Raw genomic sequence first — 46,677 nt, 5'->3', positions numbered from 1 at the left:
CCAACTCACCACCCCCACCGGCCACACCTACCACTCCACCGCACCCCCACCACCAGGCACATCAATCAGCAGCAGCAGAAAACCACAGCACCCGCCCCAGCCCGCAAGCCGGGCCGCCAGACCCGGACCGGTACCCGAGGCACCGGAACCCAACACCCGCATGCTCCGCCAGCTCGCCCGGCGAAGATTCCAGCGGCGTCAAAGCGCCGGTCAGGTGGCCTGAACAGGCTTCGTAAGGCAGAGCAAGGCCAGACTTGGTCAGCGGGCGCGGAGTACCTCCCGCGCGGAGGTCCACTGCCGGGAACCGTAACGGTCGTTGTCCAGGGTGTGGAAGGCCCCGTCACCGCTGAACATGTTGCCGAAGTACTGCATGCCCTGCCAGGCAGGGTAAAGGTCAGTCGAAGGTTTGGCCAGCATCCGGCCAACCCGCGCCATCAGGCGCAGGGATCCGATGCTGCCGGCATACAGCGTCCTGTACTGCGTGCCGCTGATGTCCGTCATGATCGCTGCCAGCTCCCGCGATGAGACCGTGTCCCCGGCGATGCGCAGGAACCGCGGCGCCTCCGGGTCGAGTGCCGCTTTGGCGGTGTAGCCGGCAACATCGTCCATGGTGGTGAACGCCATCGGCTGGTCCGCGTCGCGCCAGAAGAGGACGCGCTTTTGCCGGAACAGGATCAGCGGCGCCACCCCCGTCAGCATGTCGGCGAAAGCGCCGCTGAGCACAGACGTGGCCCGGATGGGTGCCGCATCCACAATCTTCCGGAATTCGCGCCGCCACTGCAGGTTGCGGTTGGACCCTTCCTTGATGGTGGTGAAGTCCACCGCATAGTCGGAGGGAATGAACCGCGGGACGCCCGCGGCCACGGCCGCCATCAGCAGCCGGGTCTGGGTCTCCAGCATCACCGGGGCCAGCCCGCTGAGCGCCGAGACCACTGCGTCAGCGCCCGCGAGCGCATCCTTCAACGTTGATGCATCAAGATAATCCACCTGCACCACGCTGACGCCTGCCTCCTGCAGCACCCCCGAAATTGCCTTACCTGGCCGGACCAGCGCGCGGACGCCCGCGCCCTCGGCCAGCAGGGAGCGGATGATGCGTCCGCCGAGGTCTCCGGTGGCGCCTGCAACAACAATGGTTTGTGACATGGAGGCAACACTAACCCCGCGGCCGCATGACCTTTGTTACACCCCAGACGGGAATAACTTCACAATCCCCGGCACTGACGCCGGTTCCAGGCCCCTGGCGACGCAAATCGACTTTCCACCCACGTAACATTTCTCAACATGCTTTCGCCGTGATAGTGGACCCGGGCCTAGCGTATTCGAGTGAGCACTCAAACCCGCCCCTCAGATTCCGCAGGAAAGACCGGCTTCCAGCTCCCCAAGTGGGCTGGATCGTTCGGCTTCCAGATCATCGCCGCCCTGATTGTTGGCCTGGGCCTCGGCCTGCTGGCCAAGTACACCGGCAGCACCAAGGAGGCCCCCAACGGCCTCGGCGCCACACTGCAGACCATTGGGTCCAGCTATGTGGCCCTGCTGCAGACCGCCGTTGTCCCCCTGATTTTCACTGCTGTTGTCAGTTCCATCTCCAACCTCCGCCAGGTCTCCAACGCTGCGCGGCTGGCATGGAACACGCTGCTGTGGTTCGCCATTACGTCCCTGATCGCCGTGCTGATCGGCATCGGCCTTGGCGTCCTGCTGCAGCCGGGCGCCAACACCGGGATCACCGGCGAGGGCAAGGCTCCTTCATCAGTTGGTAACTGGTGGGCATTCCTCACCGGTCTCTTCCCCAAAAATTTCCTGGGCCTCGGCGCCAGCTCCAGCGTGGCCGAGTCCGGCGCGGTGACAACATCCGTGAGCTTCAACGTCCTGCAGATCCTGGTGATCGCCATCGCCATCGGTGTGGCTGCCCTGAAGGTCGGCAAGGCCGCCGAGCCGTTCCTGGCCCTCAACGCCTCCGCCCTGGCCGTAATCCAGAAAGTCCTCTGGTGGATCATCCGCATTGCGCCGCTGGGCACCGTGGGCCTGATCGGCAACGCCGTCGCCGTATATGGCTGGGACACCATCGGTTCCCTGGGCAAGTTTGCCGTGGCCATCTACCTGGGCCTGGCCCTGGTGCTCTTTGTGGTCTACCCCATCCTGGTCCGCAGCCACGGGCTGTCCATCAAGCAGTACTTCTCCGGCGTCTGGCCGGCCGTGCAGCTGGCCTTCGTTTCCCGGTCCTCCGTGGGTACCTTGCCGCTCACGCAGCGTGTCACCGAGCGCAGCCTGGGTGTCCCCCGCGCCTACGCATCCTTTGCCGTCCCGCTGGGCGCCACCACCAAGATGGACGGCTGCGCAGCCATCTACCCGGCCATCTCCGCCATCTTTGTGGCCCAGTTCTTCGGGGTCCAGCTGGACTTCAGCCAGTACCTGCTGATCGCACTGGTCTCCGTGCTCGGGTCCGCCGCCACTGCCGGCACCACCGGCGCCGTGGTGATGCTCACGCTGACCCTCTCCACCCTGGGCCTGCCGCTGGCAGGCGTTGGCCTGCTCCTGGCCATCGACCCCATCCTGGACATGGGCCGCACGGCCGTCAACGTGGCGGGCCAGGCCCTGGTCCCCACCATTGTGGCCAAGCGGCAGGGAATCCTGGACGAGTCCCTTTACAACGCCCCGCGTAACGGCACCCCGTTCGTCGATGACAACAACGACGACGACACTGCCGCCACGGACGGCACCAGCACCGACACCACTCCCCGCGAGTTGCAGGACGCCCGCGCCTGATACCGGCGTGCCACTGCGGTGCTGATCGAGGACGTCCCCGGGAATCATCCCGGGGACGTCCCTCGTTAAGGAACCTTCAGCCCATCAGCGTCCGCCGCCGCCAATCACGCCGCTCTCCACAGCCTTGGTGACGGCATCCGCTTCGGCCTGGGTGAGCTTGCCGTCGGTGACGGCCTGGTCCAGCCGTGTCTTCAACGCCGCTGCCCGGTCCGCCTGCGCGGCGGTCCGGAGCTCCGACAGCGCCGCAGTGACCTTGGCTTCGTCGATGCCCAGGGCCTCGGCGAGCGATTTCGCCAGGGCAGTATCCCGGGCTGACTCATCGGGACGGGTCCCTTCCGCAGGCTTGGTGCCGTCAGCCGGCTTCTGTGGCTTGTTGGCCTCACGGAACGCCTGCAGGGCGTCGCTGACCTTGGCTTCCTCCACGCCGAGTTTTTCGGCCAAGGCAGAGGCTGATGCTCCTGCACCGCCGGGCCCGCCGTGACCGCCATGCCTGCCCATTCCACCAGGAGCGCCCGAATCGGTGCCCGTGCCGCCATCAGCAGGAGCGGTGGAGCTGGCGCTTGGGGACGGTGTGGGTGTTGTGGTGGCGGAGGCCATGCCGGCAACTCCGATGCCGGCCGCAAGGGCCAACGCCGTGGCTGACAGGCCGAGGGTCAATTTCTTTGTGCGTGACATTTAAGAGTCTCCTGGATCCGCCGTCCGTTGACGGCTGCTGGAACTTCCATCCCTGCCGGGACAGTTCAAGCCTGCGCCGCGGGGTTCAGGGGAGCCTGTTGGGAACCTTTCATTCTGCTGTGAATGCAAGTTGCGCAGAGTGCAAAGTTGCACGTAGTGTAATTCCGTGATCCCTTCCGTTCCGCCTGAACCAGCGGCCGGCCCAACCCGGCGCGAGCTGAACAAGGCCGCCACGCGCCAGGCCATCATCGACGCCTCGCTGGGGCTCCTGCGTTCCGCCGGCCCCGGCAACTTCACCGTGGAGGACATCGCCGCGGCGGCGGGCATTTCACGGCGTACCTTCTTCAACTACTTCAGCAGCACGGACGCGGCCCTCGCCGCCATCTCGCATGGCTTCCTGGAGTCCGCCATCTCGCAGCTGAAGCTCCGCCCCACTGACGAGCCGATCCTCAAATCCGCACAGGCAGCACTGATGGCCCTCGCGGATCCGCAGACGGTGGCACCGCTGGCCGAACTGTTTTCGCTCACCCAGTCCAGCCCGCTGATGGCTCACACCGAGCTCGAAGCCTGGGAATACTGCCGCGAACAGGTGTTCGCCGTGGCCCGGGACCGCTTGTCAGCCACCCCGGCAGCCTCGGACGAGCTGTACATCAGGGCGCTGGCCGGCTCGGTGATCTCCTGCGGCAAGGCCGCCATGGAGGCGTGGTTCAGCCGGCGCGGCCAGGACCTGTCCCCGGCCTCCCTGGCCGAACTTCGGCAACTGCTCATTGATTCCATGGCCCTGCTGGACTCCGGGTTCACCGCCGGCGCACCGACGGCTGCTACTCTCCCCTCCTTTTCCCGTTCCTCCTGATCAGATCGGTCCCCACCATGGCACTGCTTCTCTACCGCCTCGGCAAATTCTCGTACCGCCGCCGCTGGCTGGTCCTCTCGCTCTGGATCGCCGTGCTCCTGGCCGTGGGCGGTTCCGCAGCCGCTTTCCACGGCACGCTGTCCAACAACTTCCAGATCCCCGGCACTGAAACCCAGCGCATCGCGGACAAACTCCAGAAGGAACTGCCGTCGGCCTCCGGCGGCACGGCAACGATCGTTTTTGAAGCCCCGGAAGGCGGCTTTACGGATGACAGCCGGGCCGCTGTCACCGATGCGCTGAAGAAGCTCCAAGAGCTGCCTGACGTGCGCGGCACCGTGGACCCGTTCGCCACCCAGTCCCAGGTGGACCAGGCAGGGCAGGCCATTGCCGACGGCGAGCAGCAGCTTGCAGCAGGCCAGGCCCAGCTGGACGCCTCCCGCACGGAGCTCCAGGCCGGCCAGGCACAGCTGGCGGCAGCAGAACAGCAGCTCACCGCTGCCGGCGCTGACGCTGCCACCATCGAGGCCCGGCTGGGCCAGCAGAAGGCAGCACTGGCAGACGGCCAGGCCAAGCTCGACGCCGGCACCCAGGAACTTGAGGCCAGCAAGGCCAAGCTTGCACTCGGCGAGCGCCAGGCCGAAGCGTCCGAAGCCATCCGCTTTGTCTCCGAAGACGGCCGCGCCGCCGTGGCCCAGGTGCAGTTCAACACCTCCATCAACGGCCTGAGCCCCGCCGTCCGCGAAGAGGTCCAGGAGATCGCCCACGAAACCTCGGAGGCCGGCGTCACCGCCTACGCCAGCAAGGAAATCACCGAGGACATCTCCGAGCTCTTCGGCGCTGCGGAAATCATCGGCATCGCCGTGGCCGCCCTGGTGCTGATCATCATGCTGGGCACCCTGATCGCCGCCGGCCTGCCCCTGCTGATGGCCATCATGGGCGTCGGCGTTGGCGTCGGCATCACGTTCGCCCTCTCGGGCCTGTTCGACATGAGCTCCATCTCCCCCATGCTCGCCCTCATGCTGGGCCTGGCGGTGGGCATCGACTATTCACTGTTCATCGTCAACCGGCACCGTACCCAGCTCCTGGCCGGCATGGAGCCCGGTGAGTCGGTGGCCCGCGCCACCGGCACGTCCGGCAACGCCGTGGTCTTTGCAGGCCTGACGGTCATCATTGCCCTGGCCGCCCTGGTGGTTCCCGGCCTTCCGTTCCTCACCGTGATGGGCCTGGCAGCAGCCGGCACCGTCGCGGTGGCCGTGCTGGTGGCCATCACCCTGACCCCCGCCATGCTGTCCCTGATCGGGCGCCGCATCATCTCCCGGCGCGCCTGGGCCAAAGCGGAAGCCCACAACGCCGAGCCCGGCCACGAGGCCGCCGACGAAGCCACCGACCGCGAACGCAGCACCCGCGGCTGGGGCGGGCTGGTCACCAAGCATCCCGTCCTGGCCCTCGTCGCCGGCGTGCTCCTCCTGGGCACCCTCGCCCTGCCTGCCACCCAGCTTCAGCTGGCCCTGCCCGACGGCGGTTCCGAACCCGTGGACTCCGAGGCTTACCAGGCGTACGACCTGACCGCCCGCAGCTTCGGCGAAGGCGTCACGGGCCCCATCGTGGCCGTCGGCGAATTCCCGGCCAACCTCGACGAGGCACAGGCCCAGACCCTGCAGTACGACGTGGCGGACAAGCTCCGCGCCGTGGACAACGTTGTGGCCGCTGTTCCCGTCGCGCTGAGCGAGGACCGCCGCACCGCCGTCTTCCAAGTCATCCCCCGGGAAGGCCCGGCCAGCGCCAGCACCGTCCAGGTGGTGGCTGAACTCCGCGGCCTGAATGACGAGATCCAGTCCGACTACGGGGTGGCCATGGGCCTGACCGGCCAGACCGCAGGCAACGTGGACGTCTCCACCAAGCTGGGCGACGCGCTGCCCCCTTACCTGGCGATCGTCGTCGGCCTCTCCCTGGTCCTGCTCCTGCTGGTGTTCCGCTCCATCGTGGTGCCGCTCCTGGCCACCGGTGGGTTCCTGCTGTCGCTGGCCGCAGCGTTCGGCGCCGTGGTGGCCGTTTACCAGTGGGGCTGGCTGGGTGGCGTGTTCGACGTTGCGAACCCGGGCGCCGTGCTGAGCTTCCTGCCGATCATCCTGATCGGCGTCCTGTTCGGCCTGGCCATGGACTACCAGGTGTTCATCGCCTCCGGCATGCGGGAGGCCTCCATGCACGGCGCCCCGGCCAAGGCCGCCGTCCGGATCGGTTTCCGGCACGCGGCAGCCGTGGTGACCGCTGCAGCCATCATCATGGTCAGCGTCTTTGCCGGCTTCATCTTCAGCCACCTGACAATGGTCCGGCCGCTGGGCTTCGCCATGGCCTTCGGTGTGCTGCTGGATGCCTTTGTGGTCCGGATGACCATCGTCCCGGCCATCATGTACCTCCTCGGTGAAAAGACCTGGTGGCTGCCCCGGTGGCTGGACCGCATCCTGCCGGACGTGGACGTGGAAGGCGCCAAGCTGGAAAAGCTGGAGCACACTGCGGCCAGGACGGCCGAACCGGTCCACTAGGCTGAATCCGTGACCCGTCTGATCCTGGCTTCCCAGTCCCCCGCCCGCACCAAACTCCTCACCGAGGCCGGCATCCGGCACACCGTCCTGGTCTCGGATGTGGACGAGGACGCCGTCCAGGCACGCTACGGGATCACGGATCCGCACGATACAGCGCTGCTGCTGGCCCGCGCCAAAGCCGAGGCAGTGGCAGCGCTCCCGGAGGCCGACGGGGCCCTGGTGCTGGGCTGCGACTCGGTCTTCGAGTTCGACGGCGAGGCGCACGGCAAGCCCTACACGGCCGAGGTGGCGCGGGAACGGATGCTGCGGATGAGCGGAAACACCGGCGTCCTCCACACGGGCCACTGGCTGGTGGACTGCCGGGACACCGATCCCGACGACGGCACAGAGACCGGGACGGGGGCCACCCTGGGGACGGTGGCCTCCGCAGGGGTGTCCTTCCTGGACATGGAACCTGAAGAGATTGACGCGTACATCGCCACCGGGGAGCCGCTCCTGTGCGCCGGTTCCTTCACCATCGACGGCCTGGGCGGGGCCTTCATCCGCAAGGTTGACGGCGACCCGCACGCCGTCGTTGGCCTGTCCGTGTCCACGCTGCGGGGCCTGCTGGCCCAGGCGCAGGTGCGGATCACCGACCTGTGGCCCGCCCCCTGAACCGGAAGTTTTCCGGCAGTCTTGTAGCTTCCCTACAAAGGCTGGGTACTTTACACGCGGAATCCGCAAGTAATATCGGCGGAACCTCCAAAACCGCGCTAGGCTCCCTGAAGGAAAGAAGGAGACGCCTTGTCAGCAAATTTCGAGCAGTCCGCAGGTCCCACGCCGTCAGCCATCACCAAGGTGCTGATCGCCAACCGCGGTGAAATCGCCGTCCGCATCATCCGGGCAGCCCGCGATGAGGGCATCGCGTCCGTGGCCGTCTACGCCGATCCGGACCGTGATGCACTGCATGTCCGCCTTGCTGACGAGGCCTTCGCACTGGGCGGGAACACCGCCGCCGAGTCCTACCTGGTGATGGACAAGATCATCGACGCTGCCAAGGCCTCCGGTGCCGACGCCATCCACCCCGGCTACGGCTTCCTCGCCGAAAACGCCGCCTTCGCCGCACAGGTGATTGCGGCCGGCATCACCTGGATCGGCCCTTCCCCCGAGGCGATTTCGGCCCTCGGCGACAAGGTCCAGGCCCGCCACATCGCCGAAAAGGTCGGCGCCCCGCAGGTCCCCGGCACCGCCGATCCGGTGGAATCGGCCGAGGAAATCCTCGCGTTCGTAGACAAGTTCGGTTTGCCCGTTGCCATCAAGGCGGCCTTCGGCGGCGGCGGCCGCGGCATCAAGGTGGCCCGCACCCGCGAGGAAATCCCCGAGCTCTTCGAATCCGCAGTCCGTGAGGCCGTCGCCGCCTTCGGCCGCGGCGAATGCTTCATCGAGCGTTTCCTGGACGCACCCCGGCACGTGGAAACCCAGTGCCTGGCAGATGCCCACGGCAACGTTGTGGTGGTCTCCACCCGTGACTGCTCCCTCCAGCGCCGGAACCAGAAACTCGTGGAAGAGGCCCCCGCGCCGTTCCTCACGGACGAGCAGAACCAGCGCCTCTATGAGTCGTCCAAGGCCATCCTCAAAGAGGCCGGCTACCTGGGGGCAGGCACCTGCGAATTCCTGGTGGGCCAGGATGGCACCATCTCCTTCCTGGAGGTCAACACCCGCCTCCAGGTGGAGCACTGCGTTTCCGAGGAAGTCACCGGCATCGACCTGGTCCGAGAGCAGTTCCGGCTGGCCCGTGGCGAGGAACTCGGCTACGGCGACCCCGAGGTCCGGGGCCACTCCATCGAGTTCCGGATCACCGGCGAGGACCCGGGCCGCAACTTCATGCCCGCCCCCGGCACCATCACCCGCCTGGTGAACCCCACCGGTCCCGGTGTCAGGGTTGATTCCGGCGTGGAACAGGGCGACGCGATCAGCGGCAACTTCGACTCCATGCTCTCAAAGCTCGTAGTCACGGGCGCCACCCGCGCCCAGGCCCTGCAGCGCTCGCGCCGGGCCCTGTCCGAGATGGTGGTGGAAGGCATTCCCACCGTGATCCCCTTCGACCTTGCCGTTGTGACCAACCCGGACTTCGCACCCGCGGAGGGTCCGTTCAAGGTCCACACCCGCTGGATCGAAACGGCGTTTGTCAACGACATTCCCGCCTGGACCCCCACCGGCACGGAGACGGAAACGCCCGACGCCGGCGAACGGCAGCGCGTGGTGGTTGAGGTGGGTGGCAAGCGCCTTGAGGTGGTCCTGCCCGCGTCCCTGGGTTCCATCGGTTCCGGCGGCGGCACCGCCAAACCCGCCAAGGCCAAAAAACGGTCCCGTTCCGGCGGCGGCGCCGTGGCAGCAGGCGGCAACGCCCTGACCTCGCCCATGCAGGGGACCATCGTGAAGGTGGCAGTGGCTGAAGGCGACGTTGTTGCCGAAGGTGACCTGGTGGTTGTCCTGGAAGCGATGAAAATGGAGCAGCCCCTCACTGCCCACCGCGCGGGCACCATCACCGGCCTCACCGCTGCTGCCGGCGAAACGGTTGCCGCCGGCGCCGTCATCGCCACCATCGAAGACTGACGGGCCCCGGAAGGCACCATGCTTGCACCCAGTTTTGAAGAAGAAGTTGCCCGCTACCACCTGGCGGTGCCGGGAATCACGCAGGGCGATCCTGCCCCGCTGAAGGAGCTGTACTCACGCCTGGACGACGTCACCCTGGCCAACCCGTTCGGCGGCATCGCCAGGGGCTGGGCCCAGGTGGAGGCCCGGCTGGACCAGGCCGCCCGGCAGTTCCAGGACGGCGAGATGCTTGGTTTTGACACCATCACCTCCTACACGGCGCGGGATACCGCTTACCTGTTGGAGACCGAGCACTTCCGCGCCCGCCTGGACGGCGCCGCAGCCCCCGAGGAATTCGCGCTCCGCGTCACCAGCATCTTCCGCCGCGAAGAGGGCTACTGGAAGCTGCTGCACCGCCACGCCGACCCCGCAGCCCGTCCGCAGGCCCGCCGCTCCCTGGCGCAGCCCGCCCACAGCTGAGCCAATGCTGCCCTTCCTGCTGCTCGCGTCCCGGGCCGAGGACGCCGCCGCCGATGACGAGTACGCCGCCTACCTGAAGTACGGCGGGCTCGAACCCCACCAGCTGCACCGCGTCAGGATGGAAGCCGCTCCCCTGCCGGAGCTGGACCTGGCCGGCTATTCCGGGGTGATTGTGGGCGGCAGCCCGTTCACCTCCAGCGATCCGGACACGCAGAAGTCAGCGGTCCAGCACCGGGTGGAAAGCGAACTGGCGCAACTCCTGGATGAGCTGGTGGCCCGGGACTTTCCGTTCCTGGGCGCCTGCTACGGGGTGGGGACGCTGGGCCGGCACCAGGGTGCCGTCATCGACAGGACGTACGGCGAGCCGCTGGGCGGGGTGGAGATCAAACTCACCGAAGCCGGCCTGGCAGATCCGCTCCTGGCCGGCATGCCCGGGACCTTCACGGCCTTCACCGGGCACAAGGAGGCCTGCACCACCCTGCCGCCGCACGCAGTGCTGCTGGCCAGCTCCGCAACGTGCCCTGTGCACATGTTCCGGATCCGCACCAACCTTTACGCCACGCAGTTCCATCCCGAGCTCGACGTGGACGGGCTGGTCACCAGGATCGACATCTACCGGAACGCCGGTTACTTCCCGCCGGACTCGGCCGGCGAGCTGATGGCCAACGCCCGCCGGTTTACGGTCACCGAGCCGATGGGGGTGCTGCGGAACTTCGTGGCCCGTTACGCCACCGGGGCATAAAAATGCCCGGCCGGTCCCAAAGGACCGCGCCGGGCATTTCCGCAGGCTGCCGCGCAGGTCAGGCCACGTTGTTTTCGTAGTCCAGGTCGCGGGTTTCCTTGCTCACAAACAGGGCGATGAGCGTCAGGACGGCCATCACGCTGAGGTAGACACCCACCAGGACCGGGCTGCCGTCAGCCAGCTCCCACAGTGCCACGGCGATGAACGGTGCCACCGCTGCGCCGAGGATGCTGGAGACGTTGTAGCTGACAGCTGAACCGGTGTACCGCACGTTGGTGGGGAACAGTTCGGGCAGCAGCGCGCCCATGGGGCCAAAGGTGAGGCCCATCAGGGAGAAGCCGATGACCAGCAACGCCATGGTGCCCACGAACCCGCCGCTGAACAGCGGGACGAAAAGCAGGCCGAAGACCAGGATGCCGCCGGTAACGGCCAGCAGCATTTTGCGGCGGCCGTACTTCTCTGCCAGGGGGCCGGAGACCAGGGTGAAGATACCGAAGAACACCACGCCGGCAATGAGCATCCAGAGGAAGTCGTTGCGGGTGAACCCCAGGCCGGGAACAAAGGCTGCGGCCGCGGCCTCGGTCATCGGCTTGCCGGCCTTCTCCGCTGCGGCCTTGGCCGCATCCAGGCTGCTGGCGCGGGTGCCGTAGGTCAGGGTGAATGTGGTCATCAGATAGAAGAGCACGTAAGTGGCGAGCATGATGAACGTGCCCAGGATCAGCGGACGCCAGCTGGTGTTGAAGACGCGGGCCAGCGGCAGCTTGGCCACTTCATTGGATTCGAGCACCTTGGTGAACGCCGGGGTTTCGATCAGTTTGAGCCGGACGTACAGGCCGATGATGACCATCACGGCGCTGAGCAGGAACGGCACACGCCAGCCCCAGTCCATAAAGGCCTGCGGGGTCAGAGTGTAGCTGGCCACCAGGAAGATGACGTTGGCGATAATGAACCCGATGGGGGCACCCAGCTGCGGGAACGTCCCGTAGATGGCTCGTTTGTTGGCCGGGGCGTTCTCGGTGGCCAGGAGGGCAGCTCCGCTCCATTCGCCGCCGAGTGCAAGGCCCTGCGCAAAGCGCATCACCACCAGCAGGGCGGGGGCCCAGAACTCCCAGCCCTCCACTTTCGCTGTGGGCAGGCAGCCGATCAGGAACGTGGCAATGCCCATGGTCAGCAGAGAGGCCACCAGGGTGCCCTTGCGGCCGAACTTGTCACCGAAGTGCCCAAAGACGATTGAACCGAGCGGGCGGGCCACAAAAGCCACGCCGAAAACTGCGAAGGAGCTGAGCAGCTGGGTGGTTTCGTTCTGGTTGGGGAAGAACAGCTGCGGGAAAACGAGCACCGCGGCGGTGGCGTACACGTAGAAGTCGTAGAACTCGACTGTGGTGCCAATCAGGCTGGCCACGATTACGCGGCCACGGGAATTCACCGGCTGCGGCTGGCCCGGCACCGTGGAGGTATCGGTGGAAGACATAGTAAACGCTTTCATCAGGAGCGGCCGGAAACATCGGACTGGCCCGGCTCGAAATAATCAGAGTTCAATATTAGTTCCCCCAGTCCAGTCAATGGACGAAAGGTCCACAATGCGGACGTGTGGGATGTGTCTCATTTCCCGCGCTTCGGCCTTCGCCTAACGCTGCCCCAGGGGGCCCGATAGGCAAATGTCACAGCGCGTTAACAAAGCGGGTCGGTCCGCGAAACGCGCCTTACCTACCTTGGAGGAACAACATCCCCCGAAGGAGGTAACCCGTGACTGTCGATCGCACCGCTGATGCCGGCACCGGAAATTCCCTTGATCTCACCGAGGTCAATGGGTCCGCAGCCGCCAGCGCACAGCCCGGCACTGCCGGCACCACCGCCGCTCCCGCCCTTGAATTCCGCCCCGGCCGCTGGATCGCCAACTGGGATGCCGAGAACAAGGAACAATGGGAGTCCGGCGGCCGCGCCATCGCCCGCCGCAACCTGAACTGGTCCATCTTCGCCGAATTCCTCGGCTTTGTGGTGTGGCAGCTGTGGTCCATCGTGGTGGTCCAGCTGCCGGCCGCAGGCTTCACGTTCAGCACCTCGGAAATCTTCTGGCTCATCTCCATGCCCAGCCTGGTGGGCGCAACGCTCCGCATCCCTTACACGTTTATGGTTCCGCGCTTCGGCGGCCGCAACTGGACCATCGTCTCGGCCCTGCTGCTCCTGATCCCAGCGACGGGACTGGCGCTCTGCGTCTCCAACCCGGAAACCCCGTTTGGCGTGATGCTCCTGGTGGCGGCGCTGGCAGGCTTCGGCGGCGGCAACTTCGCCAGCTCCATGGCCAACATCACCTTCTTCTACCCGGCCCGGGAAAAGGGCTGGGCACTGGGCCTGAATGCGGCCGGCGGAAACATGGGCGCCGCCGTCGCGCAGCTGGCCGTCCCGATCGTCATCACCCTCCTTGCAGTGGGCACCGTCAACCTTCCACTGGCCGGCTGGATGTGGGTTCCCTTCATCCTGATCGCCGCGTTTGGTGCCTGGAAGTACATGGACAACCTCACCAGCGCCAAGGGCGACATCGCCGGTTCCGTGGCAGCCCTGAAGGAACCGCACCTGTGGATCATGGCGTTGCTGTACATCGGCACCTTCGGTTCGTTCATCGGCTTCGCCGGTGTCTTCCCGAAACTGATCAAGGACTACTTCCCGGCCTTCTCCTCCATCGGGATCGGCACCGTGGCCCTGTCGCTGGCCTTCCTCGGCCCGCTGGTGGGCTCCCTGGCCCGCCCCTACGGCGGCCGCATGGCCGACCGCATGGGCGGCGCCCGGATGACCGTCGCGGCCTTCGCCGCCATGGCCGTCATCACCCTGACCATGATCTGGACGCTGCCCCTGAAGAACTTCTGGCTCTTCCTGGTCCTGTTCCTAATGCTCTTCACCGCCAGCGGCTTCGGAAACGGCGCAACGTACCGAATGATCCCGGTCATCTTCGCCATCTCCAGCCGCGCCGCCCGGAAGGGCGCCAACTCCGTGGCAACCCAGCGGCTGGCGTCCTCGGCCCTGGGCCTGATCTCGGCGATCGGCGCCTACGGCGGGTTCGTGATTCCGCAGGTGCTCAACGCCTCCAACACGGCCACCGGCTCGTACACCCCGGCCTTCTACGGTTTCGTGGGGGCCTACGTCCTGATGCTGGTGGTCTGCTGGTTCTTCTACATCCGCAACGCCAACCGAAATGCGATGGGACACGTCTAACATGACCACAAGCGCCGACACGCACTGCCCTTACTGCGCCCTGCAGTGCGCCATGACGCTGACCTCCCCCGCGGATCCGGCCCCGGCGTCAACGCCGGGGCCGGTCCCCGTGACCCTGCTTCCTCCCGCACCGTCGGCAGCCCCCGTCCTAGACGTGGCCGGCCGCGACTTCCCCACCAACAAGGGCGGCCTGTGCCGCAAGGGCTGGACCTCCGCCTCGCTGCTGAACCACCCGGGCCGGGTCACCGAGCCGCTCCTCAAAGGGCCCGACGGCGTCCACCGCCCCATCACGTGGGACCACGCCCTGGAGCTGGCCGCCAATGCCGTGCAGGCCACGCAGGCCCGCTACGGCGCGGATGCCGTGGGTGTCTTCGGCGGCGGCGGGCTCACCAACGAGAAGGCCTACATGCTGGGCAAGTTCGCCCGGTTGGCTCTGCGCACCTCCCGGATCGACTACAACGGCCGGTTCTGCATGTCCTCCGCAGCAGCCGCCGGGATGCGGGCCTTCGGTGTGGACCGCGGCCTGCCGTTCCCACTCGTTGCCCTGGACACCGCCGCCACCATCCTGATGCTCGGCTCCAACGTGGCCGAAACCATGCCGCCCTTCGTCCAGCACCTCAAGGGCGCCCGCGACGCCGGCGGCCTGATCGTGGTGGACCCGCGGCGCTCCGCCACTGCCGACTTCACCGCCGACGGCGCCGGCCTCCACCTCCAGCCCCTGCCGGGCACCGACCTGACCCTCCTGCTGGGCATCGCCCACGTGGTCATTGCCGAAAAACTGGTGGACACCACCTACGTGGCGGACCGTACCTCCGGCTACAGCGCCGTGGCCCGGAGCGTCAGCGCCTTCTGGCCGGAACGGGTCCAGGGCCTCACCGGGGTCCCGGCGGAGCTGATCCGCGAAACCGCCCGGCGGCTCGCCGCCGGAGCCACCCGGGGCGGTGCCTACATCCTCACCGGCCGCGGCGTGGAACAGCACGTGGACGGCACAGATACCGCCACGGCCGCCATCAACCTCAGCCTCCTGCTGGGCCTGCCCGGCTCAGCCCGCAGCGGCTACGGCACCCTTACCGGCCAGGGCAACGGCCAGGGCGGCCGCGAGCACGGCCAGAAGGCCGACCAACTCCCGGGCTACCGCAAGATCACCGACCCCGCCGCCCGGGCCCACGTGGCCGGTGTGTGGGGCGTGCCCGAGAGCCTCATCCCCGGCCCCGGGCTCCCCGCCGTGCAGCTGCTGAAGTCCCTGGGCCAGCCGGACGGGGTGCACTGCCTGTTTGTCCACGCCTCCAACATCGCCGTGGCCTCCCCCGATGCAAACGCCGTCATCGCCGGCCTACGCAGCCTGGACTTCCTGGTGGTGTGCGACTTCTTTATGTCCGAGACCGCCGCCGAGGCGGACCTGGTCCTCCCCGTGCTGCAGTGGGCCGAGGAGGAAGGCACCCTGACAAACCTCGAAGGCCGGGTCCTGCGCCGCCGCCGGGCCCTGGCACCGCCGGCCGGTGCCCGCAGCGAACTCTGGATCATGGCCCGGCTGGCGGAAGCCCTCGACGCCCCCTCCACCTACAGCGAGGACCCGGAGACAGTCTTCGAGGAACTCCGGCTGGCCTCCGCCGGCGGCCTGGCCGATTACTCCGGGATCGATTACGCCATGCTGGACCGCGGCGAAGCCGCCTACTGGCCCTACCCGGCCGGAAGCACGGGAACCCCGCGCCTGTTCACTGACGGCTTTGCCCACCCTGATGGCAAGGCGGTGATGACAGCGGTGGTGCCCCGCCGCCGTCGTACGCCTGCGCCGCCAGCCGCGGCTAACGGCGCCGCCCCCGCCAAAACCATGACCCTGGTGACTGGCCGGCTCCTTGAGCACTACCAGTCCGGCGCCCAGACCCGGCGGGTGGCCGAACTCCTGGCCACCCGCCCGGAGGCCACCGTCCAGATCCATCCTGCCGCTGCCGGGTCGCTGGGCATCACCGCCGGCGCGTTGGTGTCGGTCTCCAACGAACGCGGCGAGGTGGTGTGCCGGGCCGAGCTCAGCACCGCCATCCGGGCCGAAACCGTGTTCCTGCCGTTCCACTTCCCCGGGATGGAAAGCGCCAACCGACTCACGGAAGCCAGCACGGACCCCATCTCCGGGATGCCCGAATTCAAGTTCAATACCGTGCAGGTCCGGCCCGTTGCCGTACCCGTTTCGACCAACGCGCACCAGATGTCGGAGGCCTCATGAGCGAGCAGACAGTCATTGTGGGATTCGGGCCCGTCGCGGCCCGGCTGGTGGATGAACTCCTGCCGGCCGTCCGTTCCGGCCAGGTCCGGCTCACGGTGGTGGGCGAGGAAAACGAAGCCGCCTACAACCGGGTCCTGGTCGCTGATCTGGGCGTGGGCCGGACCACCGCCGATGCCCTCGCCCTGGCGGATGACGCGGCCTTGGCCGGGGACGGCGTTGACGTCCGGCTGGGCACCCGGGTCCGCCGGGTGGACAGGGCCCGGCAGCTGGTCATCCTCGCGGACGGCAGCACCGTCCACTACGACCGGCTCGTTTTCGCCACCGGTTCCCGGCCCGTCATCCCCAACCTCACCGGCATCAATCCGGACCCCACCTCGCCGGTCCTGCCAGCCGGTGTGACGGCGCTGCGGGACCTCCGCGATGCCGGGGTGCTGCGCCAGGCCGTGGCCGGCGGCAAACGCGTGGTGGTCCTGGGCGGTGGCGTCCTGGGCCTGGAAACCGCGCTGGCCGCGGCGGAGGAAGGCGCCACCGTCACGGTGGTGCACAACGGCCCGCACCCGCTGGGGCGCAACATCGACAGGGGCGGCGGCGCGGTCCTGGCCGCGGGCCTGCGGCGCTGCGGCGTTCGGGTGGCCGGCAACGCGCGGTCCACGGGCGTTGAGCACAACGCGCCCGACGGCGGGTTCTCGGCACTGCTCCTTGACGACGGTTCAGCGATTGACGGGGACCTCCTGGTCCTCTCGTGCGGCGTCCGGCCCCGGACGGAACTGGCCGAAGGCTGCGGCCTGTCCACCCAGACCGGCATCCTGGTGGACCATCGGCTCCGCGCGCACCACGAGCCGCACATTTTCGCGATCGGCGACTGCGCCGAGGTGCGCTGCCCCGACCCGGACTGCACCGACTGCCGCAACGCCAAGGGCCCCTCCGGCCTGGTGGGACCGGGCTGGCGGCAGGCCGAATGGCTTGCCGAATACCTGGGCCTCCTGGCCGCGGGGCTGGTTGAGGACGCGGAAGCGCTGCCGGCCCTGCCGCCGGAGCAGGCAGGAGTGGTGGTGCTCAAGGCGCGCGGCATGAACATGGCCGTGGCCGGGGACAACAGTGCCGATCCGTGGGACGACGAGGCACTGTCCGCCGGTGCCGTGAATGGCAGGCCACGCCTGCAGATTGCCCAGTGGGCTGATCCCGAGCACGGCCGCTACGTCAAAATGACCACCCGCGGCGGTGTCCTGGCAAGCCTGGTTTCGGTGGGGATGCCACGGACCGCGGCCGAACTTGTGGGTCTCTTTGAACGCGGCGCCGAACTGCCGGCGGACCGGTCCCTGCTGCTGCGCCTCGATGGCCCGGACCAGCTGCCCGTTACCGCTGATCCGCAGGGAACCGTGTGCCGGTGTGCCGGTGTCAGCGGTGCGGTGATCCAGGACGCCGTGGCGGGAGGCTGTGCCACCGTTCCCGAGGTTTCCAAAGCCACGCGGGCGGGAACCGGTTGCGGCGGCTGCCACGACGACATCCGCGGGCTGATCGAAAAACACTTCCAGGCGGTCCCGGCCGCCTGAGGAACCCCCCGAACCCTGAGGCCCTTCCTTTCCCGCCCCGAAGCTCCTAAGATTCCCGCACGGGATCCGTCCCGGGGGTTGCAGGCCTGCGCTGGGCAGTGTCAGGGTTTGCACCGGATCGGCATGCGCCTGTGGCCTGGAAGTTTCAGCACTTCTAGAGATCGAGGAAAGCTATGCGCAAAACATCATTGATTGGTGCTGCCATCTGCACGGCGGCATTCATCGGCCTGCAGGCCGCCCCGGCGATGGCGGCCGGGCAGGTTGAACGAGGGCCAGCCCACGCCAACTCCATCTGCTCGTTCTCTGGTCAGAACGACACTCCAGATGATCCTGTGGAAGGCGGCCGGGTCCAGTCCTACGGCCAGATCGTCAAGGCCGGCGGCAAGGCAATGGTGCCAAGTCCTGGCCTGCTCTGCAACGGCCATAAGTTCCCCTACCCCGAGGCCTTCGAAGGCATGGGGCCGTAGAGCCCGCCCCGTTGGCCCCCGGTCCAGGGGGCCAACCCTGCCCCGGCACGTGCCTAGGCTGCGTCCTTCGGAATCAGGACCCAGAGGATGATGTACACCAGTTCCCCGATGCCCACCACACCAAAGATGACAAAACCCAGCCGGACCAGGAATTTTGGCAGCCCGAACCGGGCGGCGAGGGCAGCGCAGACGCCGCCGATGATTTTTCCGCGGCGGGGCCGCACCAGTGAAGTTGCCATGGGCCTAACCTACATGTGAACGTGCAGGCGGCGCGCGGCTTCCGAGATGGACCCCGTCAGGGACGGGTAGACGGTGAAGGTGCTGGCCACGTCATCAACGTGCAGTTTCTGCTTGACGGCGATGGCGATCGGGAAGATCAGCTCGGAAGCGTTGGGACCCACCACCACCCCGCCGATCACGGTTCCGGAGCCCTTCCGGGCGAAGATCTTCACAAAACCGTCGCGGTGGTTGCGCATCTTGGCCCGGGCGTTGCTCCGGAGCGACAGCTTGATGACATCGCCCTGGTACTTGCCGGACTCGATCTCCGCTTCCGTCACGCCCACGTTTGCGATCTCCGGTGAGGTGAAGATGTTGGACGCCACCTGGTGCAGCTTCAGCGGGGTCACGCCGTCGCCCATAAAGTGCGCCACGGCGATGCGGCCCTGCATGGCGGCCACGGACGCCAGCGGGAGCACTCCCGTGCAGTCGCCGGCAGCATAGATGTTCGGGGCGGTGGTGCGGGAGACGCCGTCCACCTTGATGTAACCGCCGTCGCTGACCGCCACACCGGCCTCTTCCAGGCCGATGCCGGCCGTGTTGGGAATGGAGCCCACGCAGACCAGGCAGTGGCTGCCGGTGACCTTGGACCCGTCGCCCAGCGTGACCACCACGCCGTCCTCCGTGCGTTCCACAGCCTCGGCGCGGGAGCGGGACAGCACGCGGACGCCGCGGCGTTCGAAGACTTCCTCCAGGACCACTGCCGCGTCGACGTCGGAACCCGGCAGCACGCGGTCGCGGCTGGAGATGAGGGTGACCTTGGAGCCCAGGCCGTTGTAGGCGGAGGCGAATTCGGCGCCGGTCACGCCGGACCCCACCACAATCAGGTCCTCGGGCAGCTCGTCCAGATTGTAGATCTGGGCCCAGTTCAGGATCCGTTCGCCGTCGGGACGGGCGGTGGGGAGCTCTCGCGGGTGGGCCCCGACGGCCAGCAGGATGGTGTCCGCCTCGACCGTCTCGGTGCCGTCGGCGGTGAGGACCTCGATGGTGTGGTCATCCAGCAGCCGGCCGGAACCGGTGAGGATCCGGACGCCCTGCAGGGCCAGGCCGTCGTGGATGTCCTTGGACTGGCTCCGGGCCAGGTTCAGCAGCCGGTCGTTGATGTGCTTGAGGTCCGCGCGCATCACGGGAACAAAGTCGCCGCCGTCGACGTCGAACTTCACGCCCAGTTCGCCGGCCTCACCGACCCGGGTCATCAGGTCAGCCGTGGCAATGAGGGTTTTGGACGGAACCACGTCCGTGAGGACTGCGGAGCCGCCCAGGCCGGCACGTTCGATGATGGTGACCTGCGCCCCCAGCGAGGCGGCCACCATGGCGGCTTCGTACCCGCCCGGACCACCTCCCAGGATTGCGATCCGGGGTGAACTGAAATCTGGGTGCGTAGTCACAATCAACCATTCTCGCCCCTGTTCCGCCGAACCACCAAAGAAACCGTTCTCTCACCAAACCCCACCGAAAGGTGGGCCTCGCCCGGGGCGGCAGGATAGCTTGTACCAGTGAGTACAACAGACTTCCTGAACACGGATCCCTTCGCCGCCGCCCAGGCCGCGGCCGACTACATCGCCGAGGAAACCGGCGTCGACAGCCATGACGTGGCCCTGGTCCTCGGCTCCGGCTGGGGCGAGGCGGCCGACCTGATCGGCGAAACCACCGCCACACTCTCCGCCGCGGAGGTCCCCGGCTTCCACGCCCCGGCGGTGGAAGGCCACGTGGGCACCATCCGGTCCATCCTCACCAAGGACGGCAAACGGGCCCTGGTCCTCGGCGCACGCACCCACTACTACGAGGGCAAGGGCGTGCGTGCCGTGGTCCACGGGATCCGCGCCGCCGCCGCTGCAGGCTGCAAAACCCTGGTCCTCACCAACGGCTGCGGCGGGCTGAACGAAGCCTGGACCCCGGGAACGCCGGTCCTGATCAGCGACCACATCAACCTCACCGCGGCCTCGCCCCTGGAAGGGGCCACGTTTGTGGACCTGACCGATCTCTACTCCGCGCGGATCCGGGACCTGGCCCGGGAAGTGGACCCCACCCTGGACCAGGGCGTTTACGCCCAGTTCACGGGTCCGCACTACGAAACCCCCGCGGAAGTGCAGTACGCCAAGCGGATCGGGGCGGAACTGGTGGGCATGTCCACGGCGCTGGAAGCAATCGCCGGGCGGCACGCCGGCATGGAAGTCTTCGGCATCTCCCTGGTCACCAACCTCGCCGCCGGCATCAGCCCGCAGCCACTCAGCCACCAGGAAGTCATCGAATCCGGCCAGGCCGCCGGCCCGCGGATCTCCCGGCTCCTCGCGGACATCATCACCAAACTCTGAACCACGTGCGGGGCCGCAACCAGGCTGGAAAAAGCCCGGCATCCGGCCGGTTGCGGCCCCGCAGTGGCTGAAACGCCAGCCCAATGACGATAGCGTTAGGGGCATGACGACCCCCGCTGCCGAGTCCCGCCTGCTCACCGAGGCCCGTGAATGGGCCGCCCAAGACCCGGACCCGGCAACGTCCGCCGCCCTCCTTGAGTTGCTCCGGCGCGATGGGGAGGGCGATCCCGCCGCCCGGCAGGAACTCGCCGACAGCTTCAGCGGCACCCTCCAGTTCGGCACCGCCGGCCTGCGCGCAGCCCTCGGCCCCGGCCCCAACCGGATGAACCGCGTGGTGGTGCGCCGCGCCGCCGCCGGTTTCGCGGCGTTCCTGCTGGCTGCCGTAGCTGAGGCTGCGCCCGGAACCCGGCCGCGCGCCGTCGTTGGCTACGACGCCCGGCACAATTCCGACGTCTTCGCCGCCGAAACGGCGGCGATCTTCACCGCAGTGGGGATTGAAACGTTCCTGCTCCCGGCGGCGCTGCCCACTCCCCTGCTGGCCTACGCCGTCCGCGCGCTCGGATGCGACGGCGGCGTGATGGTCACCGCCAGCCACAACCCGCCCCAGGACAACGGCTACAAGGTCTATCTGGGCCGCCACGCGGTGCCGGAAAGCGGCAACGGCGCCCAGATCGTGGCCCCGTTCGACGCCGCAATCGCCGCCCACATCGACGCCGTGGGACCGCTGGCGGGCATCGCCCTGGCCACCGAGGGCTGGACCGTCCTGGACGGCTCCCTCGCCGCCGCGTACCGGGAAGCCACCGCCGGGCTGGCCCGCCCGGACCGGTTCCCGGCCCGGGACCTGCGGATCGTCCTGACCCCGCTGCACGGGGTAGGCGGGGCCACCGCACTGGCTGTCCTTAACGCCGCAGGTTTCCAGAACGTCACCCTGGTGGCGGAGCAGGCCGAGCCGGACCCTGGCTTCCCCACCGTCAGTTTCCCCAACCCGGAGGAGCCGGGCGCCCTGGACCTGGCACTGCAAGCCGCAGAGCGGCTGGACGCGGACATCGTTATCGCCAACGACCCCGACGCCGACCGGGCCGCTGTAGCTGCCAAGGACCCGGATACGGGTGCCTGGCGGATGCTCCGCGGCGACGAAGTGGGTGCGCTGCTGGGCGCGCACGTCGCGGCCAGGTCCGCCAACGCCGACGGCACCCCGGAAGGGGAACACCGGGGCGTCTTTGCCAACTCGATTGTGTCCTCCCGGCTGCTGGCCCGCATCGCCGCCGCAGCCGGTTACGACCATGAGGAAACCCTCACCGGCTTTAAATGGATTTCCCGTGTTCCCGGCCTGGTGTACGGCTACGAGGAAGCGCTGGGCTACTGCGTGGCCCCGGACCTGGTGAAGGACAAGGACGGTATTTCCGCCGCTGTCCTGATCGCCGAGCTGGCCGCCGCCGCAAAAGCGGACGGCCGGACAGTTTTTGACACGCTGGATGACCTTTATCTGCGGCACGGGCTGCACGCGAGTGACCAGCTGAGTATCCGCGTGGCGGACCTGGGGCTGCTGGATGCCATGATGAACCGGCTCCGCGTCTCCCCGCCCGAATCCTTTGCGTCCTCCGCAGTGGAGGTCTACACGGACCTGGCGGAGGGCAGCCCGCAGCTGCCGCCCACGGACGGCCTCCTGTATGTCACCCGGGACCTGACCCGGGTGATCATCAGGCCCAGCGGCACCGAGCCCAAACTCAAGTGCTACCTCGAGGTGATCCAGCACGTGGGGTCCGCGGCTGAGCTTCCGGCCGCCCGGCAGGCGGCGCGTTCGGCACTGGACGCGGCCCTGCAGGATGTCAGCGAAGCCCTCGGCCTGTAGCGGCCGGAACGCTGCGGCGGCCTAGAGCTCGACTTCCAGGAAGCCGCCGGCCAGCCGCGTACTGAACGTGTCCAGGGCAAGGCCCGGGCTGGTCAGGCATTCGCCGGTCTCGAGGTCATAGACCTCTTTGTGCAGCGGCGAGGCGATGGTGGGCCGCAGGCCCCGCGAGCCCAGGATGCCGCGCGCCATCACGTGGGCCCCGGTGGCCGGGTCCTCGTTGGCGACGGCGAAAACCTCACTCGCGCCGGTACGGAAGACCGCCACCTGGCGGCCGTCGACCAGAGCCGCCTCACCCCAGGACAGTTCGAGGTCCTCAACGGCGCAGATGCGGTGCCATCCGGCGGTGGGGCGCGTTCCGGCGTCGGCCGTTGCGGTCCCGGGTACCCCAAGTTCCAGTGTTGCCGTCATGTCCGGCTCCTCTCCCTGTGCTTGTTATGCCAGTCTCTGGCAGCCGTTGCGGCCACGTTCCACGCTAGGCGGCAGGTGTTTCAACGGGGTGCGGCGAATGTGTCCGGCGCGTAAAAGACACCTAACCCGCCGGGAAATGCGTTCGTGATGCAGAAGTTAAGTTCGCGAAACAATTGGGAAACTGAAGCGAAACTGCCGCTTCCTACTGTTGAGGGAAAGCTCGACAGAAAAGGTTGCAGGCAAGTCCGCTGCGGCCCATGCGAAAGGCCCTCCAGTGACCGAACAGACTTCCCGTACAGAGACACCGCGCCGCGTCGTCGTCGCCGGCGGCGGGCCGGCAGCCCACCGCTTCGCCGACGCCATGCACACCCGCGGCCTGGACGGCTGGGATGTCACGGTCCTCACCGAGGAGGTGCACCTGCCGTATGACCGTGTTGCGCTGTCAAAGGCCCTGACAGACAGCAGCGTGGACCTGACCCTGGGGACAGCGTCCATGTGGGACCACAACGCACTGACGCTGAAGAGCGGCGAGCGCGTGGTGAAGATCGACGCCGCAGCCAAAACCGTGCAAACCGCCGCGGGAAGCAGCTACCCCTACGACCACCTGGTGGTGGCCACCGGTTCCGACGCCGCCCGGCTGCCCATTCCCGGGGCCGCCTACACCCACGTGTACCGCACCCTTGAAGACGTGTGGGCCATCAACAAGGCCATCGCCGACCTCACCGCCAAACTGGGCCGGAAGGTCAACGCCGTCACCATCGGCGGTGGCCTGCTGGGCCTGGAGTCCGCGGCCGGCACCGAGCAGCTCGGCGCCAACCCCATCGTGATCAACGGCTCGCCCTGGTTGATGAACACCCAGCTCGACGAAGGCGCGGGCCAGGCCCTGGGCCGCCTGATCGAGGCCAAGGGCTTCACGGTCCACGGCGGTGTGTTCCCCACCGAGGTTTTGGCGGACGACGACGGCCAGGTCACCGGTGTCCTGATGGCCGACGGCCGCACCATCGAGGCGGACCTGGTGATCGTTGCGATCGGCGTTAAGCCCCGCGACGAGCTTTTCCGCGCCGCCGAGGGCGAGGAGCAGGTGTTCAGCCTGGGCCAGCGCGGCGGCGTGGTGATTGACGATTCCTGCGCCACCGAGGTTGAGGACATCTGGGCCATCGGTGAAGTGGCCAACTTCGAGGGCATGTGCCTTGGCCTGGTGGCCCCGGCCAACACCATGGCCGAGATCGTCGCGGACCGGCTGCACGGCGGCGCGGCCACGTTCCCCGGCTTCGACACCGCCACCAAGCTCAAGCTCTCCGGCGTTGACGTGGCAAGCTTCGGCGACGCGTTCGCCCGCACCGAGCACTCCCTCGAAATCGTCTACGCGGACCCCGCCCGAGGCGTCTACCAGAAGATCGTTACCACCGACGATGCCAAGACCCTCCTGGGTGGCATCTTTGTTGGCGACGCCACCCCGTACACCTCGCTGCGGCCCATCCTGGGCCGCGAACTGAGCGCGGAACCCGGCGCCTACCTGACCGCTGCCGGCGGCGGCGACGCCCCCGAAACCGAACTGCCGGACGACGCCATCCTCTGCTCCTGCAACAACGTCTCCGCCGGAACCATCCGCGACACCGTCAACGGCTGCGGTGCCTGCGACGGGAACGCCCCGGTGCAGGAACTCGGCGAGCTCAAGGGCTGCACCCGCGCCGGCACCAGCTGCGGCTCCTGCGTGCCCATGCTGAAGAAACTGCTGGAAACGGAGCTCACCAAGTCCGGCGTCGAAGTATCCAAGGCCCTGTGCGAGCACATCGAACTGTCCCGCCAGGAACTCTTCGAAACCATCCGCGTCCTGGAACTGACCTCCTTCGAGGAGGTCATGGCCAAGTGCGGCACCGGCGCCGGCTGCGACATCTGCAAGCCCACCATCGCCAACATCCTGGCCAGCCAGAACAGCGCCTACGTGCTGGACGCCGGCCGCGGCACCCTGCAGGACACCAACGACCGCGCGCTGGCCAACATGCAGAAGGACGGCACCTACTCGGTGGTCCCCCGCATCGCCGGCGGCGAAATCACCCCCAAGAAGCTCGGCGTCATTGCCGCCGTCGCCGAGAAGTACAACCTGTACACCAAAATCACCGGCGGCCAGCGGATCGACATGTTCGGTGCCCGGCTCGAGGAACTTCCGGAAATCTGGAAGGAACTGGTGGACGCCGGCTTCGAATCCGGCCAGGCCTACGGCAAGAGCCTGCGCACCGTGAAGTCCTGCGTCGGTTCCACCTGGTGCCGGTTCGGCGTCCAGGACTCGGTGGCCATGGCCATCCAGCTTGAGCTCCGCTACCGGGGCCTGCGCAGCCCGCACAAACTGAAGATGGGTGTCTCCGGCTGCGCCCGGGAATGCGCGGAGGCCCGCGGCAAGGACGTCGGCGTGATCGCCACGGCGGACGGCTGGAACCTTTACGTTGGCGGCAACGGCGGGGCAACCCCGGCGCACGCCCAGCTCCTGGCCAAGGACCTGGATGACGAGACGCTGATCAAATACATCGACCGCTACTTTATGTACTACATCCGCACCGCGGACCGGCTGCAGCGCACGGCCCGCTGGCAGGAAGAGCTCGACGGCGGCATCAAGCACGTCGAGGACGTGGTGGTCAACGACACGCTGGGCATCGCGGCAGACCTCGAAGCAGCCGTGGCCAAGCACGTGGACACCTACCAGGACGAATGGGCCGACACCCTGAAGGACCCGGAGCGCCTGCGCCGGTTCCGGTCGTTCGTCAACGCCCCGGACCAAAAGGATGATTCCATCACCTTCGTCCCGGACGAGCGCGGCCAGATGCGCCCCGCCACCGCCCAGGAAAAGGCCAAGGTCCTCATCGGTTCCTCCATCCCGGTCCGTTCCAGCAACACGAACGAGGTATAGCCATGCAGCTCTCCATCGACCTCACCGGCCGTGAAGTCCTGGTCACCGGATCGGACGCGGCAGCCCGCCAGGCTGTCAGACGCTACGAAGCCGCCGGCGCCGTGGTATCCCGCCTCAGCACACCCCAGGGCGAGGACCACAACGGTCCGCTGCCGGAGCGCCCGTTCCTGGTGGCCGCCGTCGACGACGGCCAGCCCGGCTGGGACCTGCTCCTGGACCGCTGCCGTGCCGCGGGCATCCCCGTAGCCACCGAACCCGCCGCCGGCGCACCGGGGCACGTCACCCTTGTGGGCGGCGGGCCCGGCACCACCGATCTCCTCACCGTGGCGGCCGTGAAGGCCCTGCGCGATGCGGACGTGGTGTTTTATGACCGCCTTGCCCCGTACCAGGAGCTCCCCACGCTGACCTCAGCCGTGCTGGTGGACGTGGGCAAGAAGCCCGGCCACCACAAGGTGGGCCAGGCCGACATTGAAAAACTCATGGTGGACGCGGCCCTCACCGGCAACAACGTGGTCCGGCTGAAGGGCGGGGACCCCTACGTGTTCGGCCGCGGCGGTGAGGAAGTCGCCGCGTGCGTGGCCGCCGGCGTCAAGGTCTCAGTGGTCTCCGGCGTCACCAGCGCCATCTCCGTCCCGGCTGCCGCCGGCATCCCCGTCACCCACCGGGAAGTCAGCCACATGTTCACGGTGGTTTCCGGCCACGCCCCGCTCACCGACAAGGAACACCACCACCTGGCCGGCCTCGGCGGCACCATCGTGGTGCTGATGGGGGTGGGGACCCTGCACCAGCTGGCAGCGGGCCTGCGCCGCGCCGGGATGCGGGCGGACATGCCCATGGCCGTGGTGGAACGCGGCTACCGGCCCGGGCAGCGCACCACCATCGCGGACCTCGGCACCATCACCACGGCGGCCGCCGGCTGCAGCAACCCCGCCGTCCTGGTCATCGGCGAGGTGGTCAAGGTGGCGGAAGCCAACAACGGCCACGCCGAAGCCGCCGCCGATTTAGACAGGCTGGCGGCCTCGCTGCTCGGTTCGTGAAAGGATTGACCCCCATGAATGCACTTGCACCAGCCGAGGCACCGCAGGTTGAGGAAACACCCGGCGCACCGGAGTCCCCGCTGGAAGGATTCCGCATCGGCGTGACCTCGCACCGTCGCTCCCAGGACCTGATTGAGGCCCTGGAACGCCGCGGCGCCGAAGTGCTGCACGCGCCCGCCCTGAAAATCGCCCCCGTCCAGGAGGACATGCGCCTCATCGAGGACACCCGGACCATCATCGCCGCCAAACCGGACCTCTGCATCGCCACCACCGCCTACGGCATGCGCCGCTGGTGCGAGGCCGCTGACTCGTTCGGGATCGGCGACGAACTGCTGGAAACCCTTGCCGCGTGCCGGATGTTTGTCCGCGGTCCCAAGGCCCGCGGCGCCGTCCGCGCCGCGGGGCTGGCCGACGTCGGCATCAGCAGCGACGAAACCACCGCAACACTGGTGGACATGCTGCTGGCGGAAGGCGTCCGCGGCAAAACCGTGGCCGTGCAGCTGCACGGCTACACGGATGTCCGGCAGCTGGAACGGCTCCGGATGTCCGGGGCCACGGTCTTGACCGTGACCCCGTACCGCTGGGTGAAGCCCGACGGCGAGGACCGGCTGCCGCGCCTCATCGAGGCCGCCTGCAGCGGGAACCTCGATGTCCTCACCTTCACCAGCGCCCCTGCTGTGGACGCCATGTGGAGCACCGCCCACGAAATGGGCGTCTACAAGCAGTTGATCGAAAGCCTCAAAACCACCGTCACCACCGCAGTGGTGGGCCCCGTCACCGCCCAGCCCTTGCTTGACGCCGGCATTACCCCGCTGGTGCCGGAACGCTTCCGCATGGGTGCACTCATCCGGCTGGTGGTGGAGCACCTGGCCCTGAACCATGTGCGCCGCCTGGACACCCGCAGCGGGAACATCGAGCTCCGGGGCCGCAGCCTCCGGATCGACGGCCAGCCCGTGGAACTGGCCCCGGCTCCCCTGCTGCTGCTGCGGGCGCTGCTCGGCGCGGAAGGTGCCGTCCTGTCCCGCGATTCGCTCTCGGACCTGCTGGAGCTCCGCGGTTCCGTACACGCCCTGGACATGACTGTCAGCCGGCTCCGCTCCGCCCTGCCGGATGGCCGGCTGGTGGAAACCGTGGTCAAGCGGGGCTACCGGATCCGGGTCTGACCCCCGCCGCCGGAGCCGCCGGGACACTGTTCCAAGGCCATATGTGTCCGGCTCCGGCGGATTGAGAGCTGGGTCACGGGTTCTGTTACCAGCCGGTAAACATTGGCGAACGCACCCCCGCCGGAGCCGCAATGGCGGGGAAACACAACGGTAAAAGCACTTTCCTACGCTGGGAGCATCACGAAAGTCCCGGCCGCCTCAGCGGCCAGCAGCGAAAGGGCCAGCACATGTCCGCTCCGGCACCATCCCCGTCCACTCCCGCAGCCACCCGCATCGTCATCGCAGGTGCAGGCCCGGCCGCCCAGGCCCTTGTTACGCAGCTGGACCAGGGCCGCTTCACCGGCACCATCACGGTGCTCAGCAACCGGGACGACACCCCGGCGGAACTGCTGGAGCTGGCCCTGCTGCCCCAGGTGTCCGTCCGCTTCGGCCAACCCGCCAGCCACATCGACGCCGCCAAGCGCACAGTGGCCACCGCCGACGGGATGGAATTCAGCTACGACCAGCTGGTGATCGCCACCGGCTCGGCACCGGTGGCCAACCCCGTGGAAGGTGCCGGCTCCTGCCTGAGCTACTCCACCATCGACGACGCCGCCCGGATTTCCCGTGCGGTGGGCGAAGTCACCCGGGAACTTGGCCGGCGCCCGCTGGGCATCCTGGTGGGCAACGGGGCAGCCGCAGGACAGGCCGAAGCCGTGCTCCGCGCCCGCGGTGTCCGCCCCATCCGCACCACCGCCCGGCCCGCCGCGATTGTCCCGGGCACCTCGGCCTCCGGGCTGGTGGCGTCCGCTGTGATCTTCGAGGACGGCAGCAGCATGAGCGGGGACCTGGTGGTCCTCGCCGAGGAACGCGTCTCCCGCGACGGCCTGGCAGCCAGCGCCGGCCTGCGCACCGCGGCCAGCGGCGGCATCGTCATCAGCCAGGACTTCCGGACCTCCGTGCCCGGCATCTGGGCCATCGGCGACGCCGCAGCGTTCGACGGCGTCCGGCTGGGCCTGCTGGTGGCGGCCGCGTCAGCAGCGGGGGCCTGCGCCACGCAGCTGTTGAGCGCGTCGGCCCCGGGACCGGTCCTGCAGGCCGCCGCCTGAGGCAGCCGGCAGCACCGCCCGGCACGCCCGGGCGGTGCTGCCGCTGTGGCAAGATGGGTCCCGAAACGAGTCACGGACACGCGCCACCGGCCCACAAGGCCACTGGAGAGGACCATCATGAGCAACGAAGCCGCGCCCACCGTTCCCCCGGCCACCGCCGCCGGACCGGACGGCATCGCGTCCTACATCGACCACACGATCCTGAAGCCGGAAGCCTCCGAGGAGGAGGTCCTGAGGGTCTGCGCCGAAGCCGCGGAGTACGGCTTCAAGTCCGTCTGCGTGAACCCTGTCTGGGTCAAGACCGTCAAAACGGCACTCAAGGGCTCCGGGGTCCTGACCTGCTCGGTGGTGGGTTTCCCGCTGGGCGCCACGCCCACGGACGTCAAGACCTTCGAAGCCCGCGGTGCCGTCCTTGACGGCGCCGACGAGGTGGACATGGTCATCAACATCGCCGCCGCCCGGGCCGGTGACAAGGGCGCACTGACCGAGGACATCGCCTCCGTGGCGGCAGCCGTGCACGGCAGCGGCGCCATCCTGAAGGTCATCATCGAAACCTCGCTGCTCTCCGACAGCCAGAAAACCCTTGCCTGCGAAGCTGCCGTCGCCGCCGGTGCGGACTTCGTCAAGACGTCCACCGGCTTCAACGGCGGCGGCGCGACCGCAGCGGATGTCGCCCTGATGCGCGCCGCCGTGGGGCCGCAACTTGGCGTCAAGGCGTCCGGCGGAGTGCGTTCCCTCGCTGACGCTCAGGCTATGATTGCAGCAGGTGCAACACGTATTGGTGCCAGCTCCGGGATTGCGATTGTCAAGGGTGAACAGGGTTCATCCGCTTACTGACAGGCCCCGGCAGCCGCCACAGATCTGGCCCCGCGCGGGCCGAGGAGGAACGAATGTCCAGCAAGACCACGGCGGCCCACGAGGGCACTGCCCATGTCCAGACCCCCCAGAATGAGAACCCGCTGGCCGGGAGCATCATCCTCTTTGTGGTGCACATGGCGTTGTTCCTCGGGTCCATCTACTCGCTGACGTTCCTGACGCTCGGCAACCCCTGGCCCATGGCCGTCTGCCTTGGCCTGTTCGCACTGGCCTTCTGGATCCCGCAGACCATCCTGGGCCGCTCGGACTCAGCCGGGGAGCACTAGCCCCGGATTTTCCAGAACCCCCGGCGGACTCCCTGGCAAGCCCAGGATCCGCCGGGGGTTTTTGCTGCCCGCCTTGGGACCGGACCCCAGCATCAAAACGGGTTCAGAACCAGATCCGGACCCACGCCACGGCGGCCGCGGAAACCCCGCCCAGGTGGGTCCGGGCGATGGACCAGGCGGCCATGGCCAGTCCCACCATGGCGTAGGCGCTCACGGGAATCAGCACCAGCCACTCGCGTTTGGAGCCGGCCCGCCCCAGGACCGGCAGGGACAGTGCCCCGTTGGGCCGCCAGATCTTCCGCAGCAGCGGCACTTTCCGGAAGAGCTTCGGCGGTTTGATGACAATGGGCCACAGCAGCGGCACACCGCCGGTGGTGACCAGGTCACCCAGGATGTGGACCACCACGCCGATCAGCATGGACATGGGCAGCCACGTCCACTGGTCCGGGGCGTACCAGGTCACCAGGCCGGCCATCAGCAGCCCAAAAATCCAGTTGGTCAGCCACCCGGAGGCTGGGAACAGCTTGAGGGCCTTGGCGGCGATGTTGATCATAAACATGCACAACAGCCCTGCCCCGACGGACAGCAGCCCCCACGGTGTGTCCACCTGGAACTGGGCCACGGCGACGGCCAGCAGCACAAAACATGCTGCGCCAACCACCGAGTGCGTGCCTTGCCGGTGCCCGCCGCTGGCGTTCTCGATACCCACCGCCACCGCGTTGGACAGCGGCGGCAGGGAGTTCGCGATGGTGCTGGACCGGTGGTCCCAGTCGCACACCAGGGCGGTGCCCGCCGTCGTCATCCCGCCAATCACGATTCCCGTGGCATCCAGCGGATACCAGCCCAGCGTATACGGGCCGGTGGAGGCAACCGCCACCCACGCCGCGGCACCTGCCGCGGCGTGGTGGCCACCCATCACCCCTGGCCCGCCGTCAGCGGCGCGTCGGAGAAGATGTTGCGGATCACGCCGTTGGCCCATTCCAGGATCTCGGCGTCCTGCAGGTCGCGGCCGCCGATCCTTGCCGTCTTCGGCTTGGGCAGCAGCACCGCATCAAGGGCCGGCTTGGACTGCGCGCCGGGGTACATCCGGTTCAGGCGCATCACCCGGGACTCGGGCAGCGTGGCCGGGGAGAACTTGATGAAGTTGCCCTGCAGGGCCACATCGGAGAGCCCGGCCTCGCGGGCCCCCACCCGGAAGCGGGCCACGGCCACCAGGTTCTGCGCGGGCAGCGGCGGCTCGCCGTAGCGGTCCACCAGTTCGGCCAGGACCTCATCGATGGCCTCGTGGGTCAGCGCGGACGCCAGCTTCCGGTAGGCCTCCAGCCGCAGCCGCTCCCCCGGCACGTAGTCGTGCGGCAGGTGCGCGTTGACCGGCAGTTCGATCTTCATTTCGGCTGCCTTTTCCTCGGCCTCGCCGCGGAAGTCAGCCACCGCCTCGCCCACCAGCCTGATGTACAGGTCGAAGCCCACGCCCTGGATGTGGCCGGACTGCTCGCCGCCCAGCAGGTTGCCGGCGCCGCGGATTTCGAGGTCCTTCATGGCCAGCTGCATGCCGGCGCCGAGTTCGTTGTGGGTGGCCACGGCCTTGAGCCGTTCCAGGGCCACCTCGCCCAGGGGCTTCTCGGAGGGGTACAGGAAGTAGGCGTAGGCCCGTTCCCGGCCGCGCCCCACCCGGCCGCGGAGCTGGTGCAGCTGGGACAGGCCATATTTGTCCGCACCGTCCACAATGAGCGTGTTGGCGTTGGAAATGTCCAGCCCGGTTTCGATGATGGTGGTGCACACCAGCACGTCGAAGCGCCGTTCCCAGAAGTCCACGATGATCTGTTCCAGGCGGCTCTCGGACATCTTGCCGTGGGCCACCTCCACCCGCGCCTCAGGCACCATTTCCCGGATCTTGGCGGCGGTCCGCTCAATGGTGGACACGCGGTTGTGGACCAGGAACACCTGGCCCTCGCGCATCAGCTCGCGCCGGATGGCCGCGGAGGTCTGCTTGTCCGTGTACGGGCCCACGTAGGTAAGGACCGGGTGGCGTTCCTCCGGCGGGGTGGCCAGGGTGGAGGTTTCCCGGATGCCGGTCAGGGACATCTCCAGGGTCCGGGGAATGGGGGTGGCGCTCATGGCCAGGACGTCCACGTTGGTGCGCATCTTCTTCAGCGCTTCCTTGTGTTCCACACCGAAGCGCTGCTCCTCATCCACGATCACCAGGCCGAGGTCCTTGAACTCGAAGTCCTTGGACAGCAGCCGGTGGGTGCCGATCACCACGTCCACGCTGCCGTTTTTGACGCCTTCGGCCGTCTCCTTCGCTTCCTTGGTGCCTTGGAAACGGGACAGCGGTTTGACCCGGAGCGGGAAGCCGGAGAACCGTTCGGTGAAGGTCTCGTAGTGCTGCTGGGCCAGCAGGGTGGTGGGTACCAGCACCGCTACCTGTTTGCCGTCCTGCACCGCTTTGAACGCCGCCCGGACGGCGATCTCGGTTTTGCCGTAGCCCACGTCACCGGAGACCAGCCGGTCCATGGGGATTTCCCGCTCCATGTCCGCTTTGACCTCGTTGATGGTGGTCAGCTGGTCAGGGGTTTCCACGTACGGGAAGGCTTCCTCAAGCTCCCGCTGCCAGGGTGTGTCGGGGCCGAAGGCATGCCCGCGGGACGCCATCCGGGCCGAGTACAGCCGGATGAGTTCGCCGGCGATCTCCTTGACGGCCTTCCGGGCCTTGGATTTGGTGCTGGCCCAGTCGGCGCCGCCCATTTTACTGAGCACCGGCGCGTCGCCGCCGACGTAGCGGGTCACCTGGTCCAGCTGGTCCGTGGGGACAAACAGCCGGTCGCCGGGCGCGCCGCGCTTGGAGGGCGCGTATTCGAGGACCAGGTATTCGCGGACGCCGTCGCCGCCGCCGGCCACCTTGCGCTGGATGAGCTCCACAAACCGGCCGATGCCGTGCTGTTCGTGCACCACGTGGTCCCCCGCCACCAGCTGCAGCGGGTCCACGGCGTTGCGGCGTTTGGAGGGCATCCGGCGCATGTCCTTGGTGGACCCCGGGGAGGTCCGGCCCAGCAGGTCGGCTTCGGTAAGCAGGCCCAGCTTAAGCCCGTCGAGGACAAAACCGCGTCCGACGGCGGCAGTGGTCACCTCGATGATGCCCGGCTGGGGCTCCTGGTCCAGCCGGTCCACCCGGGCGCAGGGGATGTCGGCGTCGTGGAACAGTTCGGCGAGGCGCTGGGCAGGGCCGGGACCTTCCGTGGCCACCACGATCCGCCACTGGTTGCGCACGTGGGTGCCGATGAACTCCATCATTTCGGCGACGTCGCCCTGGTAGCCGCGGGGCTCGCGGGCGTGCAGGTTCAGGACGTCGATGTCCGGCAGCAGTTCGGTGTCCTGCGCCAGCGAGGTGATGGACCACCAGGAGACCCCGTGGTCCAGGGAGGCGCTCCGGGTTTCGGCCAGGGACCGGAAACTGGCGGTGTGCAGCGCAGCGGACGCCTGTGAGCTGAGGTCCAAAGGCGCGGTGCCGCCGTCGGACGCCGTGGACCACGCCGCTTCCAGGAATTCCTCGTTGGTGGCGGCGAGGTCGTGGGCGCGGGCGCGGACCTTTTCCGGTTCGATCACCACGGCGATGGACCCGGCGGGCAGCTGGTCCACAAACGGGACCATGGCGTCCACCAGGACGGGGGCCAGGGACTCCATGCCTTCCACGGTGATGCCGCCGGCGATCTTCTCCAACATGTCGGCCGCAGCAGGCAGCTGGGCCTTCAGCGACGCTGCCCGGGACATCACGGAGGGGGTGATCAGGATTTCGCGGCACGGCGGGGCGTGCAGTTCCGTGGGGTGCTTGATGCCCGGGGCTGACAGCGAGCGCTGGTCAGCCACGGCGAACCAGCGCATCTGGTCCACTTCGTCGCCGAAGAACTCCACCCGGATGGGGTGGTCCTCCGTGGGCGGGAAGACGTCCAGGATGCCGCCGCGCACAGCGAATTCACCGCGGTGCGTGACCATGTCCACGCGGGCGTAGGCGGCGTCCGCGAGGTTCCGGACCACCTCGGTGAAGGGCCTTTCCTGTCCCACCGCAAGGGTGACGGGCACCAGCTCGCCCAGGCCGGCCACAATGGGCTGGACCACGGCGCGTACCGGCGCCACCACCACCCGCAGCGGCCCCGCTGCAGAGCCTTCGGGGTGCGCCAGCCGCCGCAGGACGGAGAGCCGCCGGCCCACGGTGTCGGAGCGGGGTGAAAGCCGCTCGTGCGGCAGCGTCTCCCAGCTGGGGAACTCCGCCACGGAGTCGGCGGGCAGGAAAGCGCGCAGCGCCGCCACCAGGTCCTCGGCTTCACGGCCGGTGGCGGTGACCGCCAGGACAACGCCGGGCGTGCCGGTACCGGCACTAGCATCCGGGTCCGCAGCCGCCGCCGTCAGACCGTCCACCATCTCGGCCAGCAGGACAGGCCGGAGTCCGGTCGGCGCGCTGATCTGGTAGTCCTGCCCGCGGACGTCGAATCCCCGCCCGGCTTCTGCCCGGACCCGGGAGAAGGACTGGTCCGGCGCGAGCGCTCGGCGCAGTCCATCCAGCGACGGACCGGCGGTGGGCGGACCGGAAAGGCTCATGGCAGGTGCTCCTGTGGTGTGCAGCGGAAAATCAGGCAAGGTGGAATCAGGCAGGCTGAATCAGGCAACGCGAAAACCCGGAATTCTTTTCGAATCCCGGGTAAACCCAGCCTACCCCGCGGCACCGACAGTCCTGCGGCTAGGCTGGGCAGAGGCGCCAGGGCGGCCGGCGGGCACCGGGAAACCTGGCCCCGCCAGCACCGGTCCAACCGGGCTGCCGCTCCGAACCTCTTGGGGATCAACGCTTGCGGACGTAGGGAGAAACCATGACGGAAACCAGCAGCAGCATCGGCCCGGCCAGGACAGTCCTGGTAACGGGAGCCACCGGTTACATCGGCGGAAGGCTGGTGCCCCGGCTCCTCGAGGCCGGCCACACGGTCAAGGTCCTGGTCCGCTCCCCCGACAAAATTGCCGGCAACCCGTGGCGGGATGACGTGGAAGTGGTCGAAAGCAGCCTGGACGATGGCGAGGCCCTGCGTGACGCGCTGGCCGGCGTCGACGTTTTTTATTACCTGGTGCACTCCATGGCGGCGGGGACGGGCTTTGAAGCCAAGGAAAAGGCCATGGCCGAAACCGCCGCGCGTGCCGCCAAGGACGCAGGTGTGCAGCGCATTGTTTTCCTGGGCGGCCTGCATCCCAGCGGGGTGGAGCTGTCCACCCACATGCGGTCGCGGGAAACCGTGGGCAAGGTCTTCCTGGACAGCGGCGTGGACTCCATTGTTTTCCAGGCCGGTGTGGTGATCGGGTCCGGCTCGGCGTCGTTCGAGATGATCCGCCACCTGTCCGAGACGCTGCCGCTGATGCCGGCCCCCAGCTGGGTGCGGAACCGGATCGAGGCGATCGCCGTCCGCGATGTCCTGCACTACCTGGTGGGCGCGGCGTCGCTGGAGGGACACATCAACAGGACCTTCGACATCGGCTGCCGCCAGGTGCTCACCTACGCCGGCATGATGAAGGCGTACGCTGCGGAGGCCGGCCTGCCCTACCGCGTGGTGCTGGCCCTGCCGGTCCCGGCGCCCAAGCTGGCCGGCATGTGGGTGGCCCTGACCACCCCCATCCCGCTGTCCATGGCCGTGCCGCTGGTGCAGTCCCTGCAGCACGACGCCGTCTCGGACGAGCACGACATTGACCAGTACATTCCGCAGCCGGAAGGCGGCCTGACCAGCTACCGCACCGCTGTGGCGCTGGCCCTGGGGAAGGAACGGGACGGCCAGGTGGTCACCACCTGGGCCAACGCCGGGGTGGCCTCCGACCCGCTGCCCAGCGACCCGGACTGGGCCGGGCACAAGGTCTACATCGACGAGCGGACCTTCCACGGCGACGTGGATCCGGCCCATGTCTGGACGATCATCGAAGGCATTGGCGGCCGGAACGGCTGGTACTCCCTGCCGCTGGCATGGCAGGTCCGCGGCTGGCTGGACAAGCTGACCGGGGGCGCGGGCCTGCTCCGCGGCCGCCGCCATCCCAAGGACCTGGCCATCGGCGAAGTGGTGGACTGGTGGCGGGTGGAGCGGATCGACCGCGGCAAGCTCTTGCGGCTGCGCGCGGAAATGCGGGCGCCGGGCCGGGCGTGGCTGGAACTCTCAGTGGAACCCGACGGCACCGGCAGCACGTACCGTCAGCGCGCCATCTTCTTCCCCAAAGGCCTGAGCGGGCGCCTGTACTGGCTCGCGGTTTTGCCGTTCCACAGCCTGATTTTTCCTGCCATGGCGCGCAATATCACGGACGCGGCGCAGAAGATTGTTGATGCGGAGCAGGCAACCGGCAACCCGTAGGATGTTGGGAGCCCGATCCGCTCCCACGTCCCTGGAGGACCCATGGCCCTGAACGCCGTCACCACCCTTCCGCATTCCGTCAACAGCGTCGCCGCCGTGCTGGTCAACGAGGATTTCCAGCGCCACGTGAGCGAGCTGGTGGGGGGCACCCTCGAGTCCTTCGCCGTGGACGGCGATGTTGCCGGTGCGTTCAGCGCCACGTCCGTACGCACCCTGCCCACCACGCGCCTGCCGGAGATTGCCCGGAAGTTCGTTGGCGAAAGCCTGAAGGTCACGCAGGTGGAGAACTGGGACGCCCCGGCGGCCGACGGTTCACGCCAGAGCAACATCTCCCTGAAGATCAGCGGCGCCCCCGTGGACGTCACCGCGGTGCAGCGCCTGGTGGCGGCCGACGGCGGCACCCGGGTTGAGCTTGAGGGCGCGGTCAAGTCCTCGGTCCCGTTCCTCGGCGGAAAAATTGCCGACGCCGCCGAGCCCATGGTGGCCAAGGCCCTGAACCTGCAGGCCAAGCAGGCGCAGGCCTGGCTGGAAAGCCACTGATCCCGTGGACCTGCCTGTTTTCCCTGCGCTCGTCCTGATCATCGCCGGCGCCTGGTCCCTCGTGGTGTGGCCGCAGTTCCTGCGCCGCGTTATGAAGGACACCCGGGCCCGGGACGCCGCCGGGAAAGCCACGAGGTTCCTGACTGTCCACGTGGTGCTGGTCAGCATCTCCATGGTGCTGGGCGCTGCCACGGCGGTCATCGGCATCATGGGGCTGCTGGGCTGAAGCCCGGCAGCGCAGCCAAGTCAGGCGGGGCAGGCCTGGCCCGCCGTGCCTGGCTGCGGCGCGGGGCCGGTCCGCACGTTCCGGAACTCAACCGGAGGGCCGCCGTCGTAATTTTTTGCCAAAGCGAAGTAGCCGCCCCGGAACGCCGCATCGGTGCTGGTAAGGCCCTGCGTGCCGCCGCGGCCGGCGGAAATCCCGGCCGCGGTGACGGCAACCTGGAACTGCTGCCACTGCCCGGCCCGCGCCGGCGCCCCGCCGGCCTCGCCCAGCACTGTGCCCGCTGCGCTGCCCCGGTCCACGCGGTAGAGGATCAGCCGGCCGTCCGGCCGGGCGTCCAGCAGGTATCCACCCTGCCCGCTGACCTGTCCGGGACGCCAAGGGGAGTCATCCGCCAGGGCGAACATGATCCCGGCACCGTACGCCTGGCCCGGCACGCCGGCCGGCCAGCGGAGCTCGAATTCCAATAACCACTCCGCCGCCTGGATGGGGCCCATGGAGCCCAGCGTGTAGGCGGCGGTGGTGGCGGACGCCATGCGCAGCGCCGATCCGGTGAACGTCGGCTGCTCCTGCCAATGGCTGTCCGCATCCCACGGCAGGTCCCCCGGCGCCCGCTGCCCGGTGGTGAACGCGTCCGCGGCGGCTACTGGCTCCCGCTGCAGGACGTAGGGGGCGTTGGCGCACATCATGCCCCGGACCCCCAGGCCCAACAAGCGGTCCCGCTCGCTTCGCCGGTGGACCTCCCAACCGATGACAGGCTTTCCGGTGGCCACAAACTGCCGGATGTTTTCTGTCGGGGCCAGGGCGGGGACGCCCAGCAGATCCACGGCATCGAAATACGCCGCCGCGCCGTCCAGGGTGCCGGAGCCGAAGTAGCCCCAAGTGGTGTACCCGTTCCTGCGCGCCTCCGCATGCGCCTTGGACTGGGCGGGCTGCTTCCACACGATGTGGTCCCGGGCGTCCGGGTAGCCCGCCAGCAGGGCCAGGATTTCCTCCTGGTTGGTGCCTTGTTTGTCCTCCAGGAAAATGACGGTGTCCGCCAGCAGGAGGTCCAGGACCTCCTGCAGTTCCGGGACCGGTTCCCGGCCGGTGGCGGGTCCCAGCCAGGCCCGGGCATCGTTCCGCAGGGTTGCCACAGTGGCCAGCGACGTGGCGGAGATCAGGAAGTCCCGGCCGGTCATCCGGGCCAGGTCGGGGTCGTGGTGGCAGATCAGGACGCCGTCCGAGGTGGCCGATACGGAGACTTCGATGGCTTTGATGCCCAGTGCGGCGGACTCCCGGTAGGCCCGGAGCGTGTGTTCGGTCCAGTTGTCACCCGAGCCGCGGTGGGCGATGTAGAAACTGGGCGTGGCCAGGAGGTCGGTGATGGTGGCGGGGCCGGCGGGGGCCAGCGGCACGTCGGCTACCGGCTGCAGGGGGACGCCGGCGGAGGTTGCCGTGGTTCCTGGTTTCCCCGTGCCGGCCAGGTCGCCGGGAACTGTCCGGTCAACGGGGTCCGGGCAGGCCTGGCAGCCCGTCAGGGACCAGGCCGCGCCGGCTGCTGCCAGGCCCAGGAACGTCCGCCGGTCAGGTCCGGTCCTCACGGGGCTGCCGCCGTCCTGGTGCCTGCGGGTTCCTCGGGGTGGCGTGCCGTCCTGGCTGCTTCCTGCCGTTCCCGGCGGGCTGCTTCCGCTGCCATCACCAACATGGCAAGCACTGTCCACACCAGGATTCCCGCTACCGAGCGGGTGGCCAGGGAACTGTACGTCTGCGGCACCGCAATCACAAGGATGGCCGCCAGCGTCAGCCCGCGGACCCGGTGGTGCAGGCCGTGCCGGAGGAGCAGAGCCACCATGGTCCCGAAGTACAGCACGGCAAAAGCGATGCCGAAGTCCACGCTGTACATCAGGAGCGGGTTTTCAAAGCTCGTCTCCAGGCCGCCCTGTACCGCCACCCGGTAGCTCGCACCGCTCCCCTGGCCCGCGATGGCGTAGTCACCCCAGTGGTTGAAGAAGTACTGCAGGGACAATGCCCTGGCCTCCGTCGAGCCTGTGTCGTCCTCAATCCTGCCCACCACACCCTCAATCAGGGGGGACGTGGTGATGAGGATCGCGGCGGCGGCAATCAGTGCCAGCAGGATTCCTTTGAGCCAGGCCGGACGGCGGGCAAAAAGCACCACCACTGCCACGCAGGCCGCCAGGACCACCAGCCCGGCCCTGGACTGGGTGATCAGGATCCCCACAATCATCAGGACCAGCAGCACCAGCTGGACCAGGTTCCGTTTCAGCCCGGCCACCAGCGGGGCAACGGCGACGATGACCAGGGACAGGGCCAGCGGCTGGTCCAGGGTCCCCATCCAGCGGTTGTTCTCCGGCTTGTACCAGTACTGCTTGCTGAAGCCCTGCTCGTAGACCAAGGGACTGTGCGTGAGCCACTGCAGCAGCGCCACTGCGCACACCGCCGCGACGAGCCACAGCAGCAGGTTCCGCAACCAGACCGCCAGGCCGGCGTCTGTGATGGAGAGGGTGAGCAGCAGGAAGAAAAACAGGACCGGCGCCACGATCTGGTCGGCCAGCAGGACCATCCCGCCGCCGGAATCAGCGGCCCGGGAGGCAAGGACCGCGGCCGCGACCACCACGGCGAGGGCCAGGAAGAGGACAAAGTGCCTGCCCAGGACCTGGCCAAAAGCGGCCGGCGCATCCAGCAGCCGGGCCAGGAAAACCGCGAGGATCAGCCAACTGGCGGCGTGCAGCGACAGCGGACCGGATGGAACGCCGGTGACCACCTGGCTGCCCACGGCGGGGACCAGGAACCAAAGGGCAAGGACAGATCCCACCAGGATCCGGGGCCGCGAGCGCAGCAGGAAAGCGGTCGCGAAGCACAGCCCGATCCATAGTCCCAGCTGCATTTATGCCACCTTGTCCATCAGCAACCCAGCCGCCGGCAACCTGGTCAGCCGCGGTGGGATCGGGTGGCCGGCACGCGGTCGCGGGCCGGGTTCTGCGCGGCGGCTGCCTTCCTGGTGGGTTCCTGCGGGCGGATCCGGCGGCGAAACCGCCCGCTGAGCCGAGGGAACGAACCCTGGCGGTGGGATTCGGCGAGCCGGTTCGGCAAGAAGGTGGCGGCGACGCCCAGCAGGGTGCTATTGACGGCGCGCAGGTTGGCCAGGGAGGCGGCCAGGATCTCCGCCGTGACGTGCTGGTGCCTGACCACCACGATCGCACCGTCGGTGACTGCTGCGAGCAGTGCGGCATCGCTCATCGGCTGCAGCGGCGTGGCGTCCACCACGATCCTGCTGAACTTCGGTGCCAGCTCCGCCAGCATGGTGCGCACGGGGCCGCCGCCCAGCAGGGCGGTGGGACGGGGCGGGACGGTGCCGGCCGCCATCACCTGCAGGCCGGGTATCCCACTTTCCTGGACCGCTTTGTCCGCGGCCACCTGGCCGGAAAGGACGTTGGACAGGCCGGTGGGCTTCGCCAGGCCAAGTTCCTGCGCCAGGCGGGGCCGCCGCAGGTCGGCTTCGACCAGGAGGACCGTGTGCCCGTTCTCTGCCCAGGCCTTCGCCAGCAGCAGCGCCACCGAGGTCTTGCCCTCCGCATATGTTGCGGACGTTACCGTGAGCGACCTCAGGCCGGCGGCCTCGGGCAGGAAATCGATGTTGGTGCGCAGCCGCCGTGCCGCCTCGGTCACCAGGGCATCATCCGGGGACCTGAGGATACGGTTCAGCGCCTTGGCATTCCGGCCGGCCGGGATGCGGGCCAGAACCCGGACTCCGCCGGCTTCCTCGATTTGTTCAGGAGTAATGAGGGTCCGGTCCAGCACGCGGCGGGTTACCGCAATCCCGATACCCAGGGCGGCACCCACCAGCAGCCCAAGTCCATAGTTCAGGCTCTCCCGGGGGGAGACCTGGCTGCCCGGTTCGGTGGGGCCGGATACAACGGTCAGCACCGTCTGCGCGGTGGTGGGAACCCGGCTTTCCTCAAGTTCGTGCACCGCCGACCCAAAATTCCGGGCTATGGCGGTGGCCGTGGCGAAGGCTTTGCCGGCGTCGGGCATGGTGACTTCCACCGTCAGCAGCAGCGTGTCCTTGTCTGCGGAGGCGCTGATGCTGGATTCTGCTTCCGGGCCGGTCACCCCCAGTCCGGTGTCGCTGACCAGGCGGGAGACGAACTGGTCGCTCTTGACCAGGGCGGCGTAGGAGACGATGCGGCCGCGGGAGAGTTCATCGGACTGCAGCGCCGATTGCCCGTTGACCGGCGGTGCCACCACAAAAAACCTGACAGTGCTTTGGTACATGGGCTGGATGGACGCGGTAAAAGCGACAGCACCGAGCAGTCCTGCCAGGGCGCACGCCACGATGATCCACCAGCCACGCACCACGGCGCGGAGATACTCTGACAAATCCAATATGGCCTCCCGGTTACGTACGCAGCCGGACGTCCCGGACCACACCGTTGGTAGGCGTTCATTATTGACCGCTGCATCCGGGCGGCGGAAGGCCGGCCGGGGCTTCCCAGCCGCAACTTTCCCTCAAGGTTGGGTCAAGGCACCCGGCCGCGGCAGCCACCGCCCCCACTATGGAACCAAGGCCGCCTGTCGGCCACTTCCTGACCCCTTCAACACTGGATGGAGGTACTGTGAACGGGCACCGGCTCTCAGTCCTGATTGCGCATCCCTCCGCAGATCTCTATGGCGCGGACAAGGTCCTGCTCGAAACAGTCGAAGGCCTGCTGCGCGGCGGCGCCCGGGTGCTGGTCACCGTGCCTGCAGAGGGCCCGCTGGTGGCGGAGCTCCAGGGCCGGGGTGCGGCGGTGGTGCTGTGCCCCACGCCGGTGCTGCGCCGGTCCATGCTGACGCCGTCCGGGGCGACGCGCTTTACCGCCGACGCGATCCGGGGCACCGCCGGAGGCATCGGACTCATCCGGCGCTGCAAACCGGATGTACTGCTGGCCAATACCAGCACCGTCCCGCTCTGGGCGGCGCTGGCCCGGCTCTGCGGCGTTCCCGCGGTGGTCCATGTCCACGAAGCCGAAGCCTATGCGCCCCGGCTCCAGCAGGCCCTGCTCGCCCTGCCGCTGTCCTTCGCCACCAGCATCGTGGCCAACAGCCAGTTCACTGCCGACACGCTGGTCCGCTCCCTGCCGAGCCTGCAGGGCAGGAGCACCGTCATCTACAACGGAGTGCCCGGGCCCGCCACGGAGGCACGTTCCAGGGGAAGGCTCGACGGCGGGCTGCGCGTGCTTTACGTCGGCCGGCTCTCGCACCGGAAAGGCGTGGACGTTGTGGTGGAGGCGATCGCGCAGCTGAACCGCAAGGGCCATCCCACGCACCTCGATGTGGTGGGCGGCGCCGTACCCGGCGCAGACGCTTACGAGTTGGACCTCCGCCAGCGGGTTGCCGGGCAGGGTGCCGGGGCATCAGTGGCGTTCCATGGGTACCAGTCGGACGTCTGGCCCTTCCTTGCGGATGCAGACGTGGCAGTGGTGCCGTCCCGGCTGGACGAATCCTTCGGCAACACGGCAGTGGAGGCGATCCTTGCGGCCCGGCCCCTGGTGGCGAGCAGTATTTCCGGGCTGCGGGAGGCCGCCGGCGCCTATGACTCGGTGCAGTTTGTGGCTCCCGGCAGCGTCCAGGGCCTGGCGGATGCCCTGGAGACGGTGGCGTCCCAGTGGGCGGTGTACCGCAGCGCCGCAGCACGCGACGCCTCCCTGGCACGGGCCAAACACAGCCCGGTCCTGTATGGCGAGGAAATGTTCCGGCATCTCAGCCAAGCAACCGGGCAGGCATGAGCCGCAACGGCTCCCCTGCCGGCCTGCACCGCGCCGAGGGGAAGCCGTCGGCCGGCAAAGGTGCAGGCGCCCACCCTGCGGGAAGTACTTTTGCGGGCCGCCCGGCTGCCAGCGGTGTGCGCTGGACCATGGCCGCAGTCATCGCCCGCCAGGGTTTCCAGATGCTGGCAGCGCTGGTCCTCGCCAGGATCCTGGGCCCGGCGAGTTACGGCATCATCTCCGCCGCCACGGTGTTCACCACCTTCGCTGCGCTGTTCCTGGACCAGGGGCTGGCCGCGGCGCTGGTCCAGCGCCCGGCCGTCAGCCGGCGCGCGGCGGGGGCCACGGCCACCCTGAACCTGCTGATGTCGGTGGCCATCGGGGTGGCCGCACTCCAGTTGGCTCCCGCCGTCGCCGGTTTTTTTGGGGCGCCGGAACTTGCCGTGCTGCTGGTGCCGCTTGCGGTTGCCATCCCCCTTAAGGGCCTGGCCATCACGCCCCGTGCCATGCTCAGCCGGGAACTGAAGTTCGCGCTGGTGGCCAGGGCGGACATCGCCGGCGCCGTGGGCGGTGCCGCCTGCGGCATCTCCTCCGCACTTCTGGGCGCCGGCTATTTCGCCCTGGCATACCAGGTGATCGCCACCGACCTGGTCACCGCCGCACTCCTGCTGGCGGCGGCGAGGGGGCCCTGGCCAAACCACCATCTGCGGGAAGTCCTGCCCATGCTGGCCTTCAGCTTCAGCGTCTTCTGCACCAACTTCCTCGCATACTTTTCCCGGAACATGGACAACGTCCTGGTGGGCCGGTTCCTTGGGCTCGCATCGCTTTCCCTCTACGGAATGGCGTACCGGATCATGGTGCTTCCGGTCCAGCTGGTGGGACAAACCATCAACCGGGTGATGTTTCCTGTCTTTTCCCGGGCCAGCGATGATCCTGCCAAGGTTGCGTTCCACCTCACCTCGGTCACCAGGATCACCGCAATGACGGCGGTGCCCCTGATGGCCTACATTGCCTGCGCCGCACCCGAGCTGGTCCAGCTGGTCCTTGGCGAGGCATGGCTGGCGGCCGCCCCGATCATCAGTGTCCTGGCCATTGGCGGTGCCCGGGAGACGGTGTTTTACATAACTCCCACCCTGATGAAGGGGCTGGGCAAGGGCGGCCTGATCCTCCGCTACGAGGTGCTCGCGGCCCTGGTCCAGGTGGGCGGCATCGTGGTGGGCCTGCAGTTTGGCCTGCTGGGGGTGGCGGTGGGCCTGGTGGGGGCCGGCCTGTTCCTGGTTCCGGTGCTGCTGCTGATCCAGGCCCGCCTGACCCAGGTCCGGATCAGCGCCCAGCTCGCGGTGATCTGGCCCGCCGTCCACGGCGCCCTGTGGGGCGCGGCCGGCTGCCTCGGCATCGGCTTGCTGGACCTTCCCCTTGCAGCCACCACGGCCCTTGGCCTGGCTGTGTTCCTCCTGCTTTTTGCGGCTGTCCTGTTCCTGTGCCACCGCAGCCACGTGGAGAAGTTCCGGCGGCAGGCAGCCGCCCTTTTTGGCAAACGGCAGGGCTTCGATCAATGAACATAACCCCGGCGAAAGGCAGGCCATGATCCAGACAGCGGAGCAGCTTGTGATTGCGGTGCTTACGTACAAGCGCCCGGAAGACCTCCTGGTGGTGCTCCCGCGCCTCCTGGACCAGGCCCGTTCGGTGGACCTGGCTGCCACCGTGCTGGTGGTGGACAACGACCCCGCTGGCAGTGCCCGGCAGACGGTGGAGGACTATCCGTCGTCGCTGGTCAAATACGTGCACGAACCCCGGCCTGGAATCGCTGCCGCCAGGAACCGGGCCATCCGCGAGGCGGTTTCCGACTCCCTCCTGGTGTTCATCGACGACGACGAGGTGCCGTCGGAGCAGTGGCTGCGGCACCTGCTGGCGCAGTACCGCGCCACGGCGGCGGCGGCCGTGGTGGGTCCGGTGATCAGTGAATATGCCGAGCCGCCCGAGGCCTGGATCCAGGCTGGCAGGTTTTTTGACCGGCGCCGGCTCGCCACCGGATCGCTGATCGACGTGGCGGCCACCAACAACCTGCTGCTCGATATGGGGAAGGTCCACGCGCTGGGCCTCGCATTTGACGAGAAGTTTGGCATTACGGGCGGTTCGGATACGCTCTTCACCCGCCGGCTTGCCCAGCTGGGCGGGACCATGGTGTGGTGTGACGAGGCCGTGGTGGTGGACCGGGTACCCACCGGCCGGCTGACGCGGGACTGGGTGCTGCGCCGGGCGTTCCGCAGCGGGAACGCCAACGTCCGGGTTGACGTTGAGCTGGCCGGTTCGGCGCCGGCACGGGCGGCAGCCCGGAGCCGGGCCTTCGCGGCGGGTTCGATCCGCGTCGCCGGGGGGACGATACGGGTTCTGGGGGGCCTGGCAGGCGGCTCCATGTCGCTCCGGGCAAGGGGCATGCGCAACATTGCCAGGGGCTCAGGCATGCTGTCCGGAGCGGCCGGGTATGTTTACAGCGAGTACCGGCGCAACTGACCAGTCTCCGTTACCGGGGCCCGACAGTCCAGCGGCGTGGCCTACGTTACAAATAAGACAGTTGGGCCCTGTGTTGAGCAGGATCACAAAAAGATTTTCCGGGACGGTTGTGGCGCTCCCTGGGTCGTTTTGCGAAGCTCCTGCTCGGGACGGCGTGTTGGTAGTTTTGACGATGCAAAAAAAGCCATCGTTACCTAACCGAAACGTGTCGATCCTTGCCCATTTGCACCGTTATCGGTTTGCAACACAACAAAACCTCAAATAGCGTTGCAGTCAACAGCCGGGGTCGGGGATGCCTACGGGAGAAGTCAGCACAGTCGAAGCGCGGTCACCCCTGCTTCGCCTTCCGGCGCAAGCCCTTTTGCTGATGCCACACGTCAGGTAGACCAGCCCGGCTTTGCCATGCGCAGCCAGGTTATGCCTCCATGTGTCTCCCCGTGCCCGGAGACGAACTCGAGAGGTACACCCTATGGCTATCAGCAAAGCCGTCAGCAAAAACATCAGGACCAGCTATGCCGTGGGCGCCGCCCTGACGGTCGCAGCACTGGCACTGTCCGGATGCTCCGAACTGTCAGCAGCCGGCATCACCGACAGCGCCGCCGTAGCGCCGGGGACCAAGGCCCCCGCAGCAGCCCCCACACAGGGCCAGGCAACGGGCACCAAAGCCCCCTCAACTTCCAAAGTAGTACCGCCTGCTCCGGCCGTCGACACCATCGACACCCCCGAGGCCCCGGCTGCAGCCCTTGCGGACACCGGCAAGTCCCCGGCATCAGCGGCGGCTCCGGCGGCCCCTGCCGCTCCTGCCGCGCAGGCACCCACCCCTGCCCCGGCCGTTGCAGCAGCACCCGTTCCGGTCGGGGCCGCCAAGGCACCCGGCACCGTGGCTGCAGCAGCTCCGGTGGAACCTGCCGACGCCGTGGCGGCTCCGGTACCTGCCACGGTTGAGACCGTGAAGGCGCCCGTCAAGGAAACCGTGGACGCTCCGGCACCCGTTGAAGCCCCCGCCCCCAGTGTGGAC

At 68.2% G+C, this 46,677-nt stretch carries 36 protein-coding genes and 1 pseudogene; 26 read left to right on the top strand and 11 right to left on the bottom strand.

The genetic code is table 11. From position 1 onward, the window contains the following. Nucleotides 1-258: 258 nt before the first annotated feature. A complete protein-coding gene (locus ASF72_RS08640; protein ID WP_056598048.1) occupies nucleotides 259-1,143 on the bottom strand; it encodes an aromatic alcohol reductase in 885 nt (294 codons plus the stop codon). A 180-nt stretch (nucleotides 1,144-1,323) separates the two neighbouring features. On the opposite strand from ASF72_RS08640, the gene ASF72_RS08635 reads away from it, so the two are divergent. Further along, complete coding sequence (locus ASF72_RS08635; RefSeq protein WP_050687858.1) at nucleotides 1,324-2,763, top strand: dicarboxylate/amino acid:cation symporter; 1,440 nt, start codon at nucleotides 1,324-1,326, stop codon at nucleotides 2,761-2,763. Between the two features lie 84 nt (nucleotides 2,764-2,847). On the opposite strand, the gene ASF72_RS08630 is transcribed toward ASF72_RS08635, so the two are convergent. After that, nucleotides 2,848-3,438: a hypothetical protein gene (locus ASF72_RS08630; protein WP_056598046.1), complete on the bottom strand. Its 591-nt coding sequence runs from the start codon at nucleotides 3,436-3,438 to the stop codon at nucleotides 2,848-2,850. A gap of 169 nt (nucleotides 3,439-3,607) precedes the next feature. On the opposite strand from ASF72_RS08630, the gene ASF72_RS08625 reads away from it, so the two are divergent. The 6 genes from ASF72_RS08625 (at nucleotide 3,608) to ASF72_RS08600 (ending at nucleotide 10,630) form a co-directional block, all read left to right on the top strand. Next, on the top strand, nucleotides 3,608-4,291 hold the full coding sequence (locus ASF72_RS08625; RefSeq protein ID WP_050687860.1) for a TetR/AcrR family transcriptional regulator: 684 nt from the start codon (nucleotides 3,608-3,610) through the stop codon (nucleotides 4,289-4,291). 17 nt (nucleotides 4,292-4,308) lie between these two features. After that, the gene (locus ASF72_RS08620) at nucleotides 4,309-6,834 is read left to right on the top strand and encodes an MMPL family transporter (protein WP_056598044.1); all 2,526 of its coding nucleotides are present in this window, start codon (nucleotides 4,309-4,311) and stop codon (nucleotides 6,832-6,834) included. Between the two features lie 9 nt (nucleotides 6,835-6,843). Next, on the top strand, nucleotides 6,844-7,488 hold the full coding sequence (locus tag ASF72_RS08615) for a Maf family protein (RefSeq protein ID WP_056598042.1): 645 nt from the start codon (nucleotides 6,844-6,846) through the stop codon (nucleotides 7,486-7,488). Nucleotides 7,489-7,617: 129 nt separating this feature from the next. Beyond that, nucleotides 7,618-9,429, top strand: a complete 1,812-nt coding sequence (locus tag ASF72_RS08610) for an acetyl/propionyl/methylcrotonyl-CoA carboxylase subunit alpha (protein WP_056598040.1) — start codon at nucleotides 7,618-7,620, stop codon at nucleotides 9,427-9,429. Nucleotides 9,430-9,447: 18 nt separating this feature from the next. Continuing rightward, nucleotides 9,448-9,888, top strand: coding sequence for a YybH family protein (locus ASF72_RS08605; RefSeq protein ID WP_056598037.1), 441 nt, complete (start codon nucleotides 9,448-9,450; stop codon nucleotides 9,886-9,888). Between the two features lie 4 nt (nucleotides 9,889-9,892). Further along, on the top strand, nucleotides 9,893-10,630 hold the full coding sequence (locus tag ASF72_RS08600) for a glutamine amidotransferase (protein WP_050687852.1): 738 nt from the start codon (nucleotides 9,893-9,895) through the stop codon (nucleotides 10,628-10,630). Nucleotides 10,631-10,688: 58 nt separating this feature from the next. On the opposite strand, the gene ASF72_RS08595 is transcribed toward ASF72_RS08600, so the two are convergent. Next, entirely contained in the window at nucleotides 10,689-12,101 is a 1,413-nt protein-coding gene (locus ASF72_RS08595) for an MFS transporter (protein ID WP_050687851.1), read from the bottom strand. Nucleotides 12,102-12,376: 275 nt separating this feature from the next. On the opposite strand from ASF72_RS08595, the gene ASF72_RS08590 reads away from it, so the two are divergent. From ASF72_RS08590 to ASF72_RS08575, 4 genes are all read left to right on the top strand, one after another. Next, complete coding sequence (locus ASF72_RS08590) at nucleotides 12,377-13,840, top strand: MFS transporter (protein ID WP_050687850.1); 1,464 nt, start codon at nucleotides 12,377-12,379, stop codon at nucleotides 13,838-13,840. A 1-nt stretch (nucleotide 13,841) separates the two neighbouring features. Beyond that, nucleotides 13,842-16,061, top strand: coding sequence for a molybdopterin oxidoreductase family protein (locus ASF72_RS08585; protein ID WP_056598035.1), 2,220 nt, complete (start codon nucleotides 13,842-13,844; stop codon nucleotides 16,059-16,061). Next, nucleotides 16,058-17,614 carry an FAD-dependent oxidoreductase gene (locus ASF72_RS08580; protein ID WP_056598033.1) on the top strand — a complete coding sequence of 519 codons (1,557 nt, stop codon included), beginning with the start codon at nucleotides 16,058-16,060 and terminating at the stop codon, nucleotides 17,612-17,614. Before ASF72_RS08585 ends, ASF72_RS08580 begins: the two co-directional genes overlap by 4 nt. A gap of 173 nt (nucleotides 17,615-17,787) precedes the next feature. Next, nucleotides 17,788-18,081, top strand: a complete 294-nt coding sequence (locus ASF72_RS08575; protein ID WP_056598031.1) for a hypothetical protein — start codon at nucleotides 17,788-17,790, stop codon at nucleotides 18,079-18,081. Between the two features lie 53 nt (nucleotides 18,082-18,134). Here the strand turns inward: ASF72_RS08575 and ASF72_RS08570 are convergent, their stop codons facing one another. Together ASF72_RS08570 and ASF72_RS08565 are read right to left on the bottom strand one after the other, a co-directional pair. Continuing rightward, nucleotides 18,135-18,320 carry a PspC domain-containing protein gene (locus ASF72_RS08570; RefSeq protein WP_050685051.1) on the bottom strand — a complete coding sequence of 62 codons (186 nt, stop codon included), beginning with the start codon at nucleotides 18,318-18,320 and terminating at the stop codon, nucleotides 18,135-18,137. Nucleotides 18,321-18,329: 9 nt separating this feature from the next. After that, on the bottom strand, nucleotides 18,330-19,745 hold the full coding sequence (locus tag ASF72_RS08565; RefSeq protein WP_050685071.1) for an NAD(P)H-quinone dehydrogenase: 1,416 nt from the start codon (nucleotides 19,743-19,745) through the stop codon (nucleotides 18,330-18,332). Nucleotides 19,746-19,853: 108 nt separating this feature from the next. Here ASF72_RS08565 and ASF72_RS08560 point away from each other — a divergent pair, with 108 nt between their 5' ends. Beyond that, a complete protein-coding gene (locus ASF72_RS08560) occupies nucleotides 19,854-20,672 on the top strand; it encodes a purine-nucleoside phosphorylase (protein ID WP_056598028.1) in 819 nt (272 codons plus the stop codon). Nucleotides 20,673-20,775: 103 nt separating this feature from the next. Next, nucleotides 20,776-22,524: a phospho-sugar mutase gene (locus ASF72_RS08555; RefSeq protein WP_056598026.1), complete on the top strand. Its 1,749-nt coding sequence runs from the start codon at nucleotides 20,776-20,778 to the stop codon at nucleotides 22,522-22,524. A 21-nt stretch (nucleotides 22,525-22,545) separates the two neighbouring features. Here ASF72_RS08555 and nirD read toward each other — a convergent pair whose 3' ends face one another. Further along, nucleotides 22,546-22,932 carry a nitrite reductase small subunit NirD gene (nirD, locus tag ASF72_RS08550; protein WP_082178244.1) on the bottom strand — a complete coding sequence of 129 codons (387 nt, stop codon included), beginning with the start codon at nucleotides 22,930-22,932 and terminating at the stop codon, nucleotides 22,546-22,548. 274 nt (nucleotides 22,933-23,206) lie between these two features. On the opposite strand from nirD, the gene nirB reads away from it, so the two are divergent. From nirB to ASF72_RS08520, 6 genes are all read left to right on the top strand, one after another. Then, the gene (gene nirB, locus ASF72_RS08545) at nucleotides 23,207-25,837 is read left to right on the top strand and encodes a nitrite reductase large subunit NirB (RefSeq protein ID WP_056598024.1); all 2,631 of its coding nucleotides are present in this window, start codon (nucleotides 23,207-23,209) and stop codon (nucleotides 25,835-25,837) included. Between the two features lie 2 nt (nucleotides 25,838-25,839). Next, on the top strand, nucleotides 25,840-26,874 hold the full coding sequence (gene cobA / locus ASF72_RS08540) for a uroporphyrinogen-III C-methyltransferase (protein WP_050685055.1): 1,035 nt from the start codon (nucleotides 25,840-25,842) through the stop codon (nucleotides 26,872-26,874). Between the two features lie 14 nt (nucleotides 26,875-26,888). Then, nucleotides 26,889-28,037, top strand: coding sequence for a uroporphyrinogen-III synthase (locus ASF72_RS08535; RefSeq protein WP_050685056.1), 1,149 nt, complete (start codon nucleotides 26,889-26,891; stop codon nucleotides 28,035-28,037). Between the two features lie 227 nt (nucleotides 28,038-28,264). After that, nucleotides 28,265-29,125 (top strand): FAD-dependent oxidoreductase, encoded by an 861-nt coding sequence (locus tag ASF72_RS08530; RefSeq protein WP_056598022.1) that lies wholly within the window; start codon nucleotides 28,265-28,267, stop codon nucleotides 29,123-29,125. A 117-nt stretch (nucleotides 29,126-29,242) separates the two neighbouring features. Then, nucleotides 29,243-29,962 carry a deoxyribose-phosphate aldolase gene (gene deoC, locus ASF72_RS08525; protein ID WP_056598019.1) on the top strand — a complete coding sequence of 240 codons (720 nt, stop codon included), beginning with the start codon at nucleotides 29,243-29,245 and terminating at the stop codon, nucleotides 29,960-29,962. Between the two features lie 53 nt (nucleotides 29,963-30,015). Next, nucleotides 30,016-30,267 carry a hypothetical protein gene (locus tag ASF72_RS08520; RefSeq protein WP_050685059.1) on the top strand — a complete coding sequence of 84 codons (252 nt, stop codon included), beginning with the start codon at nucleotides 30,016-30,018 and terminating at the stop codon, nucleotides 30,265-30,267. Between the two features lie 103 nt (nucleotides 30,268-30,370). On the opposite strand, the gene ASF72_RS08515 is transcribed toward ASF72_RS08520, so the two are convergent. Beyond that, a complete protein-coding gene (locus tag ASF72_RS08515; protein WP_050685060.1) occupies nucleotides 30,371-31,183 on the bottom strand; it encodes a metal-dependent hydrolase in 813 nt (270 codons plus the stop codon). Next, complete coding sequence (gene mfd / locus ASF72_RS08510) at nucleotides 31,183-34,860, bottom strand: transcription-repair coupling factor (protein ID WP_056598016.1); 3,678 nt, start codon at nucleotides 34,858-34,860, stop codon at nucleotides 31,183-31,185. The genes ASF72_RS08515 and mfd overlap by 1 nt, the downstream gene beginning before the upstream one ends. A gap of 266 nt (nucleotides 34,861-35,126) precedes the next feature. Between mfd and ASF72_RS08505 the strand changes: the two genes are divergently transcribed. Genes ASF72_RS08505 through ASF72_RS08495 form a run of 3 tightly spaced genes read left to right on the top strand, consistent with a single transcriptional unit; the run spans nucleotide 35,127 to nucleotide 37,401 of the window. Further along, on the top strand, nucleotides 35,127-36,635 hold the full coding sequence (locus tag ASF72_RS08505; RefSeq protein WP_050685062.1) for an SDR family oxidoreductase: 1,509 nt from the start codon (nucleotides 35,127-35,129) through the stop codon (nucleotides 36,633-36,635). 42 nt (nucleotides 36,636-36,677) lie between these two features. Continuing rightward, nucleotides 36,678-37,175, top strand: coding sequence for a DUF2505 domain-containing protein (locus ASF72_RS08500; protein WP_050685063.1), 498 nt, complete (start codon nucleotides 36,678-36,680; stop codon nucleotides 37,173-37,175). 4 nt (nucleotides 37,176-37,179) lie between these two features. After that, nucleotides 37,180-37,401, top strand: a complete 222-nt coding sequence (locus tag ASF72_RS08495; protein WP_050685064.1) for an SCO4848 family membrane protein — start codon at nucleotides 37,180-37,182, stop codon at nucleotides 37,399-37,401. Nucleotides 37,402-37,421: 20 nt separating this feature from the next. Here the strand turns inward: ASF72_RS08495 and ASF72_RS08490 are convergent, their stop codons facing one another. The 3 genes from ASF72_RS08490 to ASF72_RS08480 are packed head-to-tail and all read right to left on the bottom strand — an operon-like array spanning nucleotide 37,422 to nucleotide 41,784. After that, nucleotides 37,422-38,981 (bottom strand): glycerophosphodiester phosphodiesterase family protein, encoded by a 1,560-nt coding sequence (locus tag ASF72_RS08490; RefSeq protein ID WP_056598014.1) that lies wholly within the window; start codon nucleotides 38,979-38,981, stop codon nucleotides 37,422-37,424. Next, nucleotides 38,978-40,285, bottom strand: a complete 1,308-nt coding sequence (locus ASF72_RS08485) for an O-antigen ligase family protein (RefSeq protein ID WP_056598011.1) — start codon at nucleotides 40,283-40,285, stop codon at nucleotides 38,978-38,980. Before ASF72_RS08485 ends, ASF72_RS08490 begins: the two co-directional genes overlap by 4 nt. Before the next feature lie 44 nt (nucleotides 40,286-40,329). Continuing rightward, nucleotides 40,330-41,784 (bottom strand): polysaccharide biosynthesis tyrosine autokinase, encoded by a 1,455-nt coding sequence (locus ASF72_RS08480; RefSeq protein WP_162242795.1) that lies wholly within the window; start codon nucleotides 41,782-41,784, stop codon nucleotides 40,330-40,332. 230 nt (nucleotides 41,785-42,014) lie between these two features. On the opposite strand from ASF72_RS08480, the gene ASF72_RS08475 reads away from it, so the two are divergent. The 4 genes and pseudogenes from ASF72_RS08475 to ASF72_RS20780 form a co-directional block, all read left to right on the top strand. Continuing rightward, nucleotides 42,015-43,166, top strand: a complete 1,152-nt coding sequence (locus tag ASF72_RS08475; RefSeq protein WP_231686033.1) for a glycosyltransferase — start codon at nucleotides 42,015-42,017, stop codon at nucleotides 43,164-43,166. After that, nucleotides 43,163-44,704 (top strand): lipopolysaccharide biosynthesis protein, encoded by a 1,542-nt coding sequence (locus ASF72_RS08470; RefSeq protein ID WP_056598007.1) that lies wholly within the window; start codon nucleotides 43,163-43,165, stop codon nucleotides 44,702-44,704. The genes ASF72_RS08475 and ASF72_RS08470 overlap by 4 nt, the downstream gene beginning before the upstream one ends. 25 nt (nucleotides 44,705-44,729) lie before the next feature. Further along, entirely contained in the window at nucleotides 44,730-45,659 is a 930-nt protein-coding gene (locus ASF72_RS08465) for a glycosyltransferase family 2 protein (protein ID WP_056598004.1), read from the top strand. A gap of 469 nt (nucleotides 45,660-46,128) precedes the next feature. Beyond that, nucleotides 46,129-46,677 (top strand): annotated as a pseudogene (locus tag ASF72_RS20780) (hypothetical protein); the annotation flags it as partial.

The organism is Arthrobacter sp. Leaf141 (assembly GCF_001424565.1).
Lineage (GTDB): Bacteria > Actinomycetota > Actinomycetes > Actinomycetales > Micrococcaceae > Arthrobacter.
The sequence above is the reverse complement of the archived record's forward strand: the minus strand, read 5'-3'. Positions and strand labels throughout refer to the sequence as shown.

Bases quoted from the DNA above. Each gene is read 5' to 3' on its own strand.
- ASF72_RS08640 (WP_056598048.1), bottom strand. From the start codon at position 1,143: ATGTCACAAACCATTGTTGTTGCAGGCGCCACCGGAGACCTCGGCGGA.
- ASF72_RS08630 (WP_056598046.1), bottom strand. From the start codon at position 3,438: ATGTCACGCACAAAGAAATTGACCCTCGGCCTGTCAGCCACGGCGTTG.
- ASF72_RS08620 (WP_056598044.1), top strand. From the start codon at position 4,309: ATGGCACTGCTTCTCTACCGCCTCGGCAAATTCTCGTACCGCCGCCGC.
- ASF72_RS08605 (WP_056598037.1), top strand. From the start codon at position 9,448: ATGCTTGCACCCAGTTTTGAAGAAGAAGTTGCCCGCTACCACCTGGCG.
- ASF72_RS08600 (WP_050687852.1), top strand. From the start codon at position 9,893: ATGCTGCCCTTCCTGCTGCTCGCGTCCCGGGCCGAGGACGCCGCCGCC.
- ASF72_RS08595 (WP_050687851.1), bottom strand. From the start codon at position 12,101: ATGTCTTCCACCGATACCTCCACGGTGCCGGGCCAGCCGCAGCCGGTG.
- ASF72_RS08585 (WP_056598035.1), top strand. From the start codon at position 13,842: ATGACCACAAGCGCCGACACGCACTGCCCTTACTGCGCCCTGCAGTGC.
- ASF72_RS08580 (WP_056598033.1), top strand. From the start codon at position 16,058: ATGAGCGAGCAGACAGTCATTGTGGGATTCGGGCCCGTCGCGGCCCGG.
- ASF72_RS08575 (WP_056598031.1), top strand. From the start codon at position 17,788: ATGCGCAAAACATCATTGATTGGTGCTGCCATCTGCACGGCGGCATTC.
- ASF72_RS08570 (WP_050685051.1), bottom strand. From the start codon at position 18,320: ATGGCAACTTCACTGGTGCGGCCCCGCCGCGGAAAAATCATCGGCGGC.
- ASF72_RS08555 (WP_056598026.1), top strand. From the start codon at position 20,776: ATGACGACCCCCGCTGCCGAGTCCCGCCTGCTCACCGAGGCCCGTGAA.
- nirD (WP_082178244.1), bottom strand. From the start codon at position 22,932: ATGACGGCAACACTGGAACTTGGGGTACCCGGGACCGCAACGGCCGAC.
- cobA (WP_050685055.1), top strand. From the start codon at position 25,840: ATGCAGCTCTCCATCGACCTCACCGGCCGTGAAGTCCTGGTCACCGGA.
- ASF72_RS08535 (WP_050685056.1), top strand. From the start codon at position 26,889: ATGAATGCACTTGCACCAGCCGAGGCACCGCAGGTTGAGGAAACACCC.
- ASF72_RS08530 (WP_056598022.1), top strand. From the start codon at position 28,265: ATGTCCGCTCCGGCACCATCCCCGTCCACTCCCGCAGCCACCCGCATC.
- deoC (WP_056598019.1), top strand. From the start codon at position 29,243: ATGAGCAACGAAGCCGCGCCCACCGTTCCCCCGGCCACCGCCGCCGGA.
- ASF72_RS08520 (WP_050685059.1), top strand. From the start codon at position 30,016: ATGTCCAGCAAGACCACGGCGGCCCACGAGGGCACTGCCCATGTCCAG.
- ASF72_RS08515 (WP_050685060.1), bottom strand. From the start codon at position 31,183: ATGGGTGGCCACCACGCCGCGGCAGGTGCCGCGGCGTGGGTGGCGGTT.
- mfd (WP_056598016.1), bottom strand. From the start codon at position 34,860: ATGAGCCTTTCCGGTCCGCCCACCGCCGGTCCGTCGCTGGATGGACTG.
- ASF72_RS08505 (WP_050685062.1), top strand. From the start codon at position 35,127: ATGACGGAAACCAGCAGCAGCATCGGCCCGGCCAGGACAGTCCTGGTA.
- ASF72_RS08500 (WP_050685063.1), top strand. From the start codon at position 36,678: ATGGCCCTGAACGCCGTCACCACCCTTCCGCATTCCGTCAACAGCGTC.
- ASF72_RS08485 (WP_056598011.1), bottom strand. From the start codon at position 40,285: ATGCAGCTGGGACTATGGATCGGGCTGTGCTTCGCGACCGCTTTCCTG.
- ASF72_RS08470 (WP_056598007.1), top strand. From the start codon at position 43,163: ATGAGCCGCAACGGCTCCCCTGCCGGCCTGCACCGCGCCGAGGGGAAG.
- ASF72_RS08465 (WP_056598004.1), top strand. From the start codon at position 44,730: ATGATCCAGACAGCGGAGCAGCTTGTGATTGCGGTGCTTACGTACAAG.